59 protein-coding genes and 1 riboswitch (1 of these 60 cut by a window edge) are annotated in these 54,966 nt (G+C 58.7%); of the genes, 29 read left to right on the forward strand and 30 right to left on the reverse strand.

Annotated features, from left to right (window positions below; translation table 11 throughout):
* Positions 1 to 34: 34 nt before the first annotated feature.
* A complete protein-coding gene (gene dnaG / locus NKJ21_RS07750) occupies positions 35 to 1,780 on the reverse strand; it encodes a DNA primase (RefSeq protein ID WP_155010916.1) in 1,746 nt (581 codons plus the stop codon).
* A gap of 111 nt (positions 1,781 to 1,891) precedes the next feature.
* A complete protein-coding gene (rpsU, locus tag NKJ21_RS07755; RefSeq protein WP_001144069.1) occupies positions 1,892 to 2,107 on the reverse strand; it encodes a 30S ribosomal protein S21 in 216 nt (71 codons plus the stop codon).
* A gap of 237 nt (positions 2,108 to 2,344) precedes the next feature.
* On the opposite strand from rpsU, the gene tsaD reads away from it, so the two are divergent.
* A complete protein-coding gene (tsaD, locus tag NKJ21_RS07760; RefSeq protein WP_008806537.1) occupies positions 2,345 to 3,358 on the forward strand; it encodes a tRNA (adenosine(37)-N6)-threonylcarbamoyltransferase complex transferase subunit TsaD in 1,014 nt (337 codons plus the stop codon).
* Between the two features lie 44 nt (positions 3,359 to 3,402).
* Here tsaD and NKJ21_RS07765 read toward each other — a convergent pair whose 3' ends face one another.
* The 8 genes from NKJ21_RS07765 to NKJ21_RS07800 all read right to left on the reverse strand — a co-directional run bounded on the left by NKJ21_RS07765 (position 3,403) and on the right by NKJ21_RS07800 (position 10,113).
* A complete protein-coding gene (locus tag NKJ21_RS07765) occupies positions 3,403 to 5,010 on the reverse strand; it encodes a cytosine permease (RefSeq protein ID WP_004181356.1) in 1,608 nt (535 codons plus the stop codon).
* 152 nt (positions 5,011 to 5,162) lie between these two features.
* Positions 5,163 to 5,780 carry an urease accessory protein UreG gene (gene ureG / locus NKJ21_RS07770; RefSeq protein WP_002916877.1) on the reverse strand — a complete coding sequence of 206 codons (618 nt, stop codon included), beginning with the start codon at positions 5,778 to 5,780 and terminating at the stop codon, positions 5,163 to 5,165.
* Positions 5,781 to 5,788: 8 nt separating this feature from the next.
* Positions 5,789 to 6,463 (reverse strand): urease accessory protein UreF, encoded by a 675-nt coding sequence (locus NKJ21_RS07775; RefSeq protein ID WP_008806535.1) that lies wholly within the window; start codon positions 6,461 to 6,463, stop codon positions 5,789 to 5,791.
* A 1-nt stretch (position 6,464) separates the two neighbouring features.
* Entirely contained in the window at positions 6,465 to 6,941 is a 477-nt protein-coding gene (gene ureE, locus NKJ21_RS07780) for an urease accessory protein UreE (RefSeq protein ID WP_008806534.1), read from the reverse strand.
* 9 nt (positions 6,942 to 6,950) lie between these two features.
* Positions 6,951 to 8,654: an urease subunit alpha gene (ureC, locus tag NKJ21_RS07785; RefSeq protein ID WP_008806533.1), complete on the reverse strand. Its 1,704-nt coding sequence runs from the start codon at positions 8,652 to 8,654 to the stop codon at positions 6,951 to 6,953.
* The gene (locus NKJ21_RS07790) at positions 8,647 to 8,967 is read right to left on the reverse strand and encodes an urease subunit beta (protein WP_040968874.1); all 321 of its coding nucleotides are present in this window, start codon (positions 8,965 to 8,967) and stop codon (positions 8,647 to 8,649) included. Before NKJ21_RS07790 ends, ureC begins: the two co-directional genes overlap by 8 nt.
* A gap of 9 nt (positions 8,968 to 8,976) precedes the next feature.
* Positions 8,977 to 9,279, reverse strand: coding sequence for an urease subunit gamma (locus NKJ21_RS07795; RefSeq protein WP_002916871.1), 303 nt, complete (start codon positions 9,277 to 9,279; stop codon positions 8,977 to 8,979).
* A gap of 9 nt (positions 9,280 to 9,288) precedes the next feature.
* A complete protein-coding gene (locus NKJ21_RS07800) occupies positions 9,289 to 10,113 on the reverse strand; it encodes an urease accessory protein UreD (protein ID WP_012540535.1) in 825 nt (274 codons plus the stop codon).
* Between NKJ21_RS07800 and NKJ21_RS07805 the strand changes: the two genes are divergently transcribed.
* Positions 10,103 to 10,249: a hypothetical protein gene (locus NKJ21_RS07805; RefSeq protein ID WP_012540536.1), complete on the forward strand. Its 147-nt coding sequence runs from the start codon at positions 10,103 to 10,105 to the stop codon at positions 10,247 to 10,249. The two genes, NKJ21_RS07800 and NKJ21_RS07805, sit on opposite strands and share 11 nt — an antisense overlap.
* 10 nt (positions 10,250 to 10,259) lie before the next feature.
* Here the strand turns inward: NKJ21_RS07805 and NKJ21_RS27770 are convergent, their stop codons facing one another.
* A complete protein-coding gene (locus tag NKJ21_RS27770; protein ID WP_046881937.1) occupies positions 10,260 to 10,355 on the reverse strand; it encodes a hypothetical protein in 96 nt (31 codons plus the stop codon).
* Positions 10,356 to 10,510: 155 nt separating this feature from the next.
* The gene (gene plsY, locus NKJ21_RS07810; protein ID WP_008806530.1) at positions 10,511 to 11,128 is read right to left on the reverse strand and encodes a glycerol-3-phosphate 1-O-acyltransferase PlsY; all 618 of its coding nucleotides are present in this window, start codon (positions 11,126 to 11,128) and stop codon (positions 10,511 to 10,513) included.
* A gap of 107 nt (positions 11,129 to 11,235) precedes the next feature.
* On the opposite strand from plsY, the gene folB reads away from it, so the two are divergent.
* The gene (gene folB, locus NKJ21_RS07815; protein ID WP_004150923.1) at positions 11,236 to 11,619 is read left to right on the forward strand and encodes a bifunctional dihydroneopterin aldolase/7,8-dihydroneopterin epimerase; all 384 of its coding nucleotides are present in this window, start codon (positions 11,236 to 11,238) and stop codon (positions 11,617 to 11,619) included.
* A gap of 198 nt (positions 11,620 to 11,817) precedes the next feature.
* Positions 11,818 to 12,639, forward strand: coding sequence for an undecaprenyl-diphosphate phosphatase (gene bacA / locus NKJ21_RS07820; protein ID WP_032733825.1), 822 nt, complete (start codon positions 11,818 to 11,820; stop codon positions 12,637 to 12,639).
* An 11-nt stretch (positions 12,640 to 12,650) separates the two neighbouring features.
* On the opposite strand, the gene NKJ21_RS07825 is transcribed toward bacA, so the two are convergent.
* On the reverse strand, positions 12,651 to 13,892 hold the full coding sequence (locus tag NKJ21_RS07825) for a multifunctional CCA addition/repair protein (RefSeq protein WP_016161843.1): 1,242 nt from the start codon (positions 13,890 to 13,892) through the stop codon (positions 12,651 to 12,653).
* A 61-nt stretch (positions 13,893 to 13,953) separates the two neighbouring features.
* Positions 13,954 to 14,574 carry a TIGR04211 family SH3 domain-containing protein gene (locus NKJ21_RS07830; RefSeq protein WP_008806527.1) on the reverse strand — a complete coding sequence of 207 codons (621 nt, stop codon included), beginning with the start codon at positions 14,572 to 14,574 and terminating at the stop codon, positions 13,954 to 13,956.
* Positions 14,575 to 14,788: 214 nt separating this feature from the next.
* On the opposite strand from NKJ21_RS07830, the gene NKJ21_RS07835 reads away from it, so the two are divergent.
* Genes NKJ21_RS07835 through hldE form a run of 3 tightly spaced genes read left to right on the forward strand, consistent with a single transcriptional unit; the run spans position 14,789 to position 20,437 of the window.
* Entirely contained in the window at positions 14,789 to 16,087 is a 1,299-nt protein-coding gene (locus NKJ21_RS07835; RefSeq protein WP_008806526.1) for an inorganic triphosphatase, read from the forward strand.
* Between the two features lie 20 nt (positions 16,088 to 16,107).
* Positions 16,108 to 18,945, forward strand: a complete 2,838-nt coding sequence (gene glnE, locus NKJ21_RS07840) for a bifunctional [glutamate--ammonia ligase]-adenylyl-L-tyrosine phosphorylase/[glutamate--ammonia-ligase] adenylyltransferase (RefSeq protein WP_162823120.1) — start codon at positions 16,108 to 16,110, stop codon at positions 18,943 to 18,945.
* A gap of 58 nt (positions 18,946 to 19,003) precedes the next feature.
* On the forward strand, positions 19,004 to 20,437 hold the full coding sequence (hldE, locus tag NKJ21_RS07845) for a bifunctional D-glycero-beta-D-manno-heptose-7-phosphate kinase/D-glycero-beta-D-manno-heptose 1-phosphate adenylyltransferase HldE (RefSeq protein ID WP_012540541.1): 1,434 nt from the start codon (positions 19,004 to 19,006) through the stop codon (positions 20,435 to 20,437).
* A 77-nt stretch (positions 20,438 to 20,514) separates the two neighbouring features.
* Here hldE and NKJ21_RS07850 read toward each other — a convergent pair whose 3' ends face one another.
* Positions 20,515 to 20,664, reverse strand: a complete 150-nt coding sequence (locus NKJ21_RS07850; protein WP_004144536.1) for a hypothetical protein — start codon at positions 20,662 to 20,664, stop codon at positions 20,515 to 20,517.
* On the opposite strand from NKJ21_RS07850, the gene glgS reads away from it, so the two are divergent.
* The gene (gene glgS / locus NKJ21_RS07855; RefSeq protein ID WP_004205248.1) at positions 20,656 to 20,853 is read left to right on the forward strand and encodes a cell surface composition regulator GlgS; all 198 of its coding nucleotides are present in this window, start codon (positions 20,656 to 20,658) and stop codon (positions 20,851 to 20,853) included. The two genes, NKJ21_RS07850 and glgS, sit on opposite strands and share 9 nt — an antisense overlap.
* Positions 20,854 to 20,888: 35 nt before the next feature.
* On the opposite strand, the gene NKJ21_RS07860 is transcribed toward glgS, so the two are convergent.
* Complete coding sequence (locus tag NKJ21_RS07860) at positions 20,889 to 21,161, reverse strand: accessory factor UbiK family protein (protein WP_008806522.1); 273 nt, start codon at positions 21,159 to 21,161, stop codon at positions 20,889 to 20,891.
* Positions 21,162 to 21,281: 120 nt separating this feature from the next.
* Positions 21,282 to 21,433, forward strand: a riboswitch (FMN riboswitch).
* Positions 21,434 to 21,538: 105 nt separating this feature from the next.
* Between NKJ21_RS07860 and ribB the strand changes: the two genes are divergently transcribed.
* Positions 21,539 to 22,192, forward strand: a complete 654-nt coding sequence (gene ribB, locus NKJ21_RS07865; RefSeq protein ID WP_004174356.1) for a 3,4-dihydroxy-2-butanone-4-phosphate synthase — start codon at positions 21,539 to 21,541, stop codon at positions 22,190 to 22,192.
* A gap of 61 nt (positions 22,193 to 22,253) precedes the next feature.
* Here the strand turns inward: ribB and zupT are convergent, their stop codons facing one another.
* The gene (gene zupT, locus NKJ21_RS07870) at positions 22,254 to 23,024 is read right to left on the reverse strand and encodes a zinc transporter ZupT (RefSeq protein ID WP_008806521.1); all 771 of its coding nucleotides are present in this window, start codon (positions 23,022 to 23,024) and stop codon (positions 22,254 to 22,256) included.
* Positions 23,025 to 23,210: 186 nt separating this feature from the next.
* Between zupT and ygiD the strand changes: the two genes are divergently transcribed.
* Entirely contained in the window at positions 23,211 to 24,002 is a 792-nt protein-coding gene (gene ygiD, locus NKJ21_RS07875; protein ID WP_008806520.1) for a 4,5-DOPA dioxygenase extradiol, read from the forward strand.
* Between the two features lie 40 nt (positions 24,003 to 24,042).
* Here ygiD and NKJ21_RS07880 read toward each other — a convergent pair whose 3' ends face one another.
* From NKJ21_RS07880 to tolC, 3 genes are all read right to left on the reverse strand, one after another.
* Positions 24,043 to 25,203, reverse strand: coding sequence for a glutathionylspermidine synthase family protein (locus NKJ21_RS07880; RefSeq protein WP_117108848.1), 1,161 nt, complete (start codon positions 25,201 to 25,203; stop codon positions 24,043 to 24,045).
* A 5-nt stretch (positions 25,204 to 25,208) separates the two neighbouring features.
* A complete protein-coding gene (locus tag NKJ21_RS07885) occupies positions 25,209 to 25,880 on the reverse strand; it encodes a DUF1190 family protein (protein ID WP_008806518.1) in 672 nt (223 codons plus the stop codon).
* Positions 25,881 to 26,047: 167 nt separating this feature from the next.
* On the reverse strand, positions 26,048 to 27,520 hold the full coding sequence (tolC, locus tag NKJ21_RS07890) for an outer membrane channel protein TolC (protein WP_008806517.1): 1,473 nt from the start codon (positions 27,518 to 27,520) through the stop codon (positions 26,048 to 26,050).
* Between the two features lie 196 nt (positions 27,521 to 27,716).
* Between tolC and nudF the strand changes: the two genes are divergently transcribed.
* From nudF to parE, 5 genes are read left to right on the forward strand one after another with little or no spacing between them, the layout of a single operon-like run.
* Positions 27,717 to 28,349: an ADP-ribose diphosphatase gene (nudF, locus tag NKJ21_RS07895; RefSeq protein ID WP_008806516.1), complete on the forward strand. Its 633-nt coding sequence runs from the start codon at positions 27,717 to 27,719 to the stop codon at positions 28,347 to 28,349.
* Positions 28,346 to 28,768: a DUF1249 family protein gene (locus NKJ21_RS07900; protein WP_002916847.1), complete on the forward strand. Its 423-nt coding sequence runs from the start codon at positions 28,346 to 28,348 to the stop codon at positions 28,766 to 28,768. Before nudF ends, NKJ21_RS07900 begins: the two co-directional genes overlap by 4 nt.
* 24 nt (positions 28,769 to 28,792) lie before the next feature.
* Positions 28,793 to 29,620, forward strand: a complete 828-nt coding sequence (gene cpdA / locus NKJ21_RS07905) for a 3',5'-cyclic-AMP phosphodiesterase (protein ID WP_008806515.1) — start codon at positions 28,793 to 28,795, stop codon at positions 29,618 to 29,620.
* Positions 29,620 to 30,195, forward strand: a complete 576-nt coding sequence (gene yqiA / locus NKJ21_RS07910; RefSeq protein WP_008806514.1) for an esterase YqiA — start codon at positions 29,620 to 29,622, stop codon at positions 30,193 to 30,195. The genes cpdA and yqiA overlap by 1 nt, the downstream gene beginning before the upstream one ends.
* Before the next feature lie 30 nt (positions 30,196 to 30,225).
* A complete protein-coding gene (gene parE, locus NKJ21_RS07915) occupies positions 30,226 to 32,121 on the forward strand; it encodes a DNA topoisomerase IV subunit B (protein WP_008806513.1) in 1,896 nt (631 codons plus the stop codon).
* Between the two features lie 72 nt (positions 32,122 to 32,193).
* Here the strand turns inward: parE and NKJ21_RS07920 are convergent, their stop codons facing one another.
* The 4 genes from NKJ21_RS07920 to qseB form a co-directional block, all read right to left on the reverse strand.
* Complete coding sequence (locus tag NKJ21_RS07920; protein WP_008806512.1) at positions 32,194 to 32,508, reverse strand: putative quinol monooxygenase; 315 nt, start codon at positions 32,506 to 32,508, stop codon at positions 32,194 to 32,196.
* Between the two features lie 81 nt (positions 32,509 to 32,589).
* Positions 32,590 to 33,171: an NAD(P)H-dependent oxidoreductase gene (locus NKJ21_RS07925; protein ID WP_008806511.1), complete on the reverse strand. Its 582-nt coding sequence runs from the start codon at positions 33,169 to 33,171 to the stop codon at positions 32,590 to 32,592.
* 106 nt (positions 33,172 to 33,277) lie between these two features.
* Positions 33,278 to 34,627, reverse strand: coding sequence for a quorum sensing histidine kinase QseC (qseC, locus tag NKJ21_RS07930; RefSeq protein ID WP_239270434.1), 1,350 nt, complete (start codon positions 34,625 to 34,627; stop codon positions 33,278 to 33,280).
* Entirely contained in the window at positions 34,624 to 35,283 is a 660-nt protein-coding gene (gene qseB, locus NKJ21_RS07935) for a quorum sensing response regulator transcription factor QseB (RefSeq protein ID WP_008806509.1), read from the reverse strand. The genes qseC and qseB overlap by 4 nt, the downstream gene beginning before the upstream one ends.
* Before the next feature lie 149 nt (positions 35,284 to 35,432).
* On the opposite strand from qseB, the gene NKJ21_RS07940 reads away from it, so the two are divergent.
* The 6 genes from NKJ21_RS07940 (at position 35,433) to NKJ21_RS07965 (ending at position 43,899) form a co-directional block, all read left to right on the forward strand.
* Positions 35,433 to 35,840, forward strand: coding sequence for a YgiW/YdeI family stress tolerance OB fold protein (locus NKJ21_RS07940; protein WP_008806508.1), 408 nt, complete (start codon positions 35,433 to 35,435; stop codon positions 35,838 to 35,840).
* A 77-nt stretch (positions 35,841 to 35,917) separates the two neighbouring features.
* Positions 35,918 to 36,787, forward strand: coding sequence for a GyrI-like domain-containing protein (locus tag NKJ21_RS07945; RefSeq protein ID WP_012967217.1), 870 nt, complete (start codon positions 35,918 to 35,920; stop codon positions 36,785 to 36,787).
* Between the two features lie 121 nt (positions 36,788 to 36,908).
* Positions 36,909 to 39,167, forward strand: coding sequence for a DNA topoisomerase IV subunit A (gene parC / locus NKJ21_RS07950; protein WP_008806506.1), 2,259 nt, complete (start codon positions 36,909 to 36,911; stop codon positions 39,165 to 39,167).
* 191 nt (positions 39,168 to 39,358) lie between these two features.
* Positions 39,359 to 40,096, forward strand: coding sequence for a 1-acylglycerol-3-phosphate O-acyltransferase (gene plsC / locus NKJ21_RS07955; RefSeq protein ID WP_254732826.1), 738 nt, complete (start codon positions 39,359 to 39,361; stop codon positions 40,094 to 40,096).
* Positions 40,097 to 40,179: 83 nt separating this feature from the next.
* Complete coding sequence (gene ftsP / locus NKJ21_RS07960; RefSeq protein ID WP_008806504.1) at positions 40,180 to 41,592, forward strand: cell division protein FtsP; 1,413 nt, start codon at positions 40,180 to 40,182, stop codon at positions 41,590 to 41,592.
* A gap of 33 nt (positions 41,593 to 41,625) precedes the next feature.
* A complete protein-coding gene (locus tag NKJ21_RS07965) occupies positions 41,626 to 43,899 on the forward strand; it encodes a YgiQ family radical SAM protein (RefSeq protein ID WP_012540546.1) in 2,274 nt (757 codons plus the stop codon).
* Between the two features lie 86 nt (positions 43,900 to 43,985).
* Here NKJ21_RS07965 and dkgA read toward each other — a convergent pair whose 3' ends face one another.
* Both dkgA and yqhD read right to left on the reverse strand, forming a co-directional pair.
* The gene (gene dkgA / locus NKJ21_RS07970; protein ID WP_008806502.1) at positions 43,986 to 44,813 is read right to left on the reverse strand and encodes a 2,5-didehydrogluconate reductase DkgA; all 828 of its coding nucleotides are present in this window, start codon (positions 44,811 to 44,813) and stop codon (positions 43,986 to 43,988) included.
* A 145-nt stretch (positions 44,814 to 44,958) separates the two neighbouring features.
* Positions 44,959 to 46,122, reverse strand: a complete 1,164-nt coding sequence (gene yqhD, locus NKJ21_RS07975; protein WP_008806500.1) for an alcohol dehydrogenase — start codon at positions 46,120 to 46,122, stop codon at positions 44,959 to 44,961.
* Positions 46,123 to 46,318: 196 nt separating this feature from the next.
* Here yqhD and NKJ21_RS07980 point away from each other — a divergent pair, with 196 nt between their 5' ends.
* Positions 46,319 to 47,218, forward strand: coding sequence for an AraC family transcriptional regulator (locus NKJ21_RS07980; RefSeq protein ID WP_012967218.1), 900 nt, complete (start codon positions 46,319 to 46,321; stop codon positions 47,216 to 47,218).
* A gap of 49 nt (positions 47,219 to 47,267) precedes the next feature.
* On the opposite strand, the gene yghB is transcribed toward NKJ21_RS07980, so the two are convergent.
* Both yghB and metC read right to left on the reverse strand, forming a co-directional pair.
* Positions 47,268 to 47,927: a DedA family general envelope maintenance protein YghB gene (gene yghB / locus NKJ21_RS07985; protein ID WP_004205217.1), complete on the reverse strand. Its 660-nt coding sequence runs from the start codon at positions 47,925 to 47,927 to the stop codon at positions 47,268 to 47,270.
* A gap of 131 nt (positions 47,928 to 48,058) precedes the next feature.
* Complete coding sequence (metC, locus tag NKJ21_RS07990) at positions 48,059 to 49,246, reverse strand: cystathionine beta-lyase (protein ID WP_254732828.1); 1,188 nt, start codon at positions 49,244 to 49,246, stop codon at positions 48,059 to 48,061.
* 250 nt (positions 49,247 to 49,496) lie between these two features.
* Here metC and exbB point away from each other — a divergent pair, with 250 nt between their 5' ends.
* The 5 genes from exbB to NKJ21_RS08015 all read left to right on the forward strand — a co-directional run bounded on the left by exbB (position 49,497) and on the right by NKJ21_RS08015 (position 52,671).
* Positions 49,497 to 50,228, forward strand: coding sequence for a tol-pal system-associated acyl-CoA thioesterase (gene exbB, locus NKJ21_RS07995; protein WP_004174395.1), 732 nt, complete (start codon positions 49,497 to 49,499; stop codon positions 50,226 to 50,228).
* Positions 50,229 to 50,234: 6 nt separating this feature from the next.
* Positions 50,235 to 50,660, forward strand: coding sequence for a TonB system transport protein ExbD (gene exbD / locus NKJ21_RS08000; protein WP_002916785.1), 426 nt, complete (start codon positions 50,235 to 50,237; stop codon positions 50,658 to 50,660).
* A gap of 140 nt (positions 50,661 to 50,800) precedes the next feature.
* Positions 50,801 to 51,295 (forward strand): TIGR00645 family protein, encoded by a 495-nt coding sequence (locus NKJ21_RS08005; RefSeq protein ID WP_008806498.1) that lies wholly within the window; start codon positions 50,801 to 50,803, stop codon positions 51,293 to 51,295.
* Between the two features lie 122 nt (positions 51,296 to 51,417).
* Positions 51,418 to 52,305 carry a YghX family hydrolase gene (yghX, locus tag NKJ21_RS08010; protein ID WP_012967220.1) on the forward strand — a complete coding sequence of 296 codons (888 nt, stop codon included), beginning with the start codon at positions 51,418 to 51,420 and terminating at the stop codon, positions 52,303 to 52,305.
* 78 nt (positions 52,306 to 52,383) lie between these two features.
* Positions 52,384 to 52,671 carry a DUF2623 family protein gene (locus NKJ21_RS08015; protein WP_094917576.1) on the forward strand — a complete coding sequence of 96 codons (288 nt, stop codon included), beginning with the start codon at positions 52,384 to 52,386 and terminating at the stop codon, positions 52,669 to 52,671.
* Positions 52,672 to 52,743: 72 nt separating this feature from the next.
* On the opposite strand, the gene yghU is transcribed toward NKJ21_RS08015, so the two are convergent.
* Both yghU and NKJ21_RS08025 read right to left on the reverse strand, forming a co-directional pair.
* Positions 52,744 to 53,610, reverse strand: a complete 867-nt coding sequence (gene yghU / locus NKJ21_RS08020) for a glutathione-dependent disulfide-bond oxidoreductase (RefSeq protein WP_008806496.1) — start codon at positions 53,608 to 53,610, stop codon at positions 52,744 to 52,746.
* 47 nt (positions 53,611 to 53,657) lie between these two features.
* Positions 53,658 to 54,218: a thioredoxin domain-containing protein gene (locus tag NKJ21_RS08025; RefSeq protein WP_008806495.1), complete on the reverse strand. Its 561-nt coding sequence runs from the start codon at positions 54,216 to 54,218 to the stop codon at positions 53,658 to 53,660.
* A 20-nt stretch (positions 54,219 to 54,238) separates the two neighbouring features.
* On the opposite strand from NKJ21_RS08025, the gene NKJ21_RS08030 reads away from it, so the two are divergent.
* Both NKJ21_RS08030 and gss read left to right on the forward strand, forming a co-directional pair.
* Complete coding sequence (locus NKJ21_RS08030; protein WP_046881918.1) at positions 54,239 to 54,361, forward strand: hypothetical protein; 123 nt, start codon at positions 54,239 to 54,241, stop codon at positions 54,359 to 54,361.
* A gap of 76 nt (positions 54,362 to 54,437) precedes the next feature.
* On the forward strand, positions 54,438 to 54,966 hold the 5' portion of the coding sequence (gss, locus tag NKJ21_RS08035; RefSeq protein ID WP_008806494.1) for a bifunctional glutathionylspermidine amidase/synthase. 1,337 nt of this gene lie beyond the right edge of the window; only the first 529 of its 1,866 coding nucleotides appear in the window; its start codon is at positions 54,438 to 54,440; the stop codon falls past the right edge of the window.

Here is a 54,966-nt window from a genome sequence, read left to right on the forward strand (position 1 = left end):
GCTTTGATACAACGTGAAGGATATTGTCTGTCATTTATTTTTTCGCCAGCTCCTGGCTGATGGTCCAGAGTTCCCGGCGTTCTTCACTGCTTAAACCGTGTGTGCGATCGCGAGCTATCAACTCTTCCTGTCGCAGTTCCAGCAGTGAATCAAACATATGGTTAAGCGAGTCGGTGAAGGTTTTTTCAGCGATATCTTTATCTGCTATATCGTCCCACATCGACAGTTTTTCAAGGGTTGCAGCCTCTTTTGTGCCGCGATATTGCTCTAAAAGTTGCCCGGTCGTCAGACCAGGTTGCGCCAGACAGCTTTTCACCAGCTCGCTGAACAGGCTAAGGCCTGGCATTTTGCGCGAGTCCAGTCCCTCCAGCGGCGGGACTAACGGCGCCAGATCCGGGTTTTGCACCAGCAGTCCTATCAGTATACGCATGGTCGTGCGTTTTAGCTGTGGCGCGGGACGCGGCGCGCCATTTTCAGACTGTTTTGGCATTAAACGTTCAAGCTGTGCGTCATCTAAAATGCCCAGCTTGTTGCCCAGCTCCTGACGCAAGTAGATGCGCAGCGTTTCGCCCGGGACCTGGGTTATCAGCGGCAGCGCCAGCGTGCTCAGCTGCGCGCGCCCGTCCGGGGTACTCAGATCGACCTGCGGCAGCAGGCTGTTAAACAAGAACGTGGAGAGCGGCTGAGCCTGCACCATCCGCGCCTCAAACGCCGCTTTGCCCTCTTTACGCACCAGCGTATCCGGGTCTTCGCCGTCAGGCAGAAACATAAAACGCAGCTGGCGGCCATCGGTCATGTACGGCAGCGCCGTCTCCAGCGCGCGCCAGGCGGCATCGCGGCCGGCCCGGTCGCCGTCGTAGCAGCAGATGACGTTATTGGTCACCCGAAACAGCAGCTGGATATGGTCGGCCGTGGTCGAGGTGCCCAGCGAGGCCACGGCATAGTTGATGTCGTATTGCGCCAGCGCCACGACGTCCATATACCCTTCGACAACCAGCAAACGCGGTGGTTCGGGATTGTCCTGCTGCGCTTCATACAGGCCATACAGCTGACGGCCTTTATGGAATATGTCGGTTTCCGGGGAGTTCAGATACTTCGGCAGGGCATCGCCCAGCACTCGTCCGCCAAACCCAATTACCCGGCCTCGCTTATCGCGGATGGGGAACATCACCCGTTCGCGGAAGCGGTCGTAACTGCGTCCCTGATCGTTGGTGACCAGCATGCCGGCATCAATAAGCGACTGGCGGTTTTCCTGATTGCCGCCAAAACGTTTTAAAACGTTATCCCAACCCGGGGGAGCATAGCCGATGGCAAAGCGCGTAATCACCTCGCTGCTTAACCCCCGTTTTGCCAGGTACTGGCGCGCAGGGTCGGCGGCGGGCTGCATCAGAGACTGTTGGTAAAACGCATTCAGCCCATCCAGTAACTGGTAGAGGTTCTGCCGTTGATGGCGCTCTATCTGGCTGGGTCCGTTGCCTGCTTCATAAGGCACTTCAAGGTTGTGCATGGCGGCCAGCTCTTCGACCGTTTCCACGAACTCGAGCTTGTCGTAGTTCATCAGGAAGTCGATAGCATTGCCGTGCGCCCCGCAGCCGAAGCAGTGGTAAAACTGTTTTTCACCGTTGACGGTGAAAGAGGGGGTTTTTTCGTTATGGAACGGACAGCACGCGTGAAAATTTTTGCCCTGCTTTTTCAGCTTTACCCGCGCATCGATCAGATCGACGATGTCGGTTCTGGCAAGCAGATCGCTAATAAATACACGTGGAATTCGTCCAGCCATAAGCCCCGTTATTTCTGATGACTATAAACGAAAATAAGCCGCGCATTCCTTTCGGAAGCACGGCCTTACAACTACAACTCGGTCTGAATTGAGAGCGTCGCTCTCAACAGATTAGTACAGACGAGTACGGCGTGCGTTTTCGCGAGCCAGTTTCTTCGCGTGACGTTTCACTGCAGAAGCTTTAGCGCGCTTACGTTCGGTAGTCGGTTTTTCATAGAACTCACGACGACGAACTTCCGCCAGAACACCTGCTTTTTCGCAGGAACGCTTGAAGCGACGCAGAGCTACGTCGAACGGCTCGTTTTCACGTACTTTAATTACCGGCATGTGCCTCTCACCTTTGATTAATTCGGTTTGCCGCTGGCCGCAATGCCAGCTTATTTCAAAATGGTGCGGAATTTTACTGCAACTACTGCTGCTTTGTAAAGCACCGGCGCCTTTTTTGAAAGGGACTTTTATAAGGGTGAGGAGTATACACGAAGAGAGCACCAGGGGTGAGCAAAGTTTTACATCGCCGGTCATTGGACCTACACTGCGCGGTATTGAAGCGAGGTAAAACAACTCATGCGTGTACTGGGCATTGAAACATCCTGCGATGAAACCGGCATCGCGATTTATGACGACCAGCAAGGTCTGTTAGCCAACCAACTGTATAGTCAGGTGAAACTGCATGCGGACTACGGCGGCGTGGTGCCGGAGCTGGCATCGCGCGACCACGTGCGCAAAACGGTGCCGCTGATTCAGGCGGCGCTGAAAGAAGCCGGTCTGACGGCGAAAGATATCGACGCCGTCGCCTATACGGCGGGTCCTGGCCTGGTCGGCGCGCTGCTGGTCGGGGCGACCGTTGGCCGGTCGCTGGCCTTCGCCTGGAACGTGCCGGCGATCCCGGTACACCATATGGAAGGGCACCTGCTGGCGCCGATGCTGGAAGATAACCCACCGGCGTTCCCGTTCGTCGCGCTGCTGGTTTCCGGCGGCCACACCCAGTTGATTAGCGTCACTGGTATTGGTCAGTATGAACTGCTGGGCGAGTCGATTGACGATGCGGCGGGCGAAGCCTTTGATAAGACGGCGAAACTGCTGGGACTGGATTATCCCGGCGGGCCGATGCTGTCGAAAATGGCCGCTCAGGGCACCGAAGGCCGCTTTGTCTTCCCGCGGCCGATGACCGACCGCCCGGGGCTCGATTTCAGCTTCTCAGGCCTGAAAACTTTCGCCGCCAACACCATTCGTAATAATGGCGACGATGAGCAAACCCGCGCCGACATCGCCCGGGCATTTGAGGATGCGGTCGTCGATACGCTGATGATTAAATGTCGCCGCGCGCTGGAGCAAACCGGCTTTAAGCGTCTGGTGATGGCGGGAGGCGTGAGCGCCAACCGTACCCTGCGGGCGAAGCTGGCGGAGATGATGCAAAAACGCGGCGGCGAGGTGTTCTACGCCCGCCCTGAGTTCTGTACTGACAACGGCGCGATGATCGCCTACGCCGGCATGGTGCGTCTGCAAACCGGCGCCAAAGCCGAGCTCGGCGTGACGGTTCGTCCGCGCTGGCCGCTGGCCGAGCTGCCTGCCGCCTAACGCATCCTGAAACAGGCCGACGTCACGTCGGCCTGCCTTCCTGACTACTCCATACTTTTACACAGCGAGCAGATGGCTCCCTGATGCTTGTGTGAGTGCATCACATCCGGGCGCTCGTACTCTTCCTCACAGCTAACGCATTGATACACGGTGGTGGAGGCGTTCCCCGCCGCGTCATAGCGCGGCTCGGCGATGCCGTCATCCACCTGCTTAATATAGTAGCGCCCGCGGGTAAGGAGTCCCATCAGCGGGGTCATGACAAAGGCGACGACCAGCGCAATCAGCGGCGAGAACGGCGCCAGCGTCGCGCCCAGCAGGCCGAAGAAGGCGCAGATCGACAGCCCGGCGGCCAGACCAAAGGAGACCACGCCCACCGGGTTAACGTTGTAGATCATGCCGCGACGATACTCCGGCTGCGCCGGGGCCAGCTTGAGCAAGCCTTTATTAAAGGTGATGTCGGTCGCCACCACCACGACCCAGGCGATGGCGAAGTTGGAGTAAAAGCCGAGGATCCACGACAAGGCGCTGAACATATCGCCTTCCATCAGCGCCAGGGCAATCGCCAGGTTGACCACCACAAAAATAATCCGTCCCGGATAGCGTTTGGTGGTGCGGGTCCAGGCGCTGGTCCACGCCAGCGAGCCTGAATAGGCATTGGTGACATTAATTTTGATCTGCGAGATCACCACCAGCACCACCGCCAGCGTCAGGGCCAGCCAGCCGGGCACCAGGTTATCGAAGACGCTGACGAACTGCTGCACCGGTTCGGTATTGTGCACCGCCGGGAAACGGGTCAACAGATAGAAGCCGAGGAAGGCGCCGATGATCTGTTTGATCGCGCCTAACACCACCCAGCCCGGGCCGGCGGAAAAGACCGCCAGCCACCAGCTTTTACGGTTCTCCGCGGTCTTAGGCGGCATAAAGCGCAGGTAATCAATTTGCTCGCCAATCTGCATGATCAGCGACAGGCATACCCCGGCGCCGAGCATGATGGCGGTGATATCCACCGTCGACGCGCTGTTTTTACCGGCGAAATGCAGGAAGCCGTCCACCAGCTGCGGATCTTTGACAATCAGCCACACCACCGGCACCACCATCAGCACCAGCCACAGCGGGGTGGTCCATACCTGCAGGCGGGTCAGGGCTTTCATGCCATAGACCACCAGCGGGAGCACCATCAGGGTGGCGATCAGATACCCCATCCACAGCGGGATCCCGAGGCCCACCAGCAGCCCCTGGGCCATGATCGAGCCTTCGAGGGCGAAGAAGATAAAGGTGAAGCCGGCAAAAATAATGCTGGTGATCACCGAGCCGAAATAGCCGAAGCCGGCGCTGCGGGTGATCAGGTCAAGGTCAATGTTGTAGCGCGCGGCGGTGATCGCCAGCGGAATGCCGGTGAGGAAGATCACCAGCGCCGCCACCAGGATCGAATAGATGGCGTTGCTGGTGCCCCAGGCCATACCGATGCTGGCGCCGATGGAAAAGTCGGCCAGGTAGGCGATGCCGCCCAGCGCCGTGACCGCGACGACGCCCGGTCCCCAGCGGCGGAAGCTCAGCGGGGCATAACGTAAGGTGTAATCTTCTAAGGTTTCCCGGGAGCCGGAAGTCCGCGTTGTCGCAGGTAATTCAGGGTTGAGATCCAGTGATGACATAGTCATTCCTTAATGGTTAGGCATGACTTGAATTAGCAAACCTTATGCCATATTGCAGGGCAGGCGTGGCGGGGAGGGTGGTGCAGGGTGATAGAAGAGAGAGCAGGGGCTGCACCATCCGGACGCGCCTGCGCCCGGCTGGTGCAACAGGCCTATTTGCCGAGCATGCCTTTGTCTTCGAGGAAGGCGATAATGGTGCTCAGGCCGTCGCCCTGCTTCAGGTTGGTGAAGGTCCATGGGCGATCGCCGCGCATACGCTGGGTATCGCTTGCCATCACCTCCAGCGACGCGCCCACATAGGGGGCAAGGTCGGTTTTATTGATCACCAGAAAATCGGATTTGGTGATCCCCGGTCCGCCTTTGCGCGGGATCTTCTCCCCTTCGGCCACATCGATGACGTAGATGGTCAGATCCGCCAGCTCCGGGCTGAAGGTGGCGCTCAGGTTATCGCCGCCGCTTTCCACGAAGATAAGGTCGAGGTTACCGAACTTTTCACTCAGCGCTTCCACGGCGGCGAGGTTCATTGAGGCATCTTCGCGGATCGCCGTATGCGGGCAGCCGCCGGTTTCCACACCGACGATGCGTTCAGGCGCCAGCGCGCCCGCTTCGGTGAGGATGCGCTGATCTTCTTTGGTATAGATGTCGTTAGTGACCACCGCCAGCTGCCAGGTATCACGCATCGCTTTGCACAGCGCTTCCAGCAGAGCGGTTTTACCGGAGCCGACCGGGCCGCCGACGCCGACGCGCAGCGGGTGTTTATAAGAGTTCATGGCTTCTCCTAGGAACGGAATAATCGGGAGTATTGGGTTTCATGCCGGGCCGAGGCGATAGCGGCGAGCGGGGTGGCCGATCCGATATCGCCGTCCGGCGCGGCCAGCGCGCGGGGCATCTCGGCCGCGTAGTGGTCGCAAAGACGTAAAATCAGCTGCTGGGCGGCCTGCTGACCGAAGGGCACCAGCTTGACGCCGGCCATCACGGCGCTCTCAATCCAGCTGTAGCCCAGGCTGAGGGCCATCTCGGGCAGTGCGATGCGCCAGCGCACGCCGAGCCAGGCCATCCCGGCGAGCTGGCTTTGCTGGCACAGCGTGCGCCACGCCGGCGGACAGTCCGGCTGCCAGTCGCTCAGCAGACGGGCAAACGCCGCGCCGCGGTTGCGCTCTTCCTCCCGCAGTTCACGAGTTTCCCGGCAGGCCAGCAGATAGGCGGTCCAGCGCTGGGCCGCAGCGATATCGCCTTGTTCGCAGGCGCGGTACAGGCGGGCGAACAGCGGCAGGTCAACGGTAAAAAAGCCTTCCGTCATCTGGCGTCGCTGCCAGCGCTCGAAGGCCGCGACGTCCGGCACCCAGCCGGCTTCCACAGCCCACTCCAGCCCCTGGGACCAGCTGTAACCGCCTATCGGCAGGTTGCTGCTGGCCAGCTGCATCAGCCGCAGGCGTTGTTCCGCTGTCGACATGCTAGTGGCTGTGAGCGTGGTGGGCATGATGAGCATGATGATGACCGTGGCTTTCGCTGGCGTAAGCGCCGGCTTCCGGCTCGAACGGCAGCTGGCCAAAGGTCACCGTCAGGCCGAACTGGCGCAGCATATCGTCCAGCACGTGATCGTGATGGTAGCGCAGCTCGCCCGGCATGATCTGCAGCGGCACGTGACGGTTGCCGAGGTGGTAGCAGGCCTTCGCCAGCATAAACGGATCGTCGCAGCGCACTACCGACACCCCTTCATCAGCGGCAATCACCTGCACAAACTCGGTGCCTTCTTCGTTGCTGAGCACATCGCCGCCGCGCAGCAGCAGGCCGCGGGGCAGCAGCAGACCGGCTTCCCGGCCATCGTTGAGGGTGACCTTAACCCGGCTTTTGACGCGAACGTCAATCGGCAGCGTAACGCTGGCGGTCGCGGCGGCGGGGGTCTCCAGACGTTGAGTTAAATAAAGCATCCGCTCTCCTTAAAACAGAAAATATCGTTGCGCCATCGGCAGAACGTCTGCCGGCTCGCTGGTGATGAGTTCGCCATCCACCCGCACCTCATAAGTCTGCGCGTCGACGGTGATGTTAGGCTGCAGGCTGTTGTGCACCATGTCGGCTTTCTGCACCGTACGGCAGCCTTTTACCACGGCGATCGCGCTGCGCAGGTTCAGCCGTTCGGCAACGCCGTTGTCCGCCGCCGCCTGCGACAGGAAGGTGAGGCGGCAGTGATGGCGGGCGCTGCCCAGGGCGCCAAACATCGGACGGTAGTGCACCGGCTGCGGGGTCGGAATCGAGGCATTGATATCGCCCATCGGCGCGATGGCGATCATGCCGCCTTTGATCACGGTGGCCGGTTTCACACCAAAGAAGGCTGGTGACCAAACCACGAGGTCCGCCAGCTTACCCACCTCAATGGATCCGACTTCGTGCGCGATGCCGTGGGTCAGCGCCGGGTTGATAGTGTATTTGGCGATGTAGCGCTTCACACGGAAGTTGTCGTTATCCCCGGTCTCTTCCGCCAGCGCTCCGCGCTGTACCTTCATGCGATGCGCCACCTGCCAGGTGCGGAGAACCACTTCCCCGACGCGACCCATGGCCTGCGAATCGGAGGAGGTGAGCGAGAAAGCGCCGAGGTCGTGCAGCACGTCTTCCGCGGCGATGGTTTCCCGGCGAATGCGCGATTCGGCAAAGGCCACGTCCTCAGCAATGTCCGGGTCCAGATGGTGGCAGACCATCAGCATATCGAGATGTTCATCGATGGTGTTGAGGGTGTAGGGCAGCGTTGGGTTGGTGGACGACGGCAAAATGTTCGGATGGGCGCAGGCGGTGATGATGTCCGGCGCATGGCCGCCGCCGGCCCCTTCGGTATGGAAGGTGTGAATAGTGCGCCCGCCGATGGCGGCGAGGGTATCTTCCACAAAACCGGACTCATTGAGGGTGTCGCTGTGCAGGGCGACCTGAATGTCCATTTCATCGGCGACGGTTAACGCACAGTCGATCGCCGCCGGGGTGGCGCCCCAGTCCTCATGAATTTTCAGGCCAATGACGCCCGCCGCTACCTGCTCGCGCAGGGCATCCGGCTGAGAAACGTTGCCCTTGCCCAGCAGGCCGATATTGACCGGCAGGCTGTCGGCCGCTTGCAGCATGCGTGAGATATACCAGGGGCCCGGGGTGCAGGTGGTGGCATGGGTGCCCGCGGCTGGGCCGGTGCCGCCGCCGACCATGGTGGTCACGCCGGAGACCAGCGCCTCTTCCGCCTGCTGCGGACAGATCCAGTGAATATGGGTATCGATCCCGCCGGCGGTGACGATCTTGCCTTCGGCGGCAATCACTTCCGTCGCGGCGCCGATGGGGATGGTGACGTTGGGCTGGATATCGGGATTGCCGGCTTTGCCGATGGCGAAGATCCGGCCGTCCTTCACGCCGATATCGGCCTTGACGATCCCCCAGTGATCAACGATCAGCGCGTTGGTGAGCACCAGATCGACACAGTCGGCGGCCAGCATCTGTCCCTGACCCATCCCGTCGCGGATCACTTTGCCGCCGCCGAATTTGACCTCTTCTCCGTAGGTGGTCAAATCATCTTCCACCTCGATCCACAGCTCGGTATCGGCCAGGCGCACCTTGTCGCCGACGGTGGGGCCGAACATATCGGCATAGGCCTGGCGTGAAATATTACTCATCGTTTGCCTCCAGAGGGCCCATGACCTCGCCGCGGAAGCCGAAGACAGCGCGGTGACCGGCGAAGGCCACCAGCTCGACCTCGCGTTTCTGGCCGGGTTCAAAACGTACCGCCGTGCCGGCCGGGATATTCAGGCGATAGCCAGTGACCTGCTGACGGTCGAACTTCAGCGCCGGGTTGACCTCGGCGAAATGGTAGTGCGAACCGACCTGAATCGGTCGATCGCCGTGGTTCTCAACGACCACGCGGCAGGTCGCCCGGCCGGTATTCAGGCCTATCTGACCGGGCTTAACGTGATATTCACCGGGGATCATGGCGCTACCTCAGATTATCGGGTTGTGAACGGTGACCAGCTTCGAACCGTCCGGAAAGGTGGCTTCGACCTGGATATCCGGGATCATTTCCGGGACGCCCTCCATCACCTGCTCGCGGGTCAGGACGTGACGGCCTTCCTCCATCAGTGAGGCCACGCTTTTGCCGTCGCGGGCGCCTTCCATAATAAAGGCGCTGATGAGGGCCACGGACTCCGGATAGTTGAGCTTCAGGCCGCGGGCCAGGCGGCGTTCCGCCACCAGCGCGGCGGTAAACAGCAACAGCTTGTCTTTTTCTCGGGGGGTCAGTTCCATAACGTTCTCTTAAGTCAGCCAGATTCGGGGAAGTACGGGGGATTTGCCGGTGAGATGAGGGCGCAGAAACTGCCAGACGTCGCGCATCACCTGTTGGCAAATCAGATTATCGTCACTGAGGAAACGCACCGTCAGCAGGCGGTCGGTCAGGCTGGCGCCAGCGTAGAGACCGAGCGGCGCCAGCGCGTCGCGCACCCCGTCGAGCAGGGCATCGGTAGCCGGATAGCACAGCAAAGTGCCGACCCAGGGACATTCGGCGACGCTGGACAGCTCTCCCTCCTGCAGGTGCAGGCGCTCAACCAGCAGCGGTATCTCATCCACCCACACTTCCAGCCGGTTGCTGAGGGTGCCGTGGCTGAAGGTTTCACCAATCACCGGGCGGCCAAGGCAGAGCAGATCCCAGGCCAGCAGCGTGCTGGAGGCGCAAAGATGAAAGGTGGTGGACAGCCGGGCATTGGCCCCGGGAAAGAAGATGGCATCCTGCGGGAGCCACTCCAGGGTCGCCTGCGGGGCGAGGGTCAACTGCTGGCGCAATAGCGCTTGCGCACCGCTGCTGCGGTAAAACTTGCTGGCGCCAGGCATGGTTATCAGCGTATGGCAGCCGGGGTCAAGGTGGGCGCTAATTGTCAGCTCATCACCGCCGACGATGCCACCGGGCGGGTGAAGCAGATAGAGGTGACAGGTCTCTTCTTCCGGGTAAAACGGGCGCTGGACGGTCAGCGGGCCGACGTGTTGGGCGCTGGCGAGAACGGTCTTGCCTCCGGCCTGCTGAAAGCGGAGATCCAGCGTAGCCTGCCAGCCTTTTTTGAGTGGTGGTAACACGGTGCCGTGCAATGTTGCGCCCCTGCAAAATCAAGATAAAACAGCAGCAATGAGTATTGATCGGCGGGAGTTTATCCCGGTCATACGAAACGCTTATGTCATTCGTTACCCGGCGCGTCGCGACGGGCGCGAGGGGAAAGCGGTATAACCGCTCCGGATTATTCACCCGGATAATCTTTGCCGTCAATATCCTTATCCGCTGACTGGCCGCGGCGGATAAGGCGGGAGGGCGGGCCCGTCCCCGATGCCAGCAGGCGGCGGAACTTTTGCTTTTAGTTGCCGATAACGCGTTGTTATAAAAGGGGGATGCGGCGATTACCGCGTATCATGACGACGTGGAGCAAAAGTGCGGGTGAGATGGGCAAACAGGCCCGGGGATCCTCCCGGCAGACGGGGCCGGGAGGGGAGATTATTTCTGCTCTGGCGCTTTTTTCTTCTTCATCCGGGTCCAGATTTTGCTCTCCTGGCGGCGCCACAGACGCTGAATGTTGTCGTGATGGCGCAGGAGGATCAGGCAGGAGAGCATCGACACCGGAAAAGTGTACTGCGGTTTAAACCACCAGACGTAGAAAGGCGCGATAAGCGCGCTGACGATAGCGCCAAGGGATGAGTAGCCGCTGAGCAGGATGGTCAGCAGCCAGGTCCCGGCCATCACCCCGGTCAGATCGAGACCGATGGGGGCGATAGCGCCGAAGGCCGTGGCGACGCCTTTACCGCCGCGGAAATGAAAGAAGACTGGCCAGATATGGCCCACGCAGGCGGCAATCGCCACTAACCCCAGCCAGAACGGCGTAAGGCCCAGCGCCCAGGCGCCCCACACCGGGAGCATGCCCTTCAGCACATCAAAAATAAGTACCGCTACGGCCGCCCCTTTTCCGCCAATTCGTAGTACGTTAGTGGCCCCGGGGTTGCCTGAGCCGCTGTCGCGTGGGTCGGGCAGGCCAGCAAGGCGACATACCAGAATGGCGCTGGAAATGGAGCCGCAGAGGTAGGCGAGGAGTACCAGTCCAGGCGCGATTGCACTCATAACGCTGTTCCGTTTTGAAAATGTCGTTGTATTCTCTGCATCTGTGGATAATACGCATAATTCGCCGGAAGTGGTATCCGGTTTAGCTAAAAAGCAGGCAGGGCGTGATGGATATTGTATTTATAGAGCAACTTTCGGTAATCACCACCATTGGTGTTTATGACTGGGAACAAACCATTGAGCAGAAGCTGGTGTTCGATATCGAAATTGCATGGGATAACCGCAAGGCGGCCGCCAGCGATGATGTCAGCGACTGCCTCAGCTATGCTGATATCAGCGAGCGAGTGATCGCGCATGTGGAGGGGGGAAAATTCGCGTTAGTGGAGCGGGTGGCGGAAGAAGTGGCCGACCTGCTGCTGGAAACATTCCAGTCGCCATGGGTGCGTATTAAAGTCAGCAAACCTGGCGCCGTAGCCCGCGCGGCAAATGTCGGTGTGATTATTGAACGTGGCCTTAATCTGAAACAAAACTTTTCAGGTCATACTTGTTAAACAAATTGCGTTTATACCGGTCATAGCATCCGGTCATCAGGCAATTTTACTGGCGATGTCCTTCCAGAACGGTGGACGAATCCGTGTGTACTTCCTGTACGCTGCGGATTACGCGCGCTCTGGCTGTCGGGTTGCGCCTGTTGATCGATAATGTGTTCCTGGTTTTTTTCATTTTACTTTTTTAAAGGGTTTAATTGGATGAGCGATATACACTCGCTGCTGGTGGCGGCAATATTGGGTGTGGTTGAGGGTTTGACAGAGTTTTTACCTGTTTCCAGTACCGGTCATATGATTATTGTTGGTCACCTGCTGGGGTTTGAAGGTGATACCGCAAATACCTTTGAAGTGGTGATTCAGTTAGGTTCGATACTCGCCGTGGTGGTGATGTTCTGGCGTCGTTTGTTCGGTCTGATCGGCATCCATTTTGGCAAGCCGCCGGAGCATGAAGGCAAAGGCAGCGGTCGCTTGTCGCTTATCCATATCCTCCTCGGCATGATCCCCGCGGTGGTGCTGGGGCTGATTTTCCACGACACCATTAAATCCTTATTTAACCCGGTAAACGTGATGTACGCCCTGATTGTCGGCGGCGTATTGCTGATTGCGGCGGAAGTACTCAAGCCGAAACAGCCGCGCGCGGTCGGGATTGACGATATGACCTATCGTCAGGCGTTTGTCATCGGCTGCTTTCAGTGTCTGGCGCTGTGGCCGGGGTTCTCGCGCTCGGGGGCGACTATCTCCGGCGGCATGCTGATGGGTGTCAGCCGCTACGCGGCGTCGGAGTTCTCTTTCCTGCTGGCGGTACCGATGATGATGGGCGCCACCGTGCTGGACGTCTACAAGAGCATCGGCTTCCTGAACATGGGCGATGTGCCGATGTTTGCCGTCGGCTTCGTGATGGCGTTTATCGTGGCGCTGATTGCGATTAAAACCTTCCTGCAGCTGATCAAGCGGATCTCGTTTATCCCGTTCGCTATCTACCGCTTTATCGTGGCGGCAGCCGTTTACGTGGTCTTCTTCTAAGACCAGTGCCCTCAGCCTTGCGGCTGGGGGCAACGCTGTTCCTTCCACTGCGCCACCGCAGCAATTCTCCGCCGCGTCAGCTCTTCGCGAATTTCCGCCCCTTTAAAGCCCGCCGCCACGACCTCTTTGGTGGAGACAGACTGCGCCACTTCCCAGGCCTCCAGAAGCAGGCGCCCCTGCGGGTAATCGCTGGCCTCGAAACCGGTGCGTCCGCGGACGTCGGCTTCGCTGGTGAGGGCGATCTGCTGCACGCGCTGCGGTTTACGCCAGGCGTCAATGCTGTCGAAGAGTTTGACGAGGGTTTTCGGCTGCAGGATCGGCAGGGTGTGGATCAAGTCATGGTACTCCGCCACCAGTTTCGCGAGATCGCGGATATCGTTTGGCACCCGCAGACGCGCGCAGAGCTGTTCTACCAGCTTGACTCCCGCCGGGCCATGGCCGTGGTGACGCGGCCAGAGCGCTTTCGGCGTCAGTCCTTTACCGAGGTCATGACACAGGGTGGCGAAACGCACGTCGACATCCGGCGACAGCATCGCGGCCATCGTGACGGTCATCAGGGTGTGCAGGCCGGTGTCGATTTCCGGGTGCCACTTCGCCGGGGCCGGCACGCCGTATAGCGCGTCAATTTCCGGAAACAGCACCTTAAGAGCCTGGCAGTCGCGCAGCGTCTGGAAAAAGACCTGCGGATTGCGGGTGGTTAACGCGCTTTCCGTCTCTTTCCACACCCGCTCCGGCGTTAAATGCGCCAGCTCACCGGCCTCAACCATCGCATGCATCAGGGCCTGGGTTTCTTCGGCAATGCGAAAGCCCAGATGCGCATAGCGGGCAGCAAAGCGCGCCACACGCAGCACGCGCAGCGGATCTTCGCTAAAGGCGGGAGAGACATGGCGCAGCAGGCGCAGGCGAAGATCGTTTTGCCCGCCGTAGGGGTCGATGATCGTGCCATCGGCATCCTGGGCGAGGGCGTTGACCGTCAGGTCGCGGCGCAGCAGATCGGCTTCGAGGGTCACGTCCGGGGCGGCATAGCAGGTAAAACCGGTATAGCCCGCGCCGGATTTGCGCTCGGTACGGGCCAGGGCATACTCCTCCCGGCTTTGCGGATGGAGGAACACGGGAAAGTCGCGGCCTACCTGTTGGTAGCCCGCGTCAAGCATCTGTTGCGGGGTGGCGCCCACCACCACCCAGTCTCGGTCTTTGACCGGCAGCCCTAATAGCGCATCGCGCACCGCACCGCCGACCAGATAGCTCTTCACGCCCGATTCTCCCGTATCTGTTTTTCGCAAGATGATACGTAAGTCTGGCAGAGAAGACGAATTAGTTCATCCACCGGTCTTTACGTTTGCGGCTTGGCACCAGATGCGGCAGCACCAGACCCAGCAGCAGACCGACGCCGAGCACGCCGCCGCCGTACATGAACCACTGCATGATAATGGTGCGCTGTTTGTCATCAAGCTGCAGATTCGCCGCATTCACCTTCTTCTGCGCGACCACCAGCTCGTTTTTCAACTTCTGGTTCTCGTCCTTCAGCGCGTTAATCGCGCTGTCGCTGCCGGCGACTTTCTTCTGCATATCCGCCGTGCGCTGGTTCCAGGTGGCGTCGATGTTGTTCAGCTTATCGGTCAGCGTTTTGACCTGGTTTTCCAGATCCGGGACGCGGGTGCGCAGGCTGGGCTCATTGCTCAGCTCTTTCAACGGGATCCAGGCGGTACGGCCATTGCTGTCGCGGACCTGCGCGTAACTGGTGCTGTCGTTCGTTTGCAGCACCGACACTTCTTCCCCGGCGTTGATGGTGCCGACCAGACGATAATTATCGCCCGGGCCGCTGCGAACCCAGGTGTTCAGCTCATCGGAAACGTAGCGCTTTTCTTCTGCGTGAACCGCCGTAGCGGCGCTAAGCGCGAGCAAAGTAAAAGTAATCAGGCGTAATTTTGGCATCAGGTCATCGTTTGGTCATAAAAAGTGGAACGATAGTAGAGGCATCGCCAGAGCGACGCAAAGTTTTCCACCACAATCGGAATCATCCAGGAGGTGGCCCGGCAAAAAGCGCGTTGCATGGCGATTCGCCGCAAAATACTATCTACTGACAAAAAATATCGTCGTAAGTTCGCCGCAATTTGTCGGCGCAGCACAGAAGCGGAAGAATTCAGTCATGGCTCAAGAAATCGAACTCAAGTTTATCGTCGCTCAGAATGGGGTAGAGACGCTGCGCGAGCAGCTCAATGCGCTCGAGGCGAAACATACGCCTGCGGGCCAGTTACTGAACATTTATTACGAAACCGCCGATAACTGGCTGCGTCGTCACGATATGGGGCTGCGCATCCGCGGCGACCAGGGGCGTTATGAAATGACGCTGAAAATTGCCGGCCGGGTGGTAGGGGGGCTGCACCAGCGTCCGGAATACAATATCCCACTGGATAAACCGGAGCTGGCGCTTGAGCGCCTGCCGGCGGAGGTCTGGCCGCAAGGCGAGCTCCCGGCCGCGCTGGCGGAGCATGTCCAGCCGCTGTTCAGCACTGATTTTGCCCGTGAACGTTGGGTGATACAGGAAGGGAATAGTGAGATTGAGATCGCCCTCGATCGCGGCGAAGTGAAGGCTGGCGAACATCAGGAGCCGATCTGCGAACTGGAGCTGGAGCTGCTTGCCGGGGAGACTGCCGATCTGCTGCGCCTTGCGCACCGTCTGCTGGAGAGCGGCGTCCTGCGTCAGGGGAGCCTGAGCAAAGCCGCGCGCGGGTATCATCTGGCGCAAGGCAATGGCGAGCGTCCCGTCACCTCGCTGACGGTGCTGACGGTGGCGGCGAAGGCCAGCGTGGAGCAGGGGCTGGAGGCGGCGCTGGAGAGCGCCCTGGCGCACTGGCTGTATCACGACGAAGTATGGCTGCGCGGCAATGCGAAAGCCAAAGCGGAAATCCTGCTGGCGTTAGCCCGCGTGCGCCATACCCTCGTGCTGTTCGGCGGCATCGTGCCGCGTAAGGCGACCACCCAGCTCCGCGCGTTGCTGAACGACGCCGAAGCCGTTCTGCTGGCCGCGGACACCGCCGACGAGGCGTTATTCCGCACCGAGGTCGTCGGCGCCAAACTGGCCCTGACCGAATGGCTGGTCCAGCGCGGCTGGCGTCCGTTCCTCAACGAGGCGGGAGAGAAAAAAATAGCCGGATCGTTCAAACGGTTTGCCGATATTAACCTCTCGCGGGTGGCGGCCGAGCTGCGCGGCGCCGTGCAGCATCTGGCGGTCGAAGATGCCGCCGACCAGTTGCCGAAGCTGTCCCGTGACATCGACAGCGTCCAGCTGCTGGCGGGCGCCTATGGCGACGCCGTCGCGCCGTGGCTGGAGAACTGGCAGGAGCTTCACCGTGCAATAGCACATGACGATCGCAGCGTCTTTGAATATTTCCGTCGCCAGGCGCTGGCTGCCGAGCCGTTCTGGCTGCATAGTGGAAAACGATAATTTCAGGCCAGGGAGCCCTTATGATGCCGCTTTCTCCGCAATTACAGCAGCACTGGCAGACGGTCGCTGACCGTCTGCCAGCGGATTTTCCCATTGCAGAACTGAGCCCACAGGCCAGGTCGGTCATGGCGTTCAGCGATTTTGTCGAACAGAGTGTGATCGCCCAGCCGGGCTGGCTGAATGAGCTTGCGGACTCCTCGCCGGAGGCGGAAGAGTGGCGGCATTACGAGGCCTGGCTGCAGGATCGCCTGCAGGCCGTCACTGACGAAGCGGGGTTGATGCGAGAGCTGCGTCTCTTCCGCCGCCAGATGATGGTCCGCATCGCCTGGGCGCAGGCGCTGTCGCTGGTGAGCGAAGAAGAGACCCTGCAGCAGCTGAGCGCCCTGGCGGAGACCCTGATTGTCGCCGCCCGCGACTGGCTCTACGCCGCCTGCTGTAAGGAGTGGGGAACGCCATGCAATGCCGAGGGCCAGCCGCAGCCGCTGCTGATCCTCGGGATGGGAAAGCTGGGCGGCGGCGAGCTGAACTTCTCTTCCGATATCGATCTGATCTTTGCCTGGCCTGAGCATGGCGCCACCCGCGGCGGCCGCCGCGAGCTGGATAATGCCCAGTTCTTTACCCGTCTGGGGCAGCGGCTGATCAAGGCCCTTGACCAGCCGACGCAGGACGGCTTTGTCTATCGGGTTGACATGCGCCTGCGGCCGTTTGGCGACAGTGGGCCGCTGGTACTCAGCTTTGCGGCACTGGAAGATTATTACCAGGAGCAGGGTCGGGACTGGGAACGCTATGCGATGGTGAAAGCGCGGATCATGGGGGATAACGACGGCGTGTACGCCAGCGAGTTGCGCGCGATGCTCCGTCCTTTCGTCTTCCGCCGTTATATCGACTTCAGCGTGATCCAGTCGCTGCGTAACATGAAAGGCATGATCGCCCGCGAAGTGCGGCGTCGCGGGCTGAAAGACAACATCAAGCTCGGCGCCGGCGGGATCCGTGAAATTGAGTTTATCGTTCAGGTCTTCCAGCTGATCCGCGGTGGTCGCGAACCCGCGCTGCAGCAGCGCGCCCTGCTGCCGACGCTGGCGGCGATTGATGAGCTACATCTGCTGCCGGAAGGCGACGCGGCGCTGCTGCGCGAGGCCTATCTGTTCCTGCGCCGGCTGGAAAACCTGTTGCAAAGCATCAACGATGAACAGACCCAGACCCTGCCGCAGGATGACCTTAACCGCGCCAGGCTGGCGTGGGGGATGCATACCGAAGACTGGGAGACGCTGAGCGCGCAACTGGCGAGCCAGATGGCCAACGTGCGGCGAGTGTTTAATGAGCTGATCGGCGATGATGAGGATCAGTCCCCGGATGAGCAACTGGCCGAGTACTGGCGCGAGCTGTGGCAGGATGCGCTGGAAGAAGATGACGCCAGCCCGGCGCTGGCGCATTTAAACGATACCGACCGCCGTAGCGTGCTGGCGCTGATTGCCGATTTTCGTAAAGAGCTGGATCGGCGCACCATCGGCCCGCGCGGCCGCCAGGTGCTGGATCAGCTGATGCCGCATCTGCTGAGCGAAATCTGCTCGCGCGCCGATGCGCCGCTGCCTCTGGCGCGGATCACGCCGCTGTTGACCGGGATCGTCACCCGTACCACCTATCTTGAGCTGCTGAGTGAATTCCCCGGCGCGCTGAAGCACCTGATCACGCTCTGCGCGGCGTCGCCGATGGTCGCCAGCCAGCTGGCGCGCCACCCGCTGCTGCTGGATGAGCTGCTGGATCCCAACACTCTCTATCAGCCGACGGCGACCGATGCCTATCGCGACGAGCTGCGCCAGTACCTGCTGCGCGTGCCGGAAGAGGATGAAGAGCAGCAGCTGGAGGCGTTGCGCCAGTTTAAGCAGGCGCAGCAGCTGCATATCGCGGCGGCGGATATCGCTGGCACCCTGCCGGTGATGAAGGTCAGCGATCACTTAACCTGGCTTGCCGAAGCGATCCTCGACGCGGTGGTGCAGCAGGCATGGGGGCAGATGGTCGCTCGCTACGGCCAGCCGACCCACCTGCACGATCGCCAGGGTCGCGGCTTCGCTGTCGTCGGCTACGGTAAGCTCGGCGGCTGGGAGCTGGGCTACAGCTCCGATCTCGATCTGGTGTTCCTCCATGACTGCCCGGCGGAGGTGATGACCGACGGCGAGCGGGAGATTGACGGCCGTCAGTTCTACCTGCGGCTGGCCCAGCGGATCATGCACCTGTTCAGCACCCGCACCTCGTCCGGTATTCTCTACGAAGTGGACGCCCGGCTGCGTCCTTCTGGCGCGGCGGGGATGCTGGTCACCACCGCCGACGCGTTTGCTGACTATCAGCAGAACGAAGCCTGGACGTGGGAACATCAGGCGCTGGTGCGCGCCCGCGTGGTCTATGGCGACCCGGCGCTGCAGGCGCGCTTTGACGCCATTCGTCGCGATATCCTGACCACCCCGCGGGAGGGGACGACCCTGCAGACCGAGGTTCGCGAGATGCGCGAGAAGATGCGCGCCCACCTTGGCAACAAACATCCCGATCGTTTTGATATCAAAGCCGATGCCGGCGGGATCACCGATATTGAATTTATTACCCAGTATCTGGTCCTACGCTATGCCAGTGACAAGCCGAAGCTGACCCGCTGGTCTGATAACGTGCGTATTCTTGAGCTGCTGGCGCAGAACGACATCATGGACGAGGAGGAGGCGCGCGCCTTAACGCATGCGTACACCACCTTGCGTGATGCGCTCCATCACCTGGCCCTGCAGGAGCAGCCGGGACACGTGGCGCCAGAGGCCTTCAGCCGGGAGCGTGAGCAGGTCAGCGCCAGCTGGCAGAAGTGGCTGATGGCTTAACTATAAAATCGGGTGTGCTATTATCGCGCGCAAAGTTTGCGTCTCGCAGGAGAGAGTCATGAAAGTAACGCTGCCGGAGTTTGAACGTGCAGGAGTGTTGGTGGTGGGTGATGTGATGCTGGACCGCTACTGGTACGGCCCCACCAGTCGTATTTCCCCGGAAGCCCCGGTGCCGGTGGTGAAGGTGGAAAATATCGAAGAACGTCCTGGCGGCGCGGCAAACGTAGCGATGAACATCGCCTCCCTGGGGGCAACGTCGCGCCTGGTGGGATTGACCGGGATTGATGACGCTGCACGCGCGCTGAGCCAGGCGCTGGCCAATGTGAATGTGAAGTGCGACTTCGTCTCCGTCCCGACTCACCCGACCATCACCAAGCTGCGGGTGCTGTCGCGCAATCAGCAACTGATCCGCCTCGACTTTGAAGAGGGCTTCTCCGGCGTGGATCCGCAGCCGATGCACGAGCGCATTCAGCAGGCGCTGGGCTCCATTGGCGCGCTGGTTCTCTCGGACTACGCCAAAGGGGCGCTGACCAGCGTCCAGACGATGATCAAGCTCGCCCGTGAAGCGGGCGTGCCGGTGCTGATCGATCCGAAAGGCACCGATTTCGAACGCTACCGCGGCGCGACGCTGCTCACCCCGAACCTCTCTGAGTTTGAAGCGGTGGTGGGCAAGTGTCAGGATGAAGCGGAGATCGTTGAACGCGGCATGAAGCTCATCGCCGAATTTGAACTGTCAGCGCTGCTGGTGACGCGTTCTGAGCAGGGGATGACGCTGCTGCAGCCGGGGCGTCCGCCGCTGCATATGCCGACCCAGGCCCAGGAAGTGTACGATGTCACCGGCGCCGGCGACACGGTGATTGGCGTGCTGGCGGCGACCCTGGCCTCCGGCAACACCCTGGAAGAGGCCTGCTATTTCGCCAACGCCGCGGCGGGCGTGGTGGTCGGTAAGCTGGGAACCTCCACCGTTTCTCCTGTCGAGCTGGAAAACGCGGTCCGCGGCCGGGCTGAGACCGGCTTTGGCGTGATGAGCGAAGAGGAACTCAAACAGGCGGTTGCGGCAGCGCGCAAGCGCGGTGAGAAAGTGGTGATGACCAACGGGGTCTTCGATATTCTGCATGCCGGCCATGTCTCCTATCTGGCGAATGCGCGCAAGCTGGGCGACCGTCTGATCGTGGCGGTCAACAGCGATGCCTCAACCAAACGTCTGAAAGGCGAAACCCGCCCGGTGAACCCGCTGGAGCAGCGGATGATCGTGCTGGGGGCGCTGGAGGCCGTCGACTGGGTGGTCTCCTTCGAGGAAGACACCCCGCAGCGGCTGATTGCCGGTATCCTGCCGGACCTGCTGGTCAAAGGCGGCGATTATAAGCCGGAACAGATCGCCGGCAGCGAAGAAGTCTGGGCTAACGGCGGCGAAGTGCTGGTGCTCAACTTTGAAGATGGCTGCTCGACCACCAATATTATTAAGAAAATACAAAAAGATAGCGATAAATAAGCTTTTCGCTATTCACCGGCTTGTACGGTGAAGCATCACGGCCCGCGATGGAGATATCGCGGGCCGTTTTTATTTAATCATGTGGAAAATGATTTAGCGCAATAAATAATCATGTTAAGCGCATTTTTCGTACAAATCGCGTTAAGGTAAGCGTAAATACTGAAGTGAGTAAAAGGCATATGACTGATCAGAACATCCACCGCTGAAGGAGTATGCGCATGAACCATAACGATATGTATTCAATGAAGAATTTTGATTTTTTGGCGCGGAGTTTCGCCAGAATGCACGCGCAAGGCCAGCCAGTTGATCTTCAGGCTATTGTCGGCAATATGGATGAAGAGCATCGTGAATGGTTTTGCCAGCGTTATGAACTTTACTGTCGTCAGGTAAACAGCCCGGCGGAAGCCGCCCACTAAGCCAAACGCAAAACGGGCCCCTGAGGGCCCGTTTTTTACGGCTGCTCTTCGCTGCCAGGCGTCGCTGCCTGGCGGTTTTCGAGGTCATTCAGACGCTGCTCCAGCAGCGCCAGTTTTTCGCGGGTCCGCAGCAAAACCTGAGTCTGTACGTCAAACTCTTCGCGGCTGACCAGATCCAGGCGGGTCAGCTGCGACTGCAGCGCCTGGCGGATTTTCTTCTCAACATCCTCACCCAGATCGCGAAGTCCTTTTGGCATCGACTCATGGACCTGGCGGGCGATTTGTTCAATTTTTTTCGGGTCAATCATGGTGGTTTCCTGCTCGGGTCGGATGATTGATCATTGTAGTGCGAACCAGGCCGCCTATAAACCAGAAATGTTTGAAGCTTATGCATTGCCGAGGATAGTCAATAGCGTTATAGTTATCTCGCTTATTCTCAGGGCGGGGCGAAATTCCCCACCGGCGGTAAATCAACCATCGCGTTGAAAGCCCGCGAGCGCTTCCCGTGACTACGGGAAGGTCAGCAGATCCGGTGTAATTCCGGGGCCGACGGTTAAAGTCCGGATGGGAGAGAGTAACGGCACAGTCGGGCCCAGGCCCGCTCGCGTTGACTTTTGCCGCTAAACCGGCGCTCCTAAGACTGCCCTGATTCTGGTAACCATAATTTTAATGAGGTTTTTTTACCATGAATCAGACGCTCCTTTCTTCTTTTGGTACCGCTTTTGAACGTGTGGAACACGCTTTGGACGCCCTGCGCGAAGGCCGCGGCGTGATGGTGCTTGATGATGAAGACCGTGAAAACGAAGGCGATATGATCTTCGCCGCCGAAACCATGACCGTTGAGCAGATGGCGCTGACCATTCGTCACGGCAGCGGCATTGTGTGCCTGTGCCTGACCGAAGATCGCCGCAAACAGCTGGATCTGCCGATGATGGTAGAGAACAACACCAGCGCCTACGGCACCGGCTTTACCGTGACCATCGAAGCGGCCGAAGGTGTGACCACCGGCGTCTCCGCTGCCGACCGCGTGACCACCGTCCGCGCGGCCATTGCCGACGGCGCGAAACCTTCCGATCTCAACCGTCCTGGCCACGTTTTCCCGCTGCGTGCGCAGCCGGGTGGCGTACTGACCCGCGGCGGCCACACTGAAGCCACTATCGACCTCGTGACCCTGGCTGGCTTTAAACCCGCAGGCGTGCTGTGCGAGCTGACCAACGACGATGGCACCATGGCGCGCGCGCCGGAGTGCATCAAGTTCGCTCAGCAACACAATATGGCGGTAGTCACGATTGAAGATCTGGTGGCCTATCGTCGCGAACATGAGCGTAAAGCCAGCTAAATAGCGGTTCGCTACGCCCGACCACAGCCCACTTCTTAGTGGGCTGTGTTGTTTCTGCGCTTTAACCGATGCCCATCGTCTGGAGTACCACCAGACTCAGCCCCATGACCGACATCCCGCACAAAACGCCATAGCTTGGGTTGCTTTGCGGATCGATCTCTTTCGCCAGCGGCATCAGTTCATCGACGGACAGTGCCACCATAATCCCGGCCACAGCGGCCATGATCGCTCCCATCACCAGCGGTGAGACCAGACTCCCCAGAATCAGCCACGCCAGCACGCCGCCCAAAATTTCCGCCATGCCGGAAAGCCCGGCCCAGAGTACCGCCTTGCTGCGCGACCCGGTGGCGGCATACACTGGCCCGGCAACGGCCAGTCCTTCAGGAATATTGTGCAGGGCAACGGCGAGGGCCACGCCCATGCCGAGTTCCAGGTTGTTGCTGGCCGTGACATAGGTGGCGATCCCTTCCGGGAAGTTATGCAGGCTGATACCCAACGTCAGCAGAATAGCGGTGCGACGTAAATTACGTGGACGCGGCGTGGCGGGGGTCATCAGATCCTGCGGGTGAGCGTGCGGCAGCAGGCGGTCAAGGCCGAAATAGCCCAGCAGGCCGATGACAAACATCCCGTAACCGAGCAGCGGCGACATGCCTTCGGCGGTCAGCGCGGCAGGCAGCATTTCCATCAATGAAATCAACAGCATGATCCCGGCGGCAAAGCCGAGGGAGAAGCCAAGCAGACGGTTAGAGGGTTTCTGACCAATCACGCCGAATATGGCGCCAATAAAGGTTGCGCTACCGGCTAACAGCGTCAATATTAAGGGTGATGACATCGCTACTCTCCCTGTGAAAATAAGTGCATATGAGTATATTGCCTGAGGATGCGCGTACGGGACACGTCCCTTTACCGCGACTTACATTCAAATTTTCTGACGATCATCATCATGGTTATCTGAGTTTATCCTGGCGCAAAAGCGCGTAATGTGAGCACATCACATTGACACCCTAAGGATATCATCATGTCCCCTACCCGAATGCCCGCGTTGTTTCTCGGCCATGGCAGCCCAATGAACGTGCTGGAAGACAACATTTATACTCGCGCCTGGGCTCACCTGGGCGAAACCCTGCCGCGTCCGAAGGCGATTGTGGTGGTCTCTGCGCACTGGTTCACGCGCGGTACGGGCGTGACGGCGATGGAGGCCCCGAAGACCATTCACGACTTCGGCGGTTTCCCACAGGCGCTGTATGACACCCATTATCCGGCGCCGGGCTCTCCGGCGCTGGCGCAACGACTGGTGGAACTGCTCTCGCCTGTGCCGGTCACTCTCGACAAAGAGGCCTGGGGATTTGACCATGGCTCGTGGGGCGTGCTGATTAAAATGTATCCGCAGGCGGATATCCCGATGGTTCAGTTGAGCATCGACAGCACCAAACCACCGGCCTGGCATCTTGAAATGGGGCGGAAACTGGCCTCGCTGCGTGATGAAGGCATTATGCTGGTGGCCAGCGGCAACGTGGTGCATAACCTGCGCACCGCCCGCTGGCACGGCGAGAACACGCCGTACCCATGGGCAGAGTCCTTCAATAACTACGTGAAGGCGAATCTGCAATGGCAGGGGCCGGACGAGCAGCACCCGCTGGTTAACTACCTGGCACACGAAGGGGGCTCGCTCTCCAACCCAACGGCGGAGCATTTCCTGCCGCTGCTATATATCCTGGGGGCGTGGGATGGTGTTGAAGCGATTACGATCCCGGTCGATGGCATCGAGATGGGCTCGCTGAGTATGCTGTCGGTGGTGGTTGGCGCCTGATGATAGTGCGCTCCGGTGATATCGTCGCCGGAGCGCGACATTATTCGACGAAAATGTGCGGATAGAAGCGCGACAGATCCTGAGTGATCAGCGCCCGATCTTCGCGAATGCCGATCCCGGCGGGCTGATCGTTGATGAGCCAGCTGCCAATCAGCGTGTAGCTGTCACCAAACTTCGGCAGGGGGTAAAACTCCTGCACGATGGTTCCTTCTTCCCCGTACGGACCTTCCACCGACTCCACGACCTTGCCCTGCTCAACAATGGAGACGTTGGCCCCTTCACGGGAGAAGATCGGCTTAATGACATACTTCTCCATCTCCGGGTGGGCATCTTCGCTGAAGTAGGCCGCCAGCAGATTCGGGTGATTGGGGAACATTTCCCACAGCATCGGCAGCAACGCTTTGTTGGAGATAATGCTTTTCCACGCGGGCTCCAGCCAGCGCACGCCGGCGTCTTCCAGCTTGGTGGAGAACATCTCCCGCAGCATAAACTCCCACGGATAGAGCTTGAACAGGTTACCAATCACCTGATCATGCAGATCGGTAAACTGACCTTTTTCGCCCAGACCGATATCTTCGATATAGAGGAATTCCGTCGCCAGGCCTGCTTCCGCGGCGCAGTCCTGCAGATACTGCACGGTGCCGCGATCTTCAACGGTATCGCGGCAGCAGGCCATATGCAGCAGCTGGAAGCCAAACTGCTCGCGCAGCTCGTCGAAGCGATCGATGAGCTTTTCCTGCAAACTATTGAACTGGTCGCTGCCCGCCGGCAGCTTGCCGGCGTTGAGCTGGTCTTCCAGCCAGATCCACTGGAAGAAGGCCGCTTCATACAGCGAGGTCGGGGTGTCGGCATTGTTCTCCAGCAGCTTCGGTTCGCCGACGCCATCCCAGGCCAGGTCGAGACGCGAGTAGAGCGACGGCTGGTTGGTTTTCCACGACTGGCGCACAAAGCCCCAGGTGTGTTTAGGGATGCGGAATTTAGTCATCAGCTCATCGCTGGCGATCACTTTCTCCACCACCTGGAGGCACATTTGATGCAGCTCGGCGGTGACTTCCTCCAGTTTTTCCACCTGCGCGAGGGTCAGCTTGTAATACGCCTCTTCGCTCCAGTAGGGCTCGCCGTACATGGTGTGGAAGTTGAAACCGTACTCGGTCGCTTTCTCACGCCAGTCCGGGCGCTCGGTAATACTGACTCTTTCCATGTGAGTTAGCCGCCCATCGAGCGAGAAGAGGACGTTGAGCCTGCGGCGCTACGCTGCATAGTCGACTGCTTCGCCACCGACTCGCCAAAACCACCGCGGGTAACGGTGGTGGTAGTTGCTGGCTTCGGCGCCATCGCGGTTTTCGGCACGTTCATGGTGCGACCCGGCTGGGCGGCGCCATAGCTCTTGCCGCTCGCATCGGTGTATTGACCATAGGCCGGGCTGGCCGGGTTTTTCGAGCTGAACAGCGGCTGCTGTTGCGCCATGCCGCCGCCCATCAGGCGGCCCATCATATAGCCGGCCATCAGCGGCATCCAGAAGCTGCCGCTGCTTTGCGCCTGCGCCTGGTTTTCCGGGGCGACGCCCGCCTGGGCTGGCGTCTGCTGGCACTGGCCTTCGCCAAACTCGGCGACGCAGTCTTCCCGGGTGGCATATTTCGGCGCGGTGCGTTCTGCCTCTTTTACCGCGTTGGTGTAAGCCGTGGTGCACTCGGCTGCTTTGCCCGGATTGGCGGCGGAGCAGTCATCGGCGTTCTGGTATAGCGACACCGTTTCATCGCTTTTTTCACAACCGGCAAGCATAAAGACCGCGGTGACGGCCAGCGCGACCGGCGTCAGATGGCGTGCGCTCCAGCTTTTGCGGAACGACGAATGATTAATTTTTTTTGTCCGTTTCATATTTGTCTTCCAGGACCCAGTGGTATGGCGTGTGTTAACGCTCAGGATAGAGGATGAGTGGTGGAAAATGAAGCGAAGAGGGGCGCTAAGCGGGGGATCTTTACGTTGCCTTACGTTTAACGCATCGCCTGTCCGACGGACAGGCGATGCGCGTCACAGTATGGGTATTACTGACGGAACGGATTGCTGCCGCTGCTCTGGGTGGTCCGTGCGGACGCCGGTTTCACCGCTGCGGTAGTGTTGCCGTAGCCATCGGCGGTGGCATCCTGCTGTGGATTTTCCGGAGCGACGCTGTCTGCGGAGGTGGGGATCGGTTTGCCCAGCGTGTTGTTCAGGGCGACCAGATCCTGCTCGTTCAGGGTACCTAACGCCGACTTAATGTTCAGCTCGTTGATCAGGTAGTTATAGCGCGCATTGGAGAGCTGCTGCTTGGCGTTATACAGCGTGGTGGTGGCGTCGAGGACGTCAACGATGGTACGCGTACCCACCGAGTAGCCTGCTTCCATCGCATCCAGGGAGCTTTGCGCAGAGACCACCGCCTGTTTGTAGGCATTGATGCTGCTGATGGAGGCGTTCACGTTGTTAAACGACGAACGTACAGTCTGCACGACGCTGCGGTGGGCGCTTTCCAACTGCTCGCTGGCGCCAACGAAGTTGTATTGCGCCTGTTTGACCTGCGAGGTCACCGCGCCACCCTGATACAGTGGCAGAGAGAAGTTCAGGCCGATTTGGTTCTGCCCGGCATCGTTATCCTGGTATTGCTGAGGATTATTATGGGTTTTTGAACCACTGTAGCTAGTATTCGATACCCCACTCGACGCGGATAGGCTGAGCGTCGGCAAATGCCCGTCCTGCGCCTGGCGAATCTGCTCGCGAGCCAGGTCCTGGTTCAGACGCGCCTGCAGCAGCGACAGGTTGCGGTTCTCCGCTTCCTTCAGCAGGGCGTTGACCGCCTGCGGCTTGTTGGTTTTGAAGCCATTCACATTCAGCGAGGCCAGCTCCGGATAGTAGTTACCGGTGACCTGGCGCAGTTCTTCGACGGCGTTGTCGAGATCGTTACGCGCGGTGACTTCGTTCGCCAGCACGGCGTCGTATTGTGAACGGGCGTTCTGTACGTCAGTGATCGCCACCAGGCCTACGTTAAAGCGCTGTGTAGTTTGATCCAACTGGCGGTAAATGGCCTGTTTCTGCGCTTCGGTATAGGAGAGCGTGTCGATGGCGGCCAGCACTTTAAAATAGGCCGTCGCGGTATTCAGAATCAGCGTTTGCTGATCGGTCTGATACGTGACATCCTGAATGCCTGCCGTTTTTTCCTGCAGCGTCAGGGCGCGCCATTTCGACATATCAAACAGAACCTGCGTTAACTGCAGCGAGCCGCTGGTGACGTTTGAATTGATGCCGTTGCTGTCGCGATAGCCATTGTTATAGGTATAATCCGCTCCCAGCCCAAGCTGAGGCAGTAATGGACTGCGCGCTTCATTGATCTTTTCGAACGCGGCGTCACGATCGGCTGCCGATTTACGCAGATCGGGGTTGCTGATGCGCGCCTGCTGGTAAACCTGAAGCAGGTTTTCCGCCTGGCTCATGGCGCTGAACCCGGTCAGGCTCAGGCCGATAAGAATGGGGAGCAATTTCTTCATTTGCATTCCTTGTTGTGAAGCATTTAGCGCTGGTCTAATTCTAAGAAAAATTCCGCTGATTGTATCGATTCTGCCGCCGTAAAAAGTTGGCGTTACGTGCCATCCGGCGGTAATTTGCACCAATCTAACATACGGACCGTAAAACGGTAGCCAAACGGTCTGGAAATCCCTAATTTCGGATTAGCAGGACATGACAATGAGCAAACCCATTCAGCAGGGAATTACCTTCTTCAAAAATGATGTAGAAATTATTGCACGCGAAACGCTGTATCGTGGTTTTTTTTCGCTCGATTTATACCGTTTTCGCCACCGCCTGTTTAACGGCGGCATGAGCGGCGAAGTCACCCGTGAAATTTTTGAGCGCGGGCATGCCGCCGTCTTGCTACCCTTTGACCCGGTGCGGGACGAAGTGGTGCTCGTCGAACAAATCCGTATTGCCGCCTATGATACCAGCGAGAGCCCGTGGCTGCTCGAAATGGTCGCCGGCATGATCGAAGCGGGGGAAACGGTGGAAGACGTTGCCCGTCGGGAAGCGCTGGAGGAGGCCGGACTTGAAGTTGGGCGGACGAAACCAATATTAAGCTATCTGGCCAGTCCTGGCGGCACCAGCGAACGGTTATCGATCCTGGTGGGAGAAGTTGATGCATCCACGGCGAAAGGCATTCATGGCCTGGCCGAGGAAAACGAGGATATTCGGGTGCATGTGGTGAGCCGGGAACAGGCTTACCAGTGGGTAGAAGAGGGGAAAATCGATAACGCAGCCTCTGTCATCGCCTTGCAATGGCTGCAATTGCATTATCACAATTTACGAAACGAGTGGACAAAATGAAGCGTTATACACCTGACTTCCCTGAGATGATGCGCCTGTGCGAGACCAACTTCGCGCAGTTGCGCCGCCTGTTGCCGCGAACGGATGCAGCGGGTGAGAAGGTAAGTTATCAGGTGGGAAGCGCGCAGTATCGGTTAACGATAGTTGAATCGACCCGCTACACTACTCTGGTGGCGATAGAACAGACTCTGCCTGCGGTAAGCTACTGGAGCCTGCCGTCGATGACCGTTCGCCTCTACCATGACGCCATGGTGGCCGAAGTGTGTTCGAGTCAGCAGATCTTTCGCTTCAAAGCGCGGTATGATTATCCTAATAAAAAGTTGCATCAACGCGACGAAAAGCATCAAATTAACCAGTTTCTGGCCGACTGGCTGCGTTACTGTTTAGCACATGGAGCGATGGCGATTCCGGTTTGTTAGCGTCGTTAAACCTAAGGACACCATTTGGAAAGCCTGTTAAACCTACCTCTGGCTGGTGAGGCCAGAGTCAGGATCTTACAAATTACTGATACTCACCTGTTTGCTGAAAAACATGAAACGTTGTTAGGCATTAATACCTGGGAAAGTTATCAGGCCGTACTGTCGGCTATTCATGCCTCACAGCGTCCATGCGATCTGATTGTCGCAACAGGCGATCTGGCGCAGGACCACTCCTCCGCGGCCTATCAGCATTTTGCTGAGGGTATCGCGAGTTTTGCTGCACCCTGCGTCTGGCTACCGGGTAACCATGATTTCCAGCCGGCGATGTACAGTACGCTGCAGGCGTCAGGCATTTCACCCGCCAAGCGCGTGTTTCTCGGTGACCACTGGCAGATCCTGCTGCTGGACAGCCAGGTGTTTGGCGTTCCCCATGGCGAGCTGAGCGACTTCCAGCTGGAGTGGCTCGAACACAAGCTGGCAGAAGCGCCGGAGCGTTATACCTTACTCCTGCTGCACCACCATCCGCTGCCTGCTGGCTGTAGCTGGCTGGACCAACACAGCCTGCGCAACGCTGGCGCGCTGGACCGCGCGCTGAGCGCCTGGCCGCGGGTGAGACATCTGCTGTGCGGCCATATTCATCAGGAACTGGATCTGGACTGGAATGGCCGGCGTATGATGGCGACGCCGTCGACCTGCGTCCAGTTCAAACCACACTGCGCCAATTTCACTCTGGATACCGTCTCACCCGGCTGGCGCTGGCTGGAGCTGCATCCTGACGGGACGCTGACCACCGAAGTGTGCCGCCTGGAAGGCGCCGAGTTCCACCCGGATATTGCTTCAGAAGGCTACTGATGGCGACGCTTCTTTATCTGCACGGCTTTAACAGTTCCCCGCGCTCGGCGAAGGCGATGGCGTTAAAGACCTGGCTGTCGCAGCAGCACCCCGACATCACCATGGTGGTACCGGAGCTGCCGCCTTATCCGGCTGAAACGGCAGAGCTGCTGGAATCCATTGTGCTGGAGCATGGCGGCGAGCCACTCGGGGTTGTGGGGTCGTCGCTGGGCGGCTACTACGCGACCTGGCTGTCGCAGTGCTTTATGGTGCCGGCGGTGGTCGTCAACCCGGCGGTGCGCCCGTTTGAACTGCTGAACAATTTTCTCGGCCACAATGAGAATCCATACACCGGGCAGCAATATGTGCTAGAGTCTCGCCATATTTACGATCTCAAGGTCATGCAAATCGACCCGCTTGAAGCGCCGGATTTACTCTGGCTGCTGCAGCAGACCGGGGATGAAGTGCTTGATTACCGCCAGGCCGTTCATTACTACGCCTCCTGCCGGCAAACGGTGGAGGAGGGCGGTAATCACGCATTTGTCGGCTTTGACGATCATTTCACTCAGATTATCGAATTTCTCGGCCTGTGCTAAACGGCCCTGAACGACCTACGAATACACACCATGACGCAATCTTCATATAACGCTGATGCCATTGAGGTACTCACCGGGCTAGAGCCGGTGCGCCGCCGTCCGGGCATGTATACCGACACCACCCGTCCTAACCATCTTGGTCAGGAAGTTATTGATAACAGTGTCGATGAAGCGCTGGCAGGCCACGCCAAACGCGTGGAAGTTATCCTTCATGCCGACCAGTCCCTGGAAGTCATTGACGACGGGCGCGGCATGCCGGTCGACATTCACCCGGAAGAAGGGGTGCCGGCGGTTGAGCTGATCCTCTGCCGACTGCACGCGGGCGGTAAGTTTTCCAACAAAAACTACCAGTTTTCCGGCGGCCTGCACGGGGTGGGGATCTCGGTGGTCAACGCCCTGTCAAAACGCGTAGAGGTAACGGTTCGTCGCGACGGTCAGGTCTACAGCATCGCCTTTGAAAACGGTGAAAAAGTAGAAGATCTGCACGTCACCGGTACCTGTGGCAAACGCAATACCGGGACCAGCGTCCATTTCTGGCCGGACGAAAGCTTCTTCGACAGCCCGCGTTTCTCCGTTTCGCGTTTGACCCATCTGTTAAAAGCGAAAGCGGTGCTGTGTCCCGGCGTGGAAATCGTGTTTCGCGATCAGGTCAACGACAGCGAGCAGCGCTGGTGCTATGCCGATGGCCTTAACGACTACCTGTGCGAAGCCGTAAACGGCCTGCCGCTGCTGCCGGAAAAACCGTTCGTCGGCACCTTCTCCGGCGAGACGGAAGCCGTGGACTGGGCGCTGCTGTGGCTGCCGGAAGGCGGCGAATTGCTGACCGAAAGCTACGTCAACCTGATCCCGACCATGCAGGGCGGGACGCACGTTAACGGTCTGCGTCAGGGACTGCTGGATGCGATGCGCGAGTTCTGCGAATATCGTAATATCCTGCCGCGCGGCGTGAAGCTGTCAGCGGAAGATATCTGGGATCGCTGCGCCTACGTGCTGTCGGTGAAAATGCAGGATCCGCAGTTCGCCGGGCAAACCAAAGAGCGTCTGTCGTCGCGCCAGTGCGCGGCGTTCGTCTCCGGCGTGGTGAAAGATGCCTTCAGTCTGTGGCTGAACCAGAACGTACAGGCTGCCGAACTGCTGGCGGAGATGGCTATCTCCAGCGCCCAGCGTCGTCTGCGCGCCGCCAAGAAAGTGGTGCGTAAAAAGCTGACCAGCGGTCCGGCATTGCCGGGTAAGCTGGCAGACTGCACCGCCCAGGACCTGAACCGCACCGAGCTGTTCCTCGTCGAAGGGGACTCGGCGGGCGGTTCAGCCAAGCAGGCGCGCGATCGCGAATATCAGGCGATCATGCCGCTGAAAGGCAAGATCCTGAATACCTGGGAAGTCTCGTCCGATGAAGTGTTAGCTTCGCAAGAAGTGCACGACATTTCGGTGGCGATTGGTATTGACCCGGATAGCGATGATTTAAGCCAGCTGCGCTACGGCAAAATTTGTATTCTGGCGGATGCCGATTCCGATGGCCTGCACATTGCCACCCTGCTGTGCGCGCTGTTTGTGAGACATTTCCGTACCCTGGTGAAAGAGGGGCACGTCTACGTGGCGCTGCCGCCGCTGTACCGTATCGATCTCGGTAAAGAGGTCTACTACGCGCTGACGGAAGAAGAAAAAACCGGCGTGCTGGAGCAGCTGAAGCGTAAGAAGGGCAAGCCAAACGTCCAGCGCTTTAAAGGTCTGGGTGAGATGAACCCAATGCAGCTGCGGGAAACCACGCTTGATCCGAATACCCGCCGGCTGGTGCAACTGGTGATCAGCGATGAGGATGAGCAGCAGACCACGGCGATGATGGACATGCTGCTGGCCAAGAAGCGTTCCGAAGACCGTCGCAACTGGCTGCAGGAGAAGGGCGATATGGCGGATCTGGAAGTGTAAGTCTGTACGCTGCGCCTGACGTAAAAGGGAGCCTCAGGCTCCCTTTTTCATTTCACGACTGCGTCGGCGGGCTTAGACGCCAGGCTGCAGGATACGGATGGTGGTCTCCAGCACATCGCCTTTGACCGCTTCCGACCAGGCTTTCATGTGCGGCGTTTGCAGGTGCGCTTCAAGATGCGCGACGCTTTCCCACTGCTCCACCATGACGATAGAGTCGGGGGCCGTGGTCTGGAAGCTGACGCCGGCGGCATGATCTACCATGGGCGCGTAGCCGTGGCAGCCGGCCTCCTGCAAAACGGTCGGAATGATTTTCGCGAACTGATCGAGAACCGCCTGACGGTGGTGCTGGCCCGGGCGGGTACGGATTTCTGCAATCACTGTTAACATGGTTAACTCAACTCCTTCTGTGTGTATCTCGTCATACTCCAGGTTCGAATAACTCGAAATATGTAGAGCGTAGACCTGTAGTTAACCAAAAATTTCCGCCAGATGCTTGCGATATTCTGCGATATACCGTGGGACATCAGGCATTTTAATCACGTCGTTGGCGATAAAGGTCGGCAGCGCTTCCATTCCCAGGAACTGGTTAGCCTTATGGAACGGCAGGTAAACGCCGTCAACGCCGACGCCGTGGAAGAACTGGTCTTCGTCGGTGAAGGCTTCCATCGGCGCGTTCCAGGTCAGGGAGAGCATATATTTTTTCCCCTGCACCAGGCCGCCGGAGCCATATTTTTTGCTGGCGTCGGAGCGGGTACGACCGTCGCTGGCGTACAGCGAGCCGTGGCCTTCGGTAAAGACATCATCCATATATTTCTTCACCGTCCACGGGGCGCCCATCCACCAGCCCGGCATCTGCCAGATCACCACATCGGCCCAGAGGAAATTCTGCACTTCTGCTTTTACGTCGTACTCGCTTTCGGCGCGAACGCTTTTAACATCGTGCCCGGCGTCGCGCAGATAACTCTCCGCGACCTCGGTCAGGGTGTCGTTCAGCTGGCCATTCGAGTGCGCGAACTTTTTTGCGCCATTGATAATCAGGATGTTGCTCATCATTTGTCCTCAATCTTGAAAATTTGCCGATGATCTTACCCCGCGAAGCGGGGCAGTAAAATGAGCAAAATGTGCAAAGTCTTTTGCCAAATGAGCAATAATCTCGCTACCAGTACACGCGGGCTTCGAAGCCGCCGTCGCGCGCGTTGGCGAAATCAACCTGCATGCCGTGCAGCGAGGCGATGCGCCGGACGATAGACAGGCCCAGGCCGCTGCCCGGCGCGTCCTGCCCCGGCGGGCGATAAAAACGCTCGCCGATGCGCGCCAGCGCCTGCGGGCTAATGCCTGGGCCGTTATCACGCACCCGAAACTCGCGGCCGTTGAGGGTGATATCAACCTGGCTGCCGCGCGGGCTATAGCGTACGGCATTATCCAGCAGGTTGCGCACCAGCAGGCTGAGCAGCAGCGGCTGGCCGGTGTGAACGATATGACTGGCATTCAGGTGTAGGCGTAGTTCAATGGCGGACTGCTGCGCATGGTGATACATCTCCATCACCGCCGACTGCAGCAGGTCGTCGATGGCGACCGGCTGCACGTCGTCCAGTTGGGCGAGTGAGTCCAGCCGCGACAGCGTCAGCAGTTGATCGACCAGCCGGGTGGCGCGATCGATCCCCTGGTGGAGCTGGGCCAGCGCTTTCTCACGTCCTTCTGCATCGTCCATAGAGAGCTGGGCGACGTCGGTCTGTACCTTCAGCGCCGCCAGCGGGCTGCGCAGTTCATGGGCGGCATCAGAGGTAAACCGACGTTCGCGCAGCATGGCGTCATGGGTGCGCTGGAACAGCTGATTCAGAGCCTCGACCAGCGGGCGGACTTCGGAGGGGATCTTCTCCACGCTGAGCGATTCCGCTGAGTCCGGCGCGCGCAGGCGCAGCGTGCGCGCCAGCTTTTTCAACGGCGCCAGTTCGCGGCTTAACAGCACGATAAGCAGCACGAACATCAGCGGCAGGGCGATCATCCACGGGGTGAGCTGCGAGGTCACGATATCCATCGCCATTTCGCGCCGATAATCCCACTCCTGACCGACGACGATGCGATGGCGACCATCGGCAGTGGTTAACGACAGGAAGCGCCACTCGTCATCATCGCCGCGCAGGTAGCCATTGCTGAACCCCTCGCGCTGTGAGCTCCACTGGATATCCTCCCCGTTCTCGCCGTCGTTGAGCACCATGGTGCCGTCGCGGGTGAAGATGGCGAACGCCAGCGCGTCGTCGTCGATGTGTCCATGCCGCACCTTTTTCTTTTCACCGAGCGATTCGGGCGGGACGCGGAGTTCATCGAAATGCATGGCGCTCAGGCGGCGGGCGAACAGCAACTGCTGGGTATCGAACAGCTTATCCAGCTTTTTGCTGGTTTGCTGCCAGGCGATCACGCTGGCGACGCCCCAGGCGGCCGCGGTCAGCACAGCAAACAGCAGCGTCAGACGGACGCGCAGGCTCATGCGGGCAAGTCGTTTCATGCGTCACCCAGGGTATAGCCTATGCCGTGGACAGTGCGGATAAATCCGCTACCGAGTTTGCGGCGCAGATGATGGACGTGAACTTCCACGGCGTTGCTGGAGACCTCGTCGTCCCAGGTGTAGAGCTTTTCTTCGATAAGCTTGCGCGGCAGTACGCGACCAGCGTTACGCAGCAGCAGTTCCAGCAGGGCGAACTCTTTCGGCTTTAGCACCAGGCTCTCGCCGTCGAGGCTGGCGGTTAAGCGGTTCGGGTCGAGGCTCACCTTGCCGTGGCGCAACTCGCTGCTGCTCTGGCCGTGCGCGCGACGGATCAACGCTTCGAGGCGCGCCGCCACTTCAATCAGGGCGAAAGGTTTGCACAGATAGTCATCGGCGCCGAGCCGTAGCCCCTCCACTCGCTGGCTGAGCGCATCGCGGGCGGTAAGGATCAGCACTGGCTCATGGCGGCCCTTGTCCCGCCATTCGCGCAGAATATCGAGGCCATCGATGCCGGGGAGGGTGAGATCCAGGATTGCGGCGTCGTAGGGGGCGCTATATAAGGCATTTTTGCCCTCCAGCCCGGCGGTAAACCAGTCAATGCTGAAGCCCATTTTGCTCAGCCCGGCTTTGATGCCGTCGCCGATCAGCTTGTCATCTTCCACCAGTAATATGCGCATGTTTCCCTCCGACGATCCTGTTTCTTTGCGCAGTAAACCGCGTTGAAGCGGGTGATGTACAGCATTAAAATTTCTTTTTTCCGCTTAAGAAGTCGTTAAGTTTTGTCGGGCGTAATAGGAGCCATATCAACACGAAGGGAGAACACATCATGAAGAAAATTGCTGCGATGACCGCGATCGTTGCCCTGGTTTCCATGCCGGTGCTGGCTGCCGAACAGGGCGGGTTTACCGGTCCTTCTTCGACCACGCAGGTCAGTTCCACCGCGCAGGCTGGCGGATTCACCGGCCCGAGCGGCGCGGTGACCACCGTCGCCAATGCCAAATCGCTGCGGGACGATACCTGGGTGACCCTGCGCGGCAAGATAACCGAGCGCATTTCTGACGATCTGTATAAATTCCAGGATGCTTCCGGGGTGATCAATGTCGATATCGACCACAAGCGCTGGAACGGCGTGACCGTCGGCCCGCAGGACACAGTAGAAATTCAGGGGGAAGTCGATAAGGACTGGAACTCAGTAGAAATCGACGTTAAACAGATCCGTAAAATCGCGCCATAAGTCTTCGTCAGATAAGCGCAAGATCGGTCAGGCATCGCGATCCTCGCTCTGTCAGAGTATGTCGCGAGGAGGAGACGATGAACGATATTAAGGCCAGCCCGGCGTATGTCGGGCGCTTCCAGCGTGTCTGTAGGTACATTGCGCGCCATCTTGATGAGCCGCTGTCGCTGGAGACGCTGAGCGCGATAGCGCACAGTTCGCCTTACCATTTTCACCGGCAATTTAGCGCTTATACCGGCATTCCATTGTACCGGTATATTCAGTGGTTGCGTCTGCGACGCGCCTGTTGGCGCCTGGCGTTCAACCCCCGCGATAAAGTCATCGATATTGCCCTTGATGCCGGATTTCAGAATGCGGAGTCGTTCAGTCGTGCCTTCCGTACCGCGTTTGACCAAAGCCCGACCCAATTCCGTCAGCAACCGGACTGGGCCGAGTGGCATCGACGCGTACCGAAACATACGCTACAGGAGCAAACGTCGATGGACGTCAACATCATTTCCTTCCCCACCACCCGGATAGCCGTACTGCAACATCGCGGCAGCCCGGACCTTGTCAACACCACCGCCGCGCGTTTTATCGCCTGGCGTAAGACGAGCGGATTATCGCCCGTCGCCACCAGCGATACCTGGGGTATCGCCTGGGACGATCCGCAGACCACCCCGCAGGAGGCATTTCGTTTTGATATCTGCGGTACGGTCGCTGGGCCGGTCGGTGAAAACGCCTTTGGCGTGATTAACGGCGAAATCCCCGGCGGACGCTGCGCCGTCGTGCGCCATCACGGCTCGCTGGACACGCTGGCGAACAGCGTTTGGTTTCTCTATCGCGACTGGTTACCCGCGTCAGGCGAGACGTTACGGGATTTTCCGGTGTACTTCCGTTACCTCAATTTTGTCCATGAGGTGGCTGAGCATGAACTGCAAACCGATATTTATCTGCCGCTGGCCTGATTAAGCGTGACGGAATCCTCAGCCGATCTCACGGCCTGTGACTCAGGGCGTGAGATCGGGTATTATCGCGGGTAGTTTTGCCGTCCGAACGGTCGGTACCCAGATTGAGGATCCACGATTAATGAGCGATATGGCAGAGCGCCTTGCGCTGCATGAATTTACGGAAAATGCTTACCTGAACTACTCCATGTACGTGATCATGGACAGGGCATTACCGTTTATTGGCGATGGCTTAAAACCGGTCCAGCGTCGCATCGTCTACGCGATGTCCGAGCTGGGGCTGAACGCCAGCGCGAAATTCAAAAAGTCCGCCCGCACCGTCGGCGACGTGTTGGGTAAATATCACCCGCACGGCGACAGCGCCTGCTATGAAGCGATGGTGCTGATGGCGCAGCCGTTCTCTTACCGTTACCCGCTGGTAGACGGGCAGGGAAACTGGGGTGCGCCGGACGATCCGAAATCCTTCGCCGCCATGCGTTACACCGAGTCCCGCCTGTCGAAGTATGCTGAACTGCTGCTCAGCGAGCTGGGACAGGGAACGGTCGACTGGGTACCAAACTTTGACGGGACGCTGCAGGAGCCGAAAATGCTGCCTGCGCGTCTACCGAACATCCTGCTTAATGGCACCACCGGCATCGCGGTGGGTATGGCCACTGATATTCCGCCGCACAACCTGCGTGAAGTGGCCAAAGCGGCTATTACCCTGATTGAGCAGCCGAAAACGACTCTCGACGAACTGCTGGATATCGTGCAGGGGCCGGATTTCCCGACCGAGGCGGAGATCATCACCTCGCGGGCGGAAATTCGCAAAATCTACCAGAACGGACGCGGCTCAGTGCGCATGCGCGCGGTGTGGAGCAAAGAGGACGGCGCGGTGGTGATTAGCGCGCTGCCGCACCAGGTTTCCGGCGCCAAAGTGCTGGAGCAGATTGCGGCGCAGATGCGCAATAAAAAGCTGCCGATGGTTGACGATCTGCGCGACGAATCGGACCACGAAAACCCGACCCGTCTGGTGATCGTCCCGCGCTCCAACCGGGTGGATATGGAACAGGTGATGAACCACCTGTTTGCTACTACCGATCTGGAAAAAAGCTACCGCATCAACCTCAATATGATCGGCCTCGACGGACGCCCGGCGGTGAAAAACCTGCTGGAGATCCTCAGCGAGTGGCTGGTGTTCCGTCGCGATACCGTGCGTCGCCGTCTGAACCATCGGTTAGAGAAAGTGCTTAAGCGCCTGCATATCCTTGAAGGTTTGCTGGTGGCGTTTCTCAATATCGATGAAGTGATCGAGATCATCCGCACCGAAGATGAACCGAAGCCAGCCCTGATGTCGCGCTTTGGCATCAGCGAAACCCAGGCGGAAGCGATTCTGGAATTAAAACTGCGCCACCTCGCCAAACTGGAAGAGATGAAGATCCGCGGCGAGCAGGACGAGCTGGAAAAAGAGCGCGACCAGCTGCAGGCGATTCTGGCTTCTGAGCGTAAAATGAACAACCTGCTGAAAAAAGAGCTGCAGGCTGATGCCGATGCTTTCGGTGACGAACGCCGCTCGCCGCTTCACGAACGTGAAGAAGCGAAAGCGATGAGCGAGCATGATATGCAGCCGTCTGAGCCAGTGACTATCGTTCTGTCGCAGATGGGCTGGGTGCGGAGCGCCAAAGGGCACGACATCGACGCTCAGGGCTTGAGCTATAAAGCGGGCGACAGCTGGAAGGCCTCGGCGAAAGGCAAGAGCAACCAGCCGGTGGTGTTTATCGATACCACCGGGCGCAGCTATGCCATCGATCCGATTACCCTGCCTTCCGCGCGTGGCCAGGGCGAGCCGCTTACCGGTAAGCTGACTCTGCCGCCGGGGGCGACCGTGGAACATATGCTGATGGAAAGCGACGATCGTAAGCTGCTGATGGCTTCCGACGCGGGCTACGGTTTTGTCTGCACCTTCAACGATCTGGTGGCGCGCAACCGTGCCGGTAAAGCGCTGATCACCCTGCCTGACAACGCGCACGTGATGCCGCCGCTGGTGATTGAGGACGAGTCCGATATGCTGCTGGCCATCACGGCAGCCGGACGGATGCTGATGTTCCCGGTGAGCGATCTACCGCAGCTGTCGAAAGGCAAGGGCAACAAAATTATCAGCATTCCTGCGGCGGAAGCCGCCGCCGGGCAGGATGGCCTGGCGCATCTGTTTATCCTGCCACCGCAGAGCACGCTCACCATCCATGTTGGCAAACGGAAAATCAAACTGCGTCCGGAAGAGCTGCAAAAAGTCACCGGCGAGCGTGGTCGCCGCGGTTCGCTGATGCGCGGGCTGCAGAAGATCGACCGTGTTGAAATCGACTCGCCGCGCCGCGCCGCGGCAGGCGATAGCGAAGAGTAAACGCCACTCCTCCCGTCTTTGACGGGAGGAGGCGAAAAAATGCCGCAAAATCGTTGTTTATTCAGGCGTTGCGATTAACAATGTCCATCTCCAGGGACCCAGGAATAACGGTCCCGGCCTGCGCAGAACTGATGAGCCTGCCTTCTGTCAGCAGCGAATAATTCTAAGCGGTTTGGGTTTTAGAGGTAGCTATGCTATTCATTTTTCGAGTAATTTTCGTGGTCACTTATTGCATCGTGGTGTGCATACTTGGCTGTCTGTACTGCTTGTTCAGCCCGCGTAATCCAAAACATGTTGCCACTTTCGGCCATCTGTTTGGCCGCTTATCTCCGGTATTTGGCCTGAAGGTGGAACTGCGCAAACCTGCTGATGCGGAAAGCTATGGCAACGCGATCTACATCGCTAACCACCAGAACAACTATGATATGGTGACGGCGTCGAACATCGTGCAGCCGCCGACGGTCACCGTAGGTAAAAAAAGCCTGCTGTGGATCCCGTTCTTTGGCCAGCTCTACTGGCTGACGGGCAACCTGCTGATTGACCGTAATAACCGAACCAAAGCGCATGGCACCATTGCTGAAGTGGTGAATGCCTTTAAAAAGCGTAAAATTTCGTTCTGGATGTTCCCGGAAGGGACCCGCAGTCGCGGCCGCGGCCTGCTGCCTTTTAAAACCGGCGCCTTTCACGCGGCGATCGCCGCTGGCGTACCGATTATTCCGGTGTGCGTGTCCAACACATCGAACAAAATTAAGCTCAACCGCTGGAACAACGGTCTGGTGATTGTTGAGATGCTGCCGCCGGTGGATACCAGCCAGTTCGGTAAAGACAACGTGCGCGCGCTGGCGACGCATTGCCGCGAGCTGATGGCCGCCAAAATTGCTGAGCTGGACAACGAAGTGGCCGCGCGCGAAGCGGCTAAAAAGTCATAAGACAGGAAACGCCGCCAACGCGCGCGTATTGCTGGCGGGAAACGAATTCCCTTTTTCATTTGTCAGTATGTCATGGAGTTAATATGTCACTCAGTCGGCGTCAGTTTATTAAGGCTTCCGGCGTAGCGCTGTGCGCTGGCGCCGCGCCGCTGAAAGCCCATGCCGCCGGCCAGCAGCTTGCGCTGCCGGTTCCGCCGCTGCTGGAATCGCGTCGCGGTCAGCCGCTGTTTCTGACGCTGCAGCGTTCGCACTGGTCGTTTACGCCAGGCACTCGCGCCCCCGTCTGGGGGATCAATGGCCGCTACATGGGGCCGACGATCCGCGTCTGGAGCGGGGACGACGTCAAGCTTATCTACAGCAACCGTCTGACTGAGAATGTCGCGATGACCATCCGCGGTCTGCAGGTGCCTGGCCCGCTGATCGGCGGCGCGGCGCGTATGATGTCGCCGAACGCCGACTGGGCGCCGGTGCTGCCTATCCGCCAGAGCGCTGCCACCTTGTGGTATCAGGCCAACACGCCGAACCGGATGGCGAAGCAGGTATACAACGGCCTGGCCGGCATGTGGCTGGTGGAAGATGAGGTCAGCAAGAACCTGCCAATCCCTAACCACTACGGCGTTGATGACTTCCCGGTGATTATTCAGGACAAGCGGCTGGATAACTTCGGCACGCCGGAATATAGCGAACCGGGGAGCGGCGGCTTCGTTGGCGATACGCTGCTGGTTAACGGCGTGCAGAGCCCCTATGTCGAAGTGTCGCGCGGCTGGGTGCGCCTGCGCCTGCTGAACGCCTCCAACTCCCGGCGCTATCAGCTGCAGATGAGCGATGGCCGACTGCTGCATGTGATTTCCGGCGACCAGGGGTTCCTGCCGGCGCCGGTCTCGCTCAAGCAGCTGTCGCTGGGGCCGGGGGAACGGCGTGAAATTCTGGTCGATATGACCAACGGCGATGAAGTGTCCATTACCTGCGGAGAAGCGGCGAGTATTGTCGACCGTATCCGCGGCTTTTTTGAACCGTCAAGCATCCTGGTCTCCACGCTGGTGTTGACCCTGCGCCCGACCGGGCTGCTGCCGCTGGTCACCGACAGTCTGCCGGTGCGTCTGCTGCCGACCGAACTGCTCTCCGGCACGCCGATCCGCAGCCGGGATATCACCCTTGGCGACGATCCGGGCATCAACGGCCAGCTGTGGGATCCGCAGCGTATTGATATCACGGCGCAACAGGGGACCTGGGAGCGCTGGACGGTGCGCGCCGACCGCCCGCAGTCGTTCCATATTGAAGGGGTGATGTTCCAGATCCGTAACGTCAACGGCTCGTCGCCCTTCCCGGAAGATCGCGGCTGGAAGGACACCGTGTGGGTCGACGGGCAGGTTGAACTGCTGGTCTACTATGCTCAGCCGTCGTGGCCGCACTTCCCGTTCCAGTATCTGAGCCAGACGCTGGAGCTTGCCGACCGCGGCTCGATCGGCCAGATGCTGGTGAATCCCGCGCCGTAATCTCTTCAACCCTGGCCGGAACACGGTCAGGGTTTGAGAAAATCCTCCTTCATTTCCACTATCATTCCGGCTTATAATCCACGCCCTTTTGGTTATTTTTTTATCATTTCCCCCGGAAGCAATATGAGCGCAATATCCCTGATCCAACCGGATCGTGACCTTTTTTCCTGGCCGCAATACTGGGCTGCCTGTTTTGGCCCTGCGCCATTTTTACCGATGTCGCGTGAAGAGATGGACCAACTTGGCTGGGATAGCTGCGACATTATTCTGGTGACCGGCGACGCCTACGTCGACCACCCGAGCTTCGGGATGGCCATCTGCGGCCGTATGCTGGAGGCGCAGGGGTTCCGGGTGGGGATCATTTCCCAGCCGGACTGGAACAGCAAAGACGACTTTATGCGCCTGGGTAAGCCGAACCTGTTCTTCGGCGTGACCGCCGGCAATATGGACTCGATGATCAACCGCTACACCGCCGACCGTAAGCTGCGCCATGACGATGCTTACACCGCCGGCAACGTGGCGGGTAAACGCCCGGACCGCGCCACCCTGGTCTACACCCAGCGCTGTAAAGAGGCGTGGAAAGACGTGCCGGTGATCCTCGGCGGCATCGAGGCCAGCCTGCGCCGTACCGCGCATTATGATTACTGGTCCGATACCGTGCGCCGCTCGGTGCTGGTGGACTCCAAGGCCGATATGCTGATGTTCGGCAACGGCGAGCGTCCGCTGGTGGAAGTCGCGCATCGCCTGGCGATGGGCGAAACCATCGACCAGATCCGCGATGTGCGCAATACCGCCATCATGGTGAAAGAGGCGCTGCCGGGCTGGAGCGGCGTCGATTCCACCCGCCTGGATACGCCTGGCAAAATTGACCCGATCCCGCATCCGTACGGTGAGGATCTGCCGTGTGCCGATAACAAGCCGGTTGCGCCGAAAAAGCAGGAAGCCAAAAGCATCACCGTGCAGCCGCCGCGGCCCAAACCGTGGGAAAAGACCTATGTGCTGCTGCCTTCCTTCGAGAAGGTGAAAGGCGATAAGGTCCTGTACGCTCACGCTTCGCGTATTCTGCACCATGAAACCAACCCCGGCTGCGCCCGGGCGCTGATGCAAAAGCATGGCGAACGCTATATCTGGATCAACCCGCCGGCAATCCCGCTCTCGACTGAAGAGATGGACAGCGTCTTCGCGCTGCCTTACAAGCGTGTGCCGCATCCTGCTTACGGCGACGCGCGTATCCCGGCGTATGAGATGATCCGTTTCTCGATCAACATCATGCGCGGCTGCTTCGGCGGCTGTTCGTTCTGCTCAATCACCGAGCACGAAGGGCGCATTATCCAGAGCCGTTCAGAAGATTCGATCATTAATGAAATCGAAGCCATTCGCGACACGGTGCCCGGCTTTACCGGGGTGATCTCCGATCTCGGCGGACCAACGGCCAACATGTATATGCTGCGCTGCAAATCGCCACGCGCCGAGCAGACCTGCCGCCGTCTCTCCTGCGTCTACCCGGATATCTGCCCGCACATGGATACCAACCATGAGCCGACGATCAATCTTTACCGTCGCGCCCGTGAGCTGAAGGGCATTAAGAAGATCCTCATTGCCTCTGGCGTACGCTATGACATCGCCGTCGAAGATCCGCGCTATATCAAAGAGCTGGCGACCCACCACGTCGGCGGCTATCTGAAGATCGCCCCGGAGCATACCGAAGAGGGGCCGCTGTCGAAGATGATGAAGCCGGGGATGGGCAGCTACGACCGCTTTAAAGAATTGTTTGATACCTATTCGAAGCAGGCGGGTAAAGAACAGTATCTGATCCCGTACTTTATCTCCGCTCACCCGGGGACCCGTGATGAAGATATGGTGAACCTGGCGCTGTGGCTGAAGAAACATCGCTTCCGTCTCGACCAGGTGCAGAACTTCTATCCGTCGCCGCTGGCGAACTCGACCACTATGTATTACACCGGCAAGAACCCGCTGGGCAAGATTGGCTATAAGAGCGAAGAGGTGGTGGTGCCGAAGGGCGATAAACAGCGCCGTCTGCATAAAGCGCTGCTGCGCTATCACGATCCGGCAAACTGGCCGCTGATCCGTCAGGCGCTGGAGGCGATGGGTAAAAAGCACCTGATTGGCTCACGCCGCGACTGCCTGGTGCCTGCCCCGACGCTGGATGAGATGCGCGAAGCGCGTCGCCAGAACCGCCATACCCGTCCGGCGCTGACCAAGCACACGCCGATTGTACATCAGCGTTCTAACGGTGAAACGACGGCGAAAAAACCGGTCAAACGCGGTAAAGTCGCCGGGCGTTAAGCCTGACGTTGTGCCCGGTAGCGCTTTGCTGACCGGGCCAGTTGGAGAGCCGGATAAGCGTCAGCGTTATCCGGCTTTTTTATATGTTAGCCGCCAAACTGATCCGGATCGGGCCCTAAACGCTTGCCCTGGTCCAGCTTCGCGATTTCGCTGAGTTCGTCTTTGTCGAGACGGAAATCCCAGACGTTAAAGTTTTCCGCGATACGCGACGGCGTCACTGATTTCGGGATCACCACCAGACCGCTATCAAGATGCCAGCGGATGACGATTTGCGCCGGCGTTTTGCCGTACTTATCGGCGAGCTGGTGGATGACTTTCTGATCGAACACCCCTTTACCGCCCTGGGCCAGCGGGCTCCAGGATTCGGTCTGGATCTTGTGGGTGGCGTTCCAGGCGTGCAGCTGACGCTGCTGCAGCAGCGGATGGAGCTCAATCTGGTTGATCACCGGTGCGACGCCGGTTTCATCAATCAGCTTCTGCAGATGCGGGACCTGGAAATTACACACGCCGATGCTTTTCGCCAGCCCCTGCTGCTGCAGCTCGATCAGCGCCTGCCAGGCTTCGACGTAATGGCCGATCGCCGGCACCGGCCAGTGGATTAAATAGAGATCCACATAGTCGAGCTTCAGCTTGCTGAGGCTCTCTTTCAGCGCCTCGTGCGGCCGTTTTTGATCGTCGTTCCACAGCTTGGTGGTGATGAACAGCTCATCGCGATTGACGCCTGCGCTGTGCAGCGCGTTGCCGACGCCGGCCTCATTTTGGTACGCGGCGGCGGTGTCAAAGGAGCGATAACCGACTTCCAGCGCCTTATGAATGGCGGAGACGACTTCCTCGTTGCCAGCTTTCCACACGCCGAGACCCAGCTGCGGCATCAGGTTGCCGTCGTGTAGTTTTATAACGGTTGGATGTGTCATGCCTTCCTCCTGTTAATGAACTCGGCGAGGCAGAATCCGCCGAGGGGTAGCATTAAGTCTGGACGAAATAGCTAAAAACGGTAGTAAAAACACCTCTCCCCGACGTTTGTTTAACGTAAGGAGAGGTGAATCAGGCGGGGTTAAATTAGCGAGCAGCCTCGTAAATACGGCGGCTGACGTCCAGGGTGATATCCTGATGTTCGCCCAGTTTGGTCATGCCGTGCTCTTCCAGTTTCGCCAGCAGCGCCGGGATGGAGCTACCGTCGAGACCGTAATCGGAGAGGCGGGTCGGCACCCCCATCTGCTCGAAGAAACTACGGGTTGCGGCAATAGCGGCATCGATACGCTGTTCTTCGGAGCCCTCGGTGATATTCCATACGCGCTCGGCATACTGCAGCAGCTTCGCGCGCTTGGTATCGCGTTTCTCATTCCACAGCGCCGGCAGCACGATAGCCAGCGTCTGGGCGTGATCCAGACCATGCATCGCCGTCAGTTCGTGGCCGAGCATATGGGTCGCCCAGTCCTGCGGTACGCCAGCGCCGATAAGACCGTTCAGCGCCTGAGTCGCCGCCCACATAATATTAGCGCGCACGTCGTAGTTCTCTGGCTCCTGCAGCGCTTTCGGGCCATCTTCCACCAGCGTCAGCAGAATGCCTTCGGCGAAACGGTCCTGAATTTTGCCGTCAACCGGGTAGGTGACGTACTGTTCAACGGTATGGACGAAGGCGTCAACCACGCCGTTGGCGACCTGGCGCGGTGGCAGAGTGTAGGTGTAAACCGGGTCGAGGATCGCGAACTGTGGCTGGACGTGCGAAGACATAAACGCGCGTTTGTCGCCGGTGGTTTTCCGCGAAATCACCGCCCCTTTGTTTGATTCAGAACCGGTCGCTGGCAGAGTCAGAACCGAACCCATTGGAATGGCGCTGGCGATCTTACTGCCGTAAGTTTCCAGAATTTCCCATGGATCGATAGCGGCGTCGTAATGGGCCGCCGCGGCGATGAACTTGGTGCCATCCAGTACTGAACCGCCGCCGACCGCCAGCAGGAAGGTGACCTTCTCTTCACGGGCGAGCTTCACGGCGTTCATCAGAGTTTCGTAAGACGGGTTCGGCTCGATGCCGCCAAATTCAAGGACATCCAGGCCATTCAGGGCGGTGAGTACCTGATCCAGGACGCCCGTTTTTTTCACGCTGCCGCCGCCGTAGGTGATCAGTACGCGAGCCTCCGCCGGGATCTGTTCACGCAGCTTTTCAATCGCGCCTTTGCCAAACAGAATGCGGGTTGGGGTATGCAGGTCAAAATTATTCATTGCTAGTGTCCTCAAAAGAGTAAAACCGCCGACAGGGACGATACCGCTGCCAGATGACGGTTATTGTGGTCCTGGCGCCGTTGACCCTCAATGCACATTTCTGCCGATGTCTTGCCTATTTCTCCATGTGGCTGGAGAATTCTCGCCAGCCTGCGCACAATGTATGGGTGAAGAAACATCGGGAGAGGCGGTGGCAATGCAACACGCACAGATATGCCAGATATTGACAGAGAAGATTAACCAGCTGAAAGATAAGCACGAACTGTTAAGTTCGCTGCTGCCTGACGTCCGCCTGCTGTATGGGACGCAGCCGGGTACCCGGACGCCGGTGATGTATCAGCCGGGGATCGTTTTTCTCTTTTCCGGCCATAAAATTGGTTATATCAATGAGCGGACTTTTCGCTACGACACAAATGAATATCTGCTGCTGACCGTGCCGCTGCCCTTCGAATGCGAAACCTTTGCCACCCCGGAGGTGCCCCTCGCCGGGATGCGTCTGAACGTCGATATCCTGCAACTGCAGGAGCTGCTGATGGATATTGGCGAGGATCCGCTGTTTCAGCCCGCCGTCGCCTCCAGCGGAATAAATTCGGCAGTGCTTTCCGAAGATATTTTATGCGCTGCCGAACGGCTGCTCGACGTCATGGATCGTCCGCTGGACGCGCGCATTCTTGGCAAGCAGATTATCCGTGAAATCCTCTACTATGTGCTGACGGGCCCCTGCGGCGGCGCACTGCTGGCGTTGGTCAGCCGACAGACCCATTTCAGTTTGATAAGTCGCGTGCTGAAACACATCGAGAGCCAGTACACCGAAAACCTGAGCGTCGATCGGCTGGCGGCGGAAGCGAATATGAGCGTCTCGGCGTTTCACCATAATTTTAAATCAGTGACCAGTACCTCACCGCTGCAGTATCTGAAAACCTACCGTTTGCACAAGGCGCGTATGCTGATGATCCATGACGGCATGAAGGCCAGCGCGGCGGCGATGCGGGTGGGGTATGAAAGTCCTTCGCAGTTCAGCCGCGAGTTTAAGCGCTACTTCGGTATGACGCCCGGGGAAGATGCCGCACGAATTCGCACGATGCAGGGCATGTAATATCGGGAAGGGCAAGCCGGGCGGGCGCAGGCCCCCCGGCAGGTGGCCGTCAGGCGCTGCAGTATTTCTTTTTGATCACCACGAACAGCGTGCCGAGCAGGCCCGCCAGCAGCAGAGCAATCGGCAGGATCATCAGGCAGGTCATGACCTGATCTTCATGGCGCTTCACAAACGGGATCATGCTCAGCGCATAGCCGAGACCCGTGACCACGCCAACCCACAGCAGGGCGCTCAGCCAGTTGAAGAACTGAAAGCGGCGGTTCGGCAGGCCGGAAATCCCCGCCATGGTTGGCAGCAGGGTGCGGACAAATGCCAGAAAGCGGCCCGCGAGCAGCGCCAGCAGGCCGTGGCGATCAAACATACAGGTGGCGCGCTGATGGTACTTATGCGGCAGATGCGCCAGCCAGCCTTTCACCGTTTGCGTATTGCCCAGCCAGCGCCCTTGCACATAGCTCAGCCAGCAGCCGAGGCTGGCGGCGGCGGTCAGAATGGCGATAGTGGGCACAAAGTCCATGACGCCTTTAGCAATCAGCGCGCCGGCGAGCAGCAGCAGGCTGTCCCCCGGTAAAAAGGACGCGGGCAGCAGCCCGTTTTCCAGAAACAGGGTGGCGAACATAACCAGATATACAACGCCCACAACGTGAGGGTTCGCCAATGCGGCAAAATCATGTTGCCACAACGCGGCGACAATCTCTTGAATGACAACCATGGACTTTCCTAAGTGGTACCGTATTGTTGACTAGTGTACTCCTGAAGAGACCCGAGCACCTTGATCCCGGGCGCAACAAAAGCGGCCGCTTTGCTAAAAAGCGTCCGCTATTGTTGCCACTGACTGTCACTTTACACGATACGCGCGAAGCCCGCTGCTAAATCCGCCTGCAGATCGTCAACATTTTCGAGACCAATGTGCAAACGGATCAACGTGCCGCTGAAGTCGACTTCCGCATCCGGTCGGATGTGAGCGATTTGCTCCGGCTGATTGGCCAGAATCAGCGATTCAAAGCCGCCCCACGAGTAGGCCATGCTGAACAGGCTGAAGTTGTCGAGATACGCTGCCAGCTCAGCGTCGTTGAGACGCTTGTTGAGCACAAACGAGAACAGCCCGCTGCTGCCGGTAAAATCGCGCTTCCAGAACTCATGGCCTTTACTGCCGGGCAGGGCGGGGTGGTTGACCCGCGCCACCTGCGGATGCTGCGCCAGCCACTCGGCGATGCGCAGGCTGCTCTCATGATGCTGACGCAGGCGCACGCCCAGAGTGCGCAGGCCGCGGCTGGTCATATAGGCGGTATCGGCGTCCAGCATTTGCCCCATCAGATAGGCATTCTCACGCAGCTGCGGCCAGCAGCGCGCGTTCGCCACCGCAGTGCCGACCATGGCGTCGGAATGGCCGATCAGGTATTTGGTGCCTGCCTGAATAGAAATATCGATGCCAAAATCCAGCGCTTTGAACAGGATCCCCGCCGCCCAGGTGTTATCGATCATGATAATCGCTTCCGGCGCGACCTGACGCGCGGCGGCGACAATCGCTGGCACATCATGCACTTCCATGGTGATGGAGCCGGGCGATTCCAGGAACACCACGCGGGTCTCAGGGCGAACCAGACGGGCAATATCGGCGCCGATTAAGGGATCGAACCAGCTGGTGGCGACGCCGAGTTTAGCGAGAATTTTGGTACAAAAATCCTGGCTTGGCTCATAGGCGGTATTGGTCATCAGCACATGGTCGCCCTGTTCGACGAACGCCAGGATGGTGTTGGCCACCGCGGCCGCACCACAGGGGAAGAGGGCGCAGCCGGCGCCGCCTTCCAGCTCGCACATCGCTTCCTGCAGCGAGAAGTGGGTCAGGGTGCCGCGACGCCCGTAGAACAGCTCGCCGTTAGCCCGGTTGCGGGTGGCGTGTTTTTTAGCTTCCACGGTGTCGAAAACCAGCGATGACGCGCGCTGGATCACGCTGTTCACTGAGCCCTGGGTATATTTTTTGCTCCGTCCGGCGTTGACCAGCGCGGTATCAAGATGTTTATCAGCCATGTTGATGAACCTGTTTTTATACGTCTGGACGTCTAAACTAGCATGAATCTTCTTTTCTGTACCAGTGCGGCGCCGATACAGGCGAAAATTTTACCAGGCCCGCAGTAAGCCGCTTTTTTACTGCGTGAGCGCAAGGAAAATAAACGTGATTTGCTGCACAGTGTAAATACTAATGAGAACCACTATCAATTCGATGTCGTTTTGATATTATTGTGGGCAGATTTTGTGATTATCGTCGTGGAGATAGAGCGTGGGTAATAATTTGATGCAGGCGGATCTCTCCGTTTGGGGTATGTATCATCATGCCGATATTGTCGTTAAGGTGGTGATGATTGGCCTGATTCTGGCGTCGGTCGTCACCTGGGCCATCTTTTTCGGCAAAGGGGCGGAAATCCTCGCCAGCAAGCGTCGCCTCAAACGTGAACAGCAGCAGCTGGCGGAAGCCCGCTCTCTCGATCAGGCCAGCGATATCGCCAGCGCCTTTGAGGCGAAGAGCCTGACCACCCAGCTTATCAATGAAGCGCAGAACGAACTCGAACTCTCTGCCGGTGCGGAAGACAATGAAGGCATCAAGGAACGCACCGGTTTCCGCCTTGAGCGCCGCGTCGCGGCGGTCGGTCGCCATATGGGGCGCGGCAATGGTTATCTGGCCACCATCGGCGCCATTTCGCCGTTCGTGGGTCTGTTCGGGACCGTCTGGGGCATCATGAACAGCTTTATCGGTATCGCCCAGACGCAGACTACCAACCTTGCGGTGGTAGCGCCGGGCATCGCGGAAGCGCTGCTGGCGACGGCCATCGGCCTGTTCGCCGCCATCCCGGCGGTGGTCATCTATAACATCTTTGCCCGCATGATTGGCAGCTACAAGGCCTCGCTCGGCGACGTCGCCGCTCAGGTGCTGCTGCTGCAAAGTCGCGACCTGGACCTCAGCGCCAGCGGTGTGAAGCCGGTGCGTAGCGCGCAGAAATTACGGGTAGGTTGATCGGCTATGGCGATGCGTCTTAATGAAAATCTGGACGATAACGGCGAAATGCATGAGATCAACGTGACGCCGTTTATCGACGTCATGCTGGTTCTGCTGATTATCTTTATGGTGGCTGCGCCGCTGGCGACGGTTGACGTGAAGGTGAATCTGCCGGCCTCCTCCAGCCAGCCGCAACCGCGACCGGAAAAACCCATCTATCTGTCGGTGAAGGCGGATAAGAGCATGTTCCTCGGCAACGACCCGGTGACCGAAGCGAATATGATTAATGCCCTGGATAGCCTGACCGCCGGCAAAAAAGATACCACTGTCTTCTTCCGCGCGGATAAAACCGTCGATTACGAGACGATGATGAAAGTGATGGATACCCTGCATCAGGCGGGCTATCTCAAGATCGGGCTGGTGGGCGAAGAGACCGTCAAAGCCAAATAACCCGATTCTGTTCCTGAAAAGGCTGGCCGCGCGCCGGCCTTTTTTATGGCCGTCTGCCGGCGATGTGTTGGCCTGGCGTTGCCATCACGTTATCTGTCTGAGATATAATGTCGCTTCTTTTTGTTAACTAACAGGATTATATGGAACGCTTTCTGGAAAACGCTATGTACACTTCGCGCTGGCTGCTGGCACCGGTTTATTTTGGCCTTTCGCTGGGACTGGTCGCGCTGACCATCAAATTTTTTCAGGAGATCGTCCACGTTCTGCCGCATATCTTCAGCGTCAGCGAGTCGGAATTGATCCTGACGCTGCTGTCGCTGGTGGACATGACCCTGGTGGGTGGCCTGCTGGTGATGGTGATGTTCTCGGGCTATGAGAATTTCGTGTCGCAGCTGGATATCAATGAAGGGAAAGAGAAGCTGAGCTGGCTCGGTAAAATGGACGCCACCTCTCTGAAGAATAAAGTCGCGGCGTCAATTGTGGCGATCTCCTCTATCCACCTGCTGCGGGTGTTTATGGATGCGAAAAACGTGCCGGACAACAAGCTGATGTGGTACGTGATTATCCACCTGACCTTCGTCCTTTCGGCCTTTGTGATGGGCTATCTCGATCGTCTGAACAAAGTGAAACACTGATCTCTTCTCTCCCGGCGGTGTTAGCCGCTGGGCTTTTTTCTCCCCCGTTTCTGCTTCTCTGCGCTGGCGTATGTCCGGGCTTCTGCTTTGCTTAAAGGGCGCTTAACAACGGAGGCAGGGTGATGACGCGATTAACGGCCAAAGATTTCCCGCAGCAGCTGCTCGAGTATTATGACTACTATGCCCACGGCAAAATCAGCAAACGCGAGTTTCTCCAGCTGGCGGGGAAATATACTGTCGGCGGGATGACCGCGCTGGCGCTGTTTAATCTGCTGAAGCCCGACTATGCCCTGGCAGAGCAGGTACCGTTCACCGATCCGGATATCCGTCCGGAGTATATTCATTATCCCTCTCCTGACGGCCACGGCGAAGTGCGGGCTTACCTGGTGACGCCGACGAAAATAGCCGACAAAGCGCCCGCCGTTGTGGTGGTACATGAGAACCGAGGCCTGAATCCCTACATTGAAGACGTAGCCCGGCGGGTCGCGAAAGCGGGATATATCGCGCTGGCGCCTGATGGCCTGAGCGCCGTCGGCGGCTATCCGGGGAATGATGATGAAGGCCGCTTGCTACAGCAGAAAGTCGATCCCGTGAAGCTGATGAATGATTTTTTTGCGGCGGTCGCGTTTATGGCGAAGCATCCACAGGCGACGGGGAAGGTCGGTATCACCGGGTTTTGTTACGGCGGCGGCGTCAGCAACGCGGCGGCGGTGGCGATCCCGGAGCTAGCCTGCGCGGTGCCGTTTTACGGCCGCCAGCCGCCGCTGAAGGAGGTCGATAAAATTAAAGCGCCGCTGCTGCTGCACTATGCCGGCCTCGATAGCGGCATTAATGAAGGCTGGCCCGCCTATGAACAGGCGTTGAAGGAACACCATAAAGTCTACGAGGCCTATCTCTATCAGGGCGTGAATCACGGCTTTCATAATGATTCCACGCCGCGCTACGATCGGGCTGCGGCTGATCTGGCCTGGCAACGCACGCTGGCATGGTTTGAGAAGTATTTACGCTAGCGCAAACGTCATAAATAGCGCTACCGCTCGCTCAAAAAAACGCTATATAATTTATTATATAACGATTGGGAGGGCGCGATGGAAAATCATTTTGGCAAAGGCTTAATGGCGGGGCTACAGGCATCCTATGCTGACACCGCCGCGCATGCGGCGAATTTTTGCGCCGACTATAAACGCGGGTTTGTGCTCGGCTACTCGCACCGCATGTTTGAAAAAACCGGCGACCGTCAGCTCAGCGCGTGGGAGGCGGGGATCCTGACCCGTCGCTATGGCCTTGACAGAGATATGGTGATGGATTTCTTCAAAGAAAGTGGGTCGGGTATGGCGATGCGCTATTTTCTGGCGGGCTATCGGCTGGAAAGCTAAACAGGACGGCTTCGCAGGTGGAGCCGTCCTGTGGTGGGAACCCTTTCCCGTCAGCGGGAAAGGGTGAAGGCCTTACGCCTGGCGCTTATCTTCCGTTTGGGTGTCAAAGTCGCGGGCGTCGTGGCGCTCATGTAACTGCTCATTGAGCGGGCCGTTGGTGCGGTTGACGATGCGTCCGCGCTTGACGGCCGGACGGTTGCCGACATCCTGCGCCCAGCGCAGCACGTTTTTATAGCTCCCGGCGTCGAGGAACTCCGCCGCGTTATAGACATTGCCCAGCACTACGTTGCCATACCACGGCCAGACAGCCATATCGGCGATGGTGTACTCCTCGCCGGCCACATAGCGACCGCGGGCGAGCTGTTTGTCCAGCACGTCGAGCTGGCGTTTGGCTTCCATCGTAAAGCGGTCGATCGCGTACTCGATCTTCACCGGCGCATAGTTATAGAAGTGGCCGAAGCCGCCGCCGAGGAATGGCGCCGCGCCCTGCAGCCAGAACAGCCAGTTGAGGGTTTCGGTGCGGCCGGCAGGATCTTTTGGCAGGAAGAAGCCAAATTTTTCCGCCAGATAGAGAAGAATGTTGCCGGACTCAAATACCCGGGTCGGCGGCGTGGTGGAGTGGTCGCTGAGGGCCGGGATCTTCGAGTTCGGGTTGATATCGACAAAGCCGCTGGAAAACTGATCCCCTTCGCCAATGCGTATTAGCCAGGCGTCGTACTCCGCGCCGCTGACGCCCAGCGCCAGCAGCTCCTCCAGCATGATCGTCACCTTCTGGCCGTTGGGCGTGCCCAGTGAGTATAGCTGGAGCGGATGGGTACCGACCGGCAGGACGCGTTCATGGGTCGCGCCGGAAACGGGACGGTTGATATTGGCGAACGCGCCGCCGCTGTTTTGCTTCCATTCCCACACTTTGGGTGGCTGGTAGTTTTGCTCTGACATGCTGGTTTGCCTTTTTCGTGGATGTACAAAAAGTGTAGCAGGTGACCTCAGGCCATAATCCGCGCAGCCCACACGCTGACATCATCACCGCTGCCCAGATCCGGCTGCACCAGGCCATTGACCATAAAGGTCGGCGAGACGTGAATGCCGTTCTGACGGGCGTATTTACTGTGCCACTTGATCACGTCCTGCAGCTCCGGGCGGGCAAAGGCGGCCCCCAGCAGCACGTGACTGTAACGTTCAATGCGTTCAATGATTTGCTGCGGCGTGGCGTTCATATTCGGCCCGCTGCAGTGATCGATAAACTCAAACTCTTCCCGATGGTCGGCCACGGCCTGCATCACTTTATGCGCCTGCTCTCTGCCGTGCGGCAGGGTAGACGCGGCGAGGATACAGCGGACAATCACCCCGGAGAACAGATGCCACGGCTGCGACTGCAGGCGTATCTTGATGGTGACGTTATCGGCGCCGACCTCATCAAGCAGGTCGTCGAGCTTATTAAACGCGCGGACAGAGTAGGGGCAGGTGGGCTCAAGGAACACCTCAAACGTCCGCGGGCCGTGTCCCCAGACCAGCGGTTGGGCATTCAGATGCGAGGGTGTGCTCATTGTCGACTCCTGATGTTGCGTTGTTTTTTTGTTATATCACCGATAACGATATCACTTTTGCTTCCGGCTGCAGGGTTATTTTCCTTAACGGCACGATTAGCGAAACGAATGAGTGGTATCATCGTTACACCTCTGTCTGGTAAGTGCCTGCGGCAGGATAAGAAGAGGGAGTTTTGTTTCGCCAACTGCCCGGGCTGCATTAATTTGAGGTCAGGCTAAATGAGCAAAGGATCGACAAGCAGTGACGCCCCGTTTGGGACATTGTTAGGCTACGCGCCCGGCGGCGTGGCGATTTATTCATCGAATTACAGTAGCTTAAATCCGCAAGACTACCCGGATGATGCGACGTTTCGCAGCTACATCGGCAATGAGTATATGGGGCATAAATGGCAGTGCGTCGAGTTTGCACGCCGCTTTCTGTTCCTGACCTACGGGTTTGTCTTTACCGATGTGGGGATGGCATATGAAATCTTCTCCCTGCGTTTCCTGCGTGAAGTGGTCAATGACAATATTTTGCCGCTGCAGGCCTTCGCCAACGGTTCCCGCCGTCCGCCCATCGCCGGTTCGTTACTGATCTGGCAGAAGGGAGGCGAGTTTAAGCACACCGGCCACGTCGCGGTGATCACCCAGCTTGTCGGCAATAAAGTGCGTATCGCCGAGCAGAACGTCATTCACTCGCCGCTGCCGCAGGGCCAGCAGTGGACCCGCGAGCTGACCCTCGAGGTCAACGCCGGCCGGTACACCATCA

The organism is Klebsiella sp. SWET4 (assembly GCF_024296565.1).
Classification (GTDB): domain Bacteria; phylum Pseudomonadota; class Gammaproteobacteria; order Enterobacterales; family Enterobacteriaceae; genus Klebsiella; species Klebsiella variicola.

Excerpts from the sequence above, each read along its gene's own strand:
- NKJ21_RS07880 (WP_117108848.1), bottom strand. The coding sequence starts at position 25,203 with ATGGAAAGAGTCAGTATTACCGAGCGCCCGGACTGGCGTGAGAAAGCG.
- NKJ21_RS08025 (WP_008806495.1), bottom strand. The coding sequence starts at position 54,218 with ATGAGCACACCCTCGCATCTGAATGCCCAACCGCTGGTCTGGGGACAC.
- yqhD (WP_008806500.1), bottom strand. The coding sequence starts at position 46,122 with ATGAATAATTTTGACCTGCATACCCCAACCCGCATTCTGTTTGGCAAA.
- ureE (WP_008806534.1), bottom strand. The coding sequence starts at position 6,941 with ATGCTTTATTTAACTCAACGTCTGGAGACCCCCGCCGCCGCGACCGCC.
- bacA (WP_032733825.1), top strand. The coding sequence starts at position 11,818 with ATGAGCGATATACACTCGCTGCTGGTGGCGGCAATATTGGGTGTGGTT.
- plsY (WP_008806530.1), bottom strand. The coding sequence starts at position 11,128 with ATGAGTGCAATCGCGCCTGGACTGGTACTCCTCGCCTACCTCTGCGGC.
- ribB (WP_004174356.1), top strand. The coding sequence starts at position 21,539 with ATGAATCAGACGCTCCTTTCTTCTTTTGGTACCGCTTTTGAACGTGTG.
- NKJ21_RS07835 (WP_008806526.1), top strand. The coding sequence starts at position 14,789 with ATGGCTCAAGAAATCGAACTCAAGTTTATCGTCGCTCAGAATGGGGTA.
- qseC (WP_239270434.1), bottom strand. The coding sequence starts at position 34,627 with ATGAAACGACTTGCCCGCATGAGCCTGCGCGTCCGTCTGACGCTGCTG.
- glgS (WP_004205248.1), top strand. The coding sequence starts at position 20,656 with ATGAACCATAACGATATGTATTCAATGAAGAATTTTGATTTTTTGGCG.
- NKJ21_RS07920 (WP_008806512.1), bottom strand. The coding sequence starts at position 32,508 with ATGTTAACAGTGATTGCAGAAATCCGTACCCGCCCGGGCCAGCACCAC.
- NKJ21_RS07885 (WP_008806518.1), bottom strand. The coding sequence starts at position 25,880 with ATGAAACGGACAAAAAAAATTAATCATTCGTCGTTCCGCAAAAGCTGG.
- NKJ21_RS08005 (WP_008806498.1), top strand. The coding sequence starts at position 50,801 with ATGGAACGCTTTCTGGAAAACGCTATGTACACTTCGCGCTGGCTGCTG.
- yghU (WP_008806496.1), bottom strand. The coding sequence starts at position 53,610 with ATGTCAGAGCAAAACTACCAGCCACCCAAAGTGTGGGAATGGAAGCAA.
- NKJ21_RS08015 (WP_094917576.1), top strand. The coding sequence starts at position 52,384 with ATGGAAAATCATTTTGGCAAAGGCTTAATGGCGGGGCTACAGGCATCC.
- ureG (WP_002916877.1), bottom strand. The coding sequence starts at position 5,780 with ATGAACTCTTATAAACACCCGCTGCGCGTCGGCGTCGGCGGCCCGGTC.
- yghB (WP_004205217.1), bottom strand. The coding sequence starts at position 47,927 with ATGGTTGTCATTCAAGAGATTGTCGCCGCGTTGTGGCAACATGATTTT.
- NKJ21_RS07980 (WP_012967218.1), top strand. The coding sequence starts at position 46,319 with ATGCAACACGCACAGATATGCCAGATATTGACAGAGAAGATTAACCAG.
- NKJ21_RS07850 (WP_004144536.1), bottom strand. The coding sequence starts at position 20,664 with ATGGTTCATGCGCATACTCCTTCAGCGGTGGATGTTCTGATCAGTCAT.
- NKJ21_RS07940 (WP_008806508.1), top strand. The coding sequence starts at position 35,433 with ATGAAGAAAATTGCTGCGATGACCGCGATCGTTGCCCTGGTTTCCATG.
- plsC (WP_254732826.1), top strand. The coding sequence starts at position 39,359 with ATGCTATTCATTTTTCGAGTAATTTTCGTGGTCACTTATTGCATCGTG.
- folB (WP_004150923.1), top strand. The coding sequence starts at position 11,236 with ATGGATATTGTATTTATAGAGCAACTTTCGGTAATCACCACCATTGGT.
- NKJ21_RS07795 (WP_002916871.1), bottom strand. The coding sequence starts at position 9,279 with ATGGAACTGACCCCCCGAGAAAAAGACAAGCTGTTGCTGTTTACCGCC.
- glnE (WP_162823120.1), top strand. The coding sequence starts at position 16,108 with ATGATGCCGCTTTCTCCGCAATTACAGCAGCACTGGCAGACGGTCGCT.
- ygiD (WP_008806520.1), top strand. The coding sequence starts at position 23,211 with ATGTCCCCTACCCGAATGCCCGCGTTGTTTCTCGGCCATGGCAGCCCA.
- NKJ21_RS07775 (WP_008806535.1), bottom strand. The coding sequence starts at position 6,463 with ATGTCGACAGCGGAACAACGCCTGCGGCTGATGCAGCTGGCCAGCAGC.
- ftsP (WP_008806504.1), top strand. The coding sequence starts at position 40,180 with ATGTCACTCAGTCGGCGTCAGTTTATTAAGGCTTCCGGCGTAGCGCTG.
- tsaD (WP_008806537.1), top strand. The coding sequence starts at position 2,345 with ATGCGTGTACTGGGCATTGAAACATCCTGCGATGAAACCGGCATCGCG.
- qseB (WP_008806509.1), bottom strand. The coding sequence starts at position 35,283 with ATGCGCATATTACTGGTGGAAGATGACAAGCTGATCGGCGACGGCATC.
- hldE (WP_012540541.1), top strand. The coding sequence starts at position 19,004 with ATGAAAGTAACGCTGCCGGAGTTTGAACGTGCAGGAGTGTTGGTGGTG.
- tolC (WP_008806517.1), bottom strand. The coding sequence starts at position 27,520 with ATGAAGAAATTGCTCCCCATTCTTATCGGCCTGAGCCTGACCGGGTTC.
- ureC (WP_008806533.1), bottom strand. The coding sequence starts at position 8,654 with ATGAGTAATATTTCACGCCAGGCCTATGCCGATATGTTCGGCCCCACC.
- parE (WP_008806513.1), top strand. The coding sequence starts at position 30,226 with ATGACGCAATCTTCATATAACGCTGATGCCATTGAGGTACTCACCGGG.
- nudF (WP_008806516.1), top strand. The coding sequence starts at position 27,717 with ATGAGCAAACCCATTCAGCAGGGAATTACCTTCTTCAAAAATGATGTA.
- yghX (WP_012967220.1), top strand. The coding sequence starts at position 51,418 with ATGACGCGATTAACGGCCAAAGATTTCCCGCAGCAGCTGCTCGAGTAT.
- NKJ21_RS07925 (WP_008806511.1), bottom strand. The coding sequence starts at position 33,171 with ATGAGCAACATCCTGATTATCAATGGCGCAAAAAAGTTCGCGCACTCG.
- exbD (WP_002916785.1), top strand. The coding sequence starts at position 50,235 with ATGGCGATGCGTCTTAATGAAAATCTGGACGATAACGGCGAAATGCAT.
- rpsU (WP_001144069.1), bottom strand. The coding sequence starts at position 2,107 with ATGCCGGTAATTAAAGTACGTGAAAACGAGCCGTTCGACGTAGCTCTG.
- parC (WP_008806506.1), top strand. The coding sequence starts at position 36,909 with ATGAGCGATATGGCAGAGCGCCTTGCGCTGCATGAATTTACGGAAAAT.
- NKJ21_RS07790 (WP_040968874.1), bottom strand. The coding sequence starts at position 8,967 with ATGATCCCCGGTGAATATCACGTTAAGCCCGGTCAGATAGGCCTGAAT.
- NKJ21_RS07860 (WP_008806522.1), bottom strand. The coding sequence starts at position 21,161 with ATGATTGACCCGAAAAAAATTGAACAAATCGCCCGCCAGGTCCATGAG.
- metC (WP_254732828.1), bottom strand. The coding sequence starts at position 49,246 with ATGGCTGATAAACATCTTGATACCGCGCTGGTCAACGCCGGACGGAGC.
- NKJ21_RS07900 (WP_002916847.1), top strand. The coding sequence starts at position 28,346 with ATGAAGCGTTATACACCTGACTTCCCTGAGATGATGCGCCTGTGCGAG.
- yqiA (WP_008806514.1), top strand. The coding sequence starts at position 29,620 with ATGGCGACGCTTCTTTATCTGCACGGCTTTAACAGTTCCCCGCGCTCG.
- zupT (WP_008806521.1), bottom strand. The coding sequence starts at position 23,024 with ATGTCATCACCCTTAATATTGACGCTGTTAGCCGGTAGCGCAACCTTT.
- NKJ21_RS07765 (WP_004181356.1), bottom strand. The coding sequence starts at position 5,010 with ATGTCATCACTGGATCTCAACCCTGAATTACCTGCGACAACGCGGACT.
- dnaG (WP_155010916.1), bottom strand. The coding sequence starts at position 1,780 with ATGGCTGGACGAATTCCACGTGTATTTATTAGCGATCTGCTTGCCAGA.
- NKJ21_RS07945 (WP_012967217.1), top strand. The coding sequence starts at position 35,918 with ATGAACGATATTAAGGCCAGCCCGGCGTATGTCGGGCGCTTCCAGCGT.
- dkgA (WP_008806502.1), bottom strand. The coding sequence starts at position 44,813 with ATGACACATCCAACCGTTATAAAACTACACGACGGCAACCTGATGCCG.
- NKJ21_RS07830 (WP_008806527.1), bottom strand. The coding sequence starts at position 14,574 with ATGCCAAAATTACGCCTGATTACTTTTACTTTGCTCGCGCTTAGCGCC.